Annotated in this window: 44 protein-coding genes, 1 tRNA gene, 1 pseudogene and 1 riboswitch (1 of these 47 running past the window's edge); of the genes and pseudogenes, 14 read left to right on the top strand and 32 right to left on the bottom strand. The window is 36.1% G+C overall.

Features of this window, described 5'->3' with window-relative positions; all coding sequences use genetic code 11:
• The 3 genes and pseudogenes from IR022_RS09860 to hemH form a co-directional block, all read right to left on the bottom strand.
• A pseudogene (locus tag IR022_RS09860) lies at positions 1 to 318 on the bottom strand (hypothetical protein); the annotation flags it as partial.
• Between the two features lie 114 nt (positions 319 to 432).
• Positions 433 to 1,359, bottom strand: coding sequence for a hypothetical protein (locus IR022_RS09865; RefSeq protein ID WP_194203578.1), 927 nt, complete (start codon positions 1,357 to 1,359; stop codon positions 433 to 435).
• An 831-nt stretch (positions 1,360 to 2,190) separates the two neighbouring features.
• A complete protein-coding gene (gene hemH / locus IR022_RS09870) occupies positions 2,191 to 3,546 on the bottom strand; it encodes a ferrochelatase (protein WP_199327765.1) in 1,356 nt (451 codons plus the stop codon).
• 285 nt (positions 3,547 to 3,831) lie between these two features.
• Between hemH and IR022_RS20240 the strand changes: the two genes are divergently transcribed.
• A complete protein-coding gene (locus tag IR022_RS20240; RefSeq protein ID WP_157258268.1) occupies positions 3,832 to 4,698 on the top strand; it encodes a helix-turn-helix domain-containing protein in 867 nt (288 codons plus the stop codon).
• Positions 4,699 to 4,758: 60 nt separating this feature from the next.
• On the opposite strand, the gene IR022_RS09880 is transcribed toward IR022_RS20240, so the two are convergent.
• The 19 genes from IR022_RS09880 to thiM all read right to left on the bottom strand — a co-directional run bounded on the left by IR022_RS09880 (position 4,759) and on the right by thiM (position 25,246).
• Positions 4,759 to 7,092 (bottom strand): alginate lyase family protein, encoded by a 2,334-nt coding sequence (locus IR022_RS09880; RefSeq protein WP_194203579.1) that lies wholly within the window; start codon positions 7,090 to 7,092, stop codon positions 4,759 to 4,761.
• A 29-nt stretch (positions 7,093 to 7,121) separates the two neighbouring features.
• On the bottom strand, positions 7,122 to 9,770 hold the full coding sequence (locus tag IR022_RS09885; protein WP_194203580.1) for a glycoside hydrolase family 2 TIM barrel-domain containing protein: 2,649 nt from the start codon (positions 9,768 to 9,770) through the stop codon (positions 7,122 to 7,124).
• A 112-nt stretch (positions 9,771 to 9,882) separates the two neighbouring features.
• Entirely contained in the window at positions 9,883 to 10,416 is a 534-nt protein-coding gene (locus tag IR022_RS09890; RefSeq protein WP_050710441.1) for a hypothetical protein, read from the bottom strand.
• Positions 10,417 to 10,427: 11 nt separating this feature from the next.
• The gene (locus IR022_RS09895) at positions 10,428 to 12,116 is read right to left on the bottom strand and encodes a RagB/SusD family nutrient uptake outer membrane protein (protein ID WP_194203581.1); all 1,689 of its coding nucleotides are present in this window, start codon (positions 12,114 to 12,116) and stop codon (positions 10,428 to 10,430) included.
• Between the two features lie 14 nt (positions 12,117 to 12,130).
• The gene (locus IR022_RS09900) at positions 12,131 to 15,244 is read right to left on the bottom strand and encodes a SusC/RagA family TonB-linked outer membrane protein (protein WP_194203582.1); all 3,114 of its coding nucleotides are present in this window, start codon (positions 15,242 to 15,244) and stop codon (positions 12,131 to 12,133) included.
• A 258-nt stretch (positions 15,245 to 15,502) separates the two neighbouring features.
• Complete coding sequence (locus tag IR022_RS09905; RefSeq protein ID WP_194203583.1) at positions 15,503 to 17,158, bottom strand: DUF6377 domain-containing protein; 1,656 nt, start codon at positions 17,156 to 17,158, stop codon at positions 15,503 to 15,505.
• Positions 17,159 to 17,286: 128 nt separating this feature from the next.
• Positions 17,287 to 17,631, bottom strand: a complete 345-nt coding sequence (locus IR022_RS09910; protein ID WP_194203584.1) for a DUF1801 domain-containing protein — start codon at positions 17,629 to 17,631, stop codon at positions 17,287 to 17,289.
• An 81-nt stretch (positions 17,632 to 17,712) separates the two neighbouring features.
• The gene (locus tag IR022_RS09915) at positions 17,713 to 18,297 is read right to left on the bottom strand and encodes a DJ-1/PfpI family protein (RefSeq protein WP_194203585.1); all 585 of its coding nucleotides are present in this window, start codon (positions 18,295 to 18,297) and stop codon (positions 17,713 to 17,715) included.
• A 25-nt stretch (positions 18,298 to 18,322) separates the two neighbouring features.
• Complete coding sequence (locus IR022_RS09920; RefSeq protein ID WP_194203586.1) at positions 18,323 to 18,778, bottom strand: GyrI-like domain-containing protein; 456 nt, start codon at positions 18,776 to 18,778, stop codon at positions 18,323 to 18,325.
• Positions 18,779 to 18,821: 43 nt separating this feature from the next.
• Positions 18,822 to 19,550 (bottom strand): helix-turn-helix transcriptional regulator, encoded by a 729-nt coding sequence (locus tag IR022_RS09925; RefSeq protein WP_194203587.1) that lies wholly within the window; start codon positions 19,548 to 19,550, stop codon positions 18,822 to 18,824.
• Positions 19,551 to 19,638: 88 nt separating this feature from the next.
• Positions 19,639 to 20,031, bottom strand: a complete 393-nt coding sequence (locus tag IR022_RS09930; protein ID WP_194203588.1) for a tautomerase family protein — start codon at positions 20,029 to 20,031, stop codon at positions 19,639 to 19,641.
• A gap of 7 nt (positions 20,032 to 20,038) precedes the next feature.
• Positions 20,039 to 20,383, bottom strand: coding sequence for a cupin domain-containing protein (locus IR022_RS09935; protein WP_050710485.1), 345 nt, complete (start codon positions 20,381 to 20,383; stop codon positions 20,039 to 20,041).
• Positions 20,384 to 20,493: 110 nt separating this feature from the next.
• Positions 20,494 to 21,066, bottom strand: coding sequence for a Crp/Fnr family transcriptional regulator (locus IR022_RS09940; protein WP_194203589.1), 573 nt, complete (start codon positions 21,064 to 21,066; stop codon positions 20,494 to 20,496).
• A complete protein-coding gene (locus tag IR022_RS09945) occupies positions 21,050 to 21,574 on the bottom strand; it encodes a GNAT family N-acetyltransferase (RefSeq protein WP_194203590.1) in 525 nt (174 codons plus the stop codon). The genes IR022_RS09940 and IR022_RS09945 overlap by 17 nt, the downstream gene beginning before the upstream one ends.
• Before the next feature lie 154 nt (positions 21,575 to 21,728).
• Complete coding sequence (locus IR022_RS09950; protein ID WP_050710431.1) at positions 21,729 to 22,109, bottom strand: VOC family protein; 381 nt, start codon at positions 22,107 to 22,109, stop codon at positions 21,729 to 21,731.
• A 187-nt stretch (positions 22,110 to 22,296) separates the two neighbouring features.
• Positions 22,297 to 23,109 carry a bifunctional hydroxymethylpyrimidine kinase/phosphomethylpyrimidine kinase gene (thiD, locus tag IR022_RS09955; protein WP_194203591.1) on the bottom strand — a complete coding sequence of 271 codons (813 nt, stop codon included), beginning with the start codon at positions 23,107 to 23,109 and terminating at the stop codon, positions 22,297 to 22,299.
• Between the two features lie 51 nt (positions 23,110 to 23,160).
• Positions 23,161 to 23,814: a thiaminase II gene (gene tenA, locus IR022_RS09960; protein WP_194203592.1), complete on the bottom strand. Its 654-nt coding sequence runs from the start codon at positions 23,812 to 23,814 to the stop codon at positions 23,161 to 23,163.
• Positions 23,811 to 24,452, bottom strand: a complete 642-nt coding sequence (gene thiE / locus IR022_RS09965) for a thiamine phosphate synthase (protein WP_194203593.1) — start codon at positions 24,450 to 24,452, stop codon at positions 23,811 to 23,813. The genes tenA and thiE overlap by 4 nt, the downstream gene beginning before the upstream one ends.
• Positions 24,452 to 25,246: a hydroxyethylthiazole kinase gene (gene thiM / locus IR022_RS09970; RefSeq protein WP_194203594.1), complete on the bottom strand. Its 795-nt coding sequence runs from the start codon at positions 25,244 to 25,246 to the stop codon at positions 24,452 to 24,454. Before thiM ends, thiE begins: the two co-directional genes overlap by 1 nt.
• Positions 25,247 to 25,328: 82 nt before the next feature.
• Positions 25,329 to 25,427: riboswitch (TPP riboswitch) on the bottom strand.
• Between the two features lie 111 nt (positions 25,428 to 25,538).
• Between thiM and IR022_RS09975 the strand changes: the two genes are divergently transcribed.
• Together IR022_RS09975 and IR022_RS09980 are read left to right on the top strand one after the other, a co-directional pair.
• Complete coding sequence (locus tag IR022_RS09975) at positions 25,539 to 25,994, top strand: aminoacyl-tRNA deacylase (protein WP_194203595.1); 456 nt, start codon at positions 25,539 to 25,541, stop codon at positions 25,992 to 25,994.
• A gap of 11 nt (positions 25,995 to 26,005) precedes the next feature.
• A complete protein-coding gene (locus tag IR022_RS09980; RefSeq protein WP_194203596.1) occupies positions 26,006 to 26,443 on the top strand; it encodes a GNAT family N-acetyltransferase in 438 nt (145 codons plus the stop codon).
• A gap of 75 nt (positions 26,444 to 26,518) precedes the next feature.
• Here the strand turns inward: IR022_RS09980 and IR022_RS09985 are convergent, their stop codons facing one another.
• From IR022_RS09985 to IR022_RS10025, 9 genes are all read right to left on the bottom strand, one after another.
• Complete coding sequence (locus tag IR022_RS09985; protein WP_194203597.1) at positions 26,519 to 28,567, bottom strand: glycoside hydrolase family 65 protein; 2,049 nt, start codon at positions 28,565 to 28,567, stop codon at positions 26,519 to 26,521.
• Positions 28,557 to 29,042, bottom strand: coding sequence for a DinB family protein (locus IR022_RS09990; RefSeq protein WP_194203598.1), 486 nt, complete (start codon positions 29,040 to 29,042; stop codon positions 28,557 to 28,559). The genes IR022_RS09985 and IR022_RS09990 overlap by 11 nt, the downstream gene beginning before the upstream one ends.
• Before the next feature lie 261 nt (positions 29,043 to 29,303).
• A complete protein-coding gene (locus IR022_RS09995; RefSeq protein WP_050710422.1) occupies positions 29,304 to 30,401 on the bottom strand; it encodes a LamG domain-containing protein in 1,098 nt (365 codons plus the stop codon).
• 17 nt (positions 30,402 to 30,418) lie between these two features.
• Complete coding sequence (locus tag IR022_RS10000) at positions 30,419 to 31,852, bottom strand: RagB/SusD family nutrient uptake outer membrane protein (protein WP_194203599.1); 1,434 nt, start codon at positions 31,850 to 31,852, stop codon at positions 30,419 to 30,421.
• Positions 31,853 to 31,889: 37 nt separating this feature from the next.
• Positions 31,890 to 34,907 (bottom strand): SusC/RagA family TonB-linked outer membrane protein, encoded by a 3,018-nt coding sequence (locus tag IR022_RS10005; protein WP_194203600.1) that lies wholly within the window; start codon positions 34,905 to 34,907, stop codon positions 31,890 to 31,892.
• 69 nt (positions 34,908 to 34,976) lie between these two features.
• Positions 34,977 to 36,716, bottom strand: a complete 1,740-nt coding sequence (locus IR022_RS10010) for a hypothetical protein (protein WP_410492814.1) — start codon at positions 36,714 to 36,716, stop codon at positions 34,977 to 34,979.
• Positions 36,697 to 37,959 carry an MFS transporter gene (locus tag IR022_RS10015; RefSeq protein WP_050710418.1) on the bottom strand — a complete coding sequence of 421 codons (1,263 nt, stop codon included), beginning with the start codon at positions 37,957 to 37,959 and terminating at the stop codon, positions 36,697 to 36,699. Before IR022_RS10015 ends, IR022_RS10010 begins: the two co-directional genes overlap by 20 nt.
• Positions 37,959 to 39,008, bottom strand: a complete 1,050-nt coding sequence (locus IR022_RS10020; protein ID WP_050710417.1) for a glycoside hydrolase family 130 protein — start codon at positions 39,006 to 39,008, stop codon at positions 37,959 to 37,961. Before IR022_RS10020 ends, IR022_RS10015 begins: the two co-directional genes overlap by 1 nt.
• Before the next feature lie 137 nt (positions 39,009 to 39,145).
• A complete protein-coding gene (locus tag IR022_RS10025; RefSeq protein WP_194203602.1) occupies positions 39,146 to 40,783 on the bottom strand; it encodes a glycoside hydrolase family 13 protein in 1,638 nt (545 codons plus the stop codon).
• 397 nt (positions 40,784 to 41,180) lie between these two features.
• Between IR022_RS10025 and IR022_RS10030 the strand changes: the two genes are divergently transcribed.
• The 5 genes from IR022_RS10030 (at position 41,181) to IR022_RS10050 (ending at position 51,605) form a co-directional block, all read left to right on the top strand.
• A complete protein-coding gene (locus IR022_RS10030) occupies positions 41,181 to 45,173 on the top strand; it encodes a two-component regulator propeller domain-containing protein (protein ID WP_194203603.1) in 3,993 nt (1,330 codons plus the stop codon).
• Between the two features lie 176 nt (positions 45,174 to 45,349).
• On the top strand, positions 45,350 to 46,591 hold the full coding sequence (locus IR022_RS10035; RefSeq protein ID WP_194203604.1) for a cation:proton antiporter: 1,242 nt from the start codon (positions 45,350 to 45,352) through the stop codon (positions 46,589 to 46,591).
• 1,310 nt (positions 46,592 to 47,901) lie between these two features.
• The gene (locus IR022_RS10040; RefSeq protein WP_194203605.1) at positions 47,902 to 49,119 is read left to right on the top strand and encodes a hypothetical protein; all 1,218 of its coding nucleotides are present in this window, start codon (positions 47,902 to 47,904) and stop codon (positions 49,117 to 49,119) included.
• A gap of 41 nt (positions 49,120 to 49,160) precedes the next feature.
• Positions 49,161 to 50,369 carry a hypothetical protein gene (locus tag IR022_RS10045; protein ID WP_194203606.1) on the top strand — a complete coding sequence of 403 codons (1,209 nt, stop codon included), beginning with the start codon at positions 49,161 to 49,163 and terminating at the stop codon, positions 50,367 to 50,369.
• 21 nt (positions 50,370 to 50,390) lie between these two features.
• A complete protein-coding gene (locus IR022_RS10050) occupies positions 50,391 to 51,605 on the top strand; it encodes a hypothetical protein (protein ID WP_194203607.1) in 1,215 nt (404 codons plus the stop codon).
• Between the two features lie 224 nt (positions 51,606 to 51,829).
• On the opposite strand, the gene IR022_RS10055 is transcribed toward IR022_RS10050, so the two are convergent.
• A tRNA-Lys gene (locus tag IR022_RS10055) sits at positions 51,830 to 51,902 on the bottom strand.
• A gap of 137 nt (positions 51,903 to 52,039) precedes the next feature.
• On the opposite strand from IR022_RS10055, the gene IR022_RS10060 reads away from it, so the two are divergent.
• From IR022_RS10060 to IR022_RS10085, 6 genes are all read left to right on the top strand, one after another.
• Positions 52,040 to 53,230: an MFS transporter gene (locus IR022_RS10060; protein WP_194203608.1), complete on the top strand. Its 1,191-nt coding sequence runs from the start codon at positions 52,040 to 52,042 to the stop codon at positions 53,228 to 53,230.
• Position 53,231: 1 nt separating this feature from the next.
• Positions 53,232 to 53,624 (top strand): diacylglycerol kinase family protein, encoded by a 393-nt coding sequence (locus tag IR022_RS10065; protein WP_194203609.1) that lies wholly within the window; start codon positions 53,232 to 53,234, stop codon positions 53,622 to 53,624.
• Positions 53,625 to 53,723: 99 nt separating this feature from the next.
• Positions 53,724 to 54,215: a DUF4251 domain-containing protein gene (locus IR022_RS10070; RefSeq protein ID WP_194203610.1), complete on the top strand. Its 492-nt coding sequence runs from the start codon at positions 53,724 to 53,726 to the stop codon at positions 54,213 to 54,215.
• A gap of 181 nt (positions 54,216 to 54,396) precedes the next feature.
• On the top strand, positions 54,397 to 55,701 hold the full coding sequence (locus tag IR022_RS10075) for a SpoIID/LytB domain-containing protein (RefSeq protein WP_194203611.1): 1,305 nt from the start codon (positions 54,397 to 54,399) through the stop codon (positions 55,699 to 55,701).
• Between the two features lie 45 nt (positions 55,702 to 55,746).
• Complete coding sequence (locus tag IR022_RS10080; protein ID WP_194203612.1) at positions 55,747 to 56,487, top strand: phosphodiester glycosidase family protein; 741 nt, start codon at positions 55,747 to 55,749, stop codon at positions 56,485 to 56,487.
• Positions 56,488 to 56,973: 486 nt separating this feature from the next.
• On the top strand, positions 56,974 to 57,671 hold the 5' portion of the coding sequence (locus IR022_RS10085; RefSeq protein ID WP_194203613.1) for an acyltransferase family protein. It continues 472 nt past the right edge of the window; only the first 698 of its 1,170 coding nucleotides appear in the window; the start codon lies at positions 56,974 to 56,976; its stop codon lies off the right edge, out of view.

Below are 57,671 nucleotides of genomic sequence, written 5' to 3' on the forward strand. Positions count from 1 at the left end.
ATACATCGTATTGTGTTCAGTACCAATAATCAGCGAATTTTGAGCTGTATTCTTTACTTGTATAGTATCATAGCCCATAACATAAAATGACTTTTCTTGTAGTACAGGAGAGCTGTACACAAGAGAATATTCATCATTGACAGACTTTAGCTTGCCAAAATCCCATATAACATTTTCACCAGATCTTCCTGGATCTTTGTAGTCGACTTGTTGTTTGATGATTTCATCGCCGGAGCGGAGTCCATTGTACTGGAGATTAATCTGACCAAATGTGAATAATGGGCAGAGAATCAAAATGAAGAGATGTAGGATTTTCATATGGTTATTGTTTTATTTCTTTTTAGACAAAGAGGTTTGAAGTATTTCTATTTTTTGTTCCAGTTCTTGATTCTTCTTTTCTTGTTGAATAACATAGAGGGTTAATTCTTCAATCTACTGAAGAAGTTTAGCTTGCATTTCTCCAATATTTATACCTTCCTCTTTGACTTCATCTTCTGATGGAATATTAGGTAAATGCTTGTGCTCCTTTATATGGGCTTCTACTTCCTGAAGTGAAGGTAGTTCATAATCTTCGTCAAAGACGAAATCAGACCAATTGTTTAGGTCTATCTCGACATTCTGTGCATGAATGGTACCTGCTACATCAAGAAGTTTTTTCGGGTTACTAGTTCCTATACCGACATTGCCTTTTTCAATAAAATGATTCCCGTTTCCTCTAATCATTAAATTCCCTGAGCGATTTACGTCTTCATTAATGATTGTAGATACAGTAAAATCCGGAATGTTTATAGGGGATGGACTCTCATTAATTTGTATCTGATTAAGAGCCGTTAATGCAGTAACCTTTGTATGCATATAAGTAAGTCTAACTTTGTAATGGCTGTAGTACCTTATATCAAGGTATACAGGAATGGCTTTATTGATATAGCCTCCCTCCTGTGTTGCCAGGTTGTAGGGTGTACCTAATGTTATCTTTGCATTATGATTTATACCTTGTGAATCTATTAATTTAACTTCCGGATTTCCTTGTCCACCCTGTGCATATCCAATCTCAACTGAGTACTTTTCATATCCTGTTGAATAGGTAATATGAAATAATTCTACAATTATCACTGCTCCCGGTTGCCAGCTATAAGAATTATAACCTACTGTTGCTATTTCGAACCTTCTGGCTTGTGTTTGATTAGCTGTAAAGTTACCGATAACACTGGTTTGTACTCCATTCTGGTTAGTATAGGTTTGAGAAAAAGTGGGAATGCTAATTAAAGTCAGAAATACAATAAGTATTCTTTTAATAAGAGTAGTTTGTTTTTTCTTGACAATAGAGTTTATTACTCTAGATAAGAATGTTCTTGTCATAAAATATAAATTTATTAATTGTTGGGCTTTGTTGTCGTAAGTTGTCGGTAGGCTTTTTATCCTTTTTACTGATTTAAATGAGATGATTTATGATAGGTTAGAATAAGCTATCATAAAATATAGGCATATAAAAGAAAGAATCGGATGCTTTTACTTAGTTATAGATAAATAAAGTTGAGATTGGATTATTGTGTTTCTTCATAAGGTTTTGTTATCGCATTTTCAAACAAAAATAAACATATTTTTTATTTTAACAACATTAAAATAATATAGAATTACAATTAGTCCTGTACTATTTATAACTACTTATCACCATAGTAGGATTGGTTTATACCTTTACTAATTAAAAGAAATAATCGTTAGTGAAAATGTCATGGGTTAGAGATTATATATTCATCTTTTTTATATATTTGTAGATATAAGTCAGCATGTAAACGGCTGCAAAATACAGAAGGAAACCTGCTACGAAATAGGTGGAGTTTGTAAAATATAGATTTTAAACTTGTTGATATAGTGATGGATACAAAGCAGTATTCAGCCCCAGCGGGATCACTAAACAAAAAAAGACTTTCAAGAAATTGAGAGTCTTTTTTGTTTTATTTATCTTCTAACAAAAAATTATATTGGTAGGTGCTGCTTCAGTTCCCTCAAAATATCAAACAATATATACAACAGAAAAATAATACGGCTTAATTCTCAATCAGAATTAAGCCGTATTATTTAAGCTGGAAATCATCCTTAATATTATCTGACTGATGAATAATTTTTCAGGATAATAAAAAGAGAGCAATAAAGTCGCACATCTAGATGTATATTATAAGCCAAATATGATTAGATATAACCTGACACCATATCTTTTACGGCATCTACCCATCGATCGTCTGCATTAAGACTTTCTACCATAGTTAGTTTCTCACCTCCATTGGCAACAAATAGCTCTTTGTATTCAAAATCAATTTCAACAATTGTTTCAAGGCAATCTGCGACAAATGCCGGAGCAACCACTAACACACGCTTAATTCCCTTAAGAGGAAGTTCAGCCAATGTAGCATCCGTAAAAGGCTTTAACCAATAGTTAGACAACCGTGATTGAAATGAAGTTGAATAGCGTTCTTTAGATAAGCCCAATCGTTGAGTTAAAAGACGAGTTGTCTCATAACAAGTTGCTCTATAACAAAACTTGCCATGCTCGGGCATAACCTCATCACAATTGCAGCTAGCTGTGGATATTTTTGGATGAATTTTATCTGTATGGCGAGTCGGTAATCCGTGATAAGAGAAAAGAACGAAGTCGTAATCATCAAGATTATATGATGATATACGTTGAGCAAAAGCATCTAAAAATCCGGGATGGTCATAGAATTGATTAATTATATGAACGCTCGGAATTACATTCCAACCTCTGATTTCATCCCACACAGTCTCAATAGCCGAAGAGGTTGTTGACGATGCATAATGGGGAAAGAGAGGTAGAAGAATGATCTTGCTGTATCCTTCTTTACGAATTGAATTTAGAGTTGCTCTTATAGATGGATTTTGATAACGCATAGCCATAAAAACAGAAGCTTTATCTTCTAACTTTTCTTGGAGTTTGTTTTTTAATTCAACCGTGTTTATTAATAAAGGAGACCCCTCCTTTGTCCATAGTTGTTGATATAGTTTGGCTGATTTAGGTGCACGAAAAGGTACGATGATAAAATTCACCAATATCTTTCTAAAAAGCCATGGCAAATCAATCACCCTTTTGTCATTAAAAAACTGAAACAAATAACGACGTACTGCTTTAACAGTAGGCTCATCAGGTGTTCCCAAATTCAGCAGTAATACAGCTGTTTCATTATTTTTCACGGAATTATTCATTGTCACTTCTTGTTTGTTGGTGTTATCTTCTGTTTTCGTTCTTCTGTAAAAACGTCCTATACTTTTCTTCTGAAATTCATAGAAAAAACGGTATTGTCCGAAAATAGTTCCCACAACTATCAATAATATCTGATATGCAGGAATCAAAATCAATATATAAAGCGGAACTTTTATCCAAAGAGATGTGTCGGAGGTAATACCGATCAATTCGAATACAAACTTTCGCACAACCATGGCAGCACTACCCGTAACCGAAAATACGATGAAGATTATGGTTAATTGCCAATTGGAATAAATATTCCATTTTATCTTAAATTTCTCAAACATTTTATTTTAGAATTACAATTTACTGAAATTTATGAGAGTAAGAGAGTAGATACAAATATAAAATACAATAATTACTCAAACAGAGACACATTTCGGGTTGAGAACCTACGCTACAATGTAATACAAAGTTAGAATATATAGATATAATCGATTAGCAAAATAAGTGATAAGAATAGTAATAAACAATCATTTTTGATTAAAAGACGACCTGGGATTTATTCAAATAGTTTCTCTTATTTAGAATTGTTCTATCTTTATAAAACAGAACAAATAATCTTTTATAGTGTGAAAAAGCAGAATGTAGACTCCTTGAAAGAGAATAAAGAACGAAAGAGTTGCTCTGACTATTTTTTTGTAGCTTCTCTTGATAATTGTAAAGAACAATCATTCCAAGATGCATATACAGAAAGAAAAGATACTTATGAAATACTATTTGTAACGCAAGGTTTTCTTGTAAGAGAATCTGATCCTATACAAATTCAAATAAATCCTAAAGAGCTATATGTTTCTTTACCCGGACAAACTACCTTTTTACACCCACTGTCAGATACAGTAAAAGGGTTCTATTGTTACTTCAATACAAAGTTTCTAGATTGCATACACATAAAAAACAGCTTGGAATATGAGCTTGCATACATCAATAGTTTTATGCGTCGCTATCCAGTGAGGCTACCAACAATTGCTTTCGAGAGAATACTATTTTGCTTTGAAAGCTTATCTAAATTATATAATGACGTAGATATAGATTATCAACTAATAAGAACCTACATAACAGCTGTTATTTACGAAACCCGAAAAATTCTTTCAGAGAGCGCACTTGATCCCTATCCTTCAAAATCTTTTAGAATAGCGAAACAGTACCATGATTTATTGATGCAACATATAAGTGAACACCAAAATCTGGATTTTTATGCTTCACTGTTGAATATAACACCTAATCATTTAAATAAATCGGTAAAGCAGACTACGGGAAGAACAGCGAATACAATTTTAAATGAAATAAGGATATTGGAAGCCAAAATTCAATTAAAATACTCAGATACACCCATTGGAGATATTGCCCTAAATCTGGGCTTCAACGATGCTTCTTATTTTACAAAATGCTTTAAAGACACTGCGGGAATAACTCCCTTTCAGTATAGAAATATATAAAAAGAGGAGTACTTAATAGCACTCCCCTTTTGTGTAAATTCTGCAAATTAACTCACAACCTCAATATAAAGCTTTATTATTTTCTATATTCTTTTTTCTCGACAAAGCCTCTAAGAAATAATAATCGGCATATACAATAGGAGCATCTATCTCATCCGATGAAGGGTAATTACCCGTTGAATGTAATAATAAGAAACCTTGTGTTGTTCCCTCCTGAGCCATGTAATTATCAATCAAGCTACTTAGTATTGTATCAGCCCATGTTGTGTATTGTGCTTTGTTTACACTATATTCTGAAAGTTCATATAGCGCGGAAGCAATAATACACGCAGCAGAAGCATCTCTCGGTGCATTGGGGATAGCAGGGTCATTAAAATCCCAATAAGGAATCATATCCGCAGGCATATTAGGATTAGAGAAGATAAACTTAGCTACTTGCTCTGCTAACTTCAAATAATCAACATTCTTTGTATAACGGTACGATAAAGTAAAGCCATACAATGCCCAAGCCTGACCTCTTGCCCATGCAGAGGGATCAGAGTATCCTTGATGAGTTTGTTTCTTTTCCACTTTCCCTGATATCGTATCATAGCTAACCACATGGTAAGATGAATAGTCGTTTCTGAAATGGTTCTTCAGAGTTGTTTGGGCATGTTTATCCGCTATCTCATAATATTTTTTATTGCCCGAGGTTTCTGCTGCCCAGAACAAAAGCTCTAAATTCATCATATTATCTATAATTACCGGAAATTGCCATTGGTCTCGATGATGATCCCACGAACGAATAGCCCCTATTTTAGGATTAAATCTTTTCGACAAAGTCTCAGCAGATTGTAAAAGGACTTCTTTGTAATGATTGTCATTAGTCAACTTATAACCATTTCCGAAAGAACAAAACAGCTTGAATCCTAAATCGTGAGTACTTCTATCCATTTTCTCACCTTCGATTAATAGAGATTGTTTATTCGCTTTTTCTTTCCATTGGTTTTCTTCAGTATATCCATATACATACCAAAGTGCTCCGGGAAAGAAACCCGAACACCAATCGCGTGGAGACACCATTCTTAGACTTCCATCTTTTTCTACTGTACGAGGATTAACCAGATTCTTTTTATCTGTCATTGCTAAAGATTTATTCATACATAGAAAAGCATAATCGTATTGACGAGTAGTAAACGAGAAAACTTCGTCTATTGCATCGGGTGCACCAAAAAGGAGCCTGTTGCGATCGGACATTTTTTGGTTACTGTATTTCTTGTACAGTGCCACATAATTTTGCTTGGATGGATCAAGGTCAACAATACGAAAAAGATCTTCACATAGCTCTTGTTGTTTAGCTTCCCAACCGCTTATTTGCTGATAAGGAAAATCTGAAACATCTTTGCCCAGAAAAGAACTGAGATAGTCAACCGCTTTATAAAAGCTTCTGCCATCAGACGATTCCATTTTATGTAAATCCTTACCGAAGTATTTTGCTATTGCAAACATATCGATCATATGACGAATATTATACTCTGAATATCCAAACGCTAATGTTCTACGTAATTCCTGTAGCTGTTTACCATCAGGTTCGATTTGTGCAAACATACGTTTTGTCGGAAATTCCTCTACAACTCGTTTTGCACCCTTTTCATTTCCTGAAAACAAGAAATAGGTTGCGAGTTGAACATCGTATGCCAAACCATGATTGTTTTTAGCATTATTTTCACCAATACCTTGTTCGCTGGATTCAAACCATTCGGTAAATTCAGCAAACCATCTTTGCAAACCCTCCTTGTCTTTTTGAGTATAACTCTTTGACTTCTCCAAAAGTTTTACACTATTCAACATATCAACAAACGAATAGGTATCAATTAATCCCATAGGACGACCTTTCGAATCATTAAGTCCTGGGATGAATTGCGCGTAATTGAGATTTGGATTCATCCTTGTCTTTTCATTCAGAAACCAGACACGAAGAAACTCTGTTGCTTTTTCTGCGTAACGCTCATCACCACTAAAGAAATAAGCCAATGATAATGTATTTACAGCATTAGCCATTTCTCCTAAAGGGTTTCTATCATAATTCTCCAATTCGGGGTTAGATTGCCCATCTCTGTGAATGTAGGGCAATCCGTCTGCCTTTGTAGAGTCTGGCCAAACATAACGACTCAGACTTACATAGTCGTGTATGTCTCCACTGGGAGGAATAGGCTTTTTATCAGTCACCGATACAGATTTCTTCTGCATAGCTCGGTCGGCATCTTTCAAAAGTGACCTATATGCACTTGAATAAGTGAGTGAATTGATATCCGTTTTTACAGATGTCATTTTGCTGATATCCCATATCCATTGAGCATTAGCGTAGGGTATTATCCCTAATAAAACGAAAAATAGAATAAGTGTTTTTTTCATAGATTAATAGGTTTAAACGATCAATATAATTATAACTTTCTAACCTTTAAAGCATTCATAAATGATTTTCCTGAAAAAGATCTAAACTTTATTTCGATATAATGCTGTTCTCCAACTTCTATGATGAACCTCTTTCTTTCGAGCCCATAAAATCCAGAGCTTCTAGCAGGGTTTATTTTCGATTCTACAACTTTGTCATTAATAACAATATCGAAGATGCTCTCATTCTCAGAAGAATCTTGCGTAGCCTCACTTAGATCGTAAGCAAGCTTCTCTTTAGGTGTGAATATGTCGGAGAATGATAGTTCTACTTCATATCTGCCTGCGGGAACATCGAAGCGATACTGATCCGGCGATTCTCTCAAACTCTGATATAAGGGATTATCTGCTGTTGCAAGAATCTCTCCTTGCGTTTGATAAGGTTTGCCACCAATAAAGCCCCAACTTCCGGCAGAGTATTCTCTATCGGGTAACCAAGTCAACCCACTTTCGGGAGATGTATAGAAAGAAGAACTTCCTGCATTTATAGCTAATTCTAATGATTTTAAATTTTCAGCATCTAATATTTCGGGTATTGAGTTGAAAGAGATGGATAGAGCGGTTTCTATCGGTTTTTCATCGAATACACCTTTAGCCATCAAAAAATTATCTCCTGTAATAAAAGGGACTTGCCATGTTGCAGTACGATTCTCACATTTTTTTATACCAAGAGACTTACCATTTTGAAATAATTCGACCTCAGTCAAATTAGAGTATATCTTCAATGGTTGTACACAAGGCTCTCCCGATTTAGTGATACCCGTTCTTTTTTGCCAATCGTGAGATGCAATATGAAGAACGGGAACATCTTTCCGATAAAAGGCTTTAAAGAGGAAATATACATCCTTAGGTGTTCGATCCGAATAAACGAGTCCCTTGTTATTGATTCTAGGCATAGACTCGTCACGTAGAGCTGATCCAAAATCTATAAAATTCCAATAGGTCGCGCCACTTACATACTTCTCTTTTTCAATCACAGACAGATAATGCTCAATGTATTCTTGCTGATACTCCACACTAAAGTCAAATCGTTTTGGAAACAAAGAGTGTATACGTTTGTCGGATCCAGCTCCATATTCACTAACTATTTTAGGATTATCTGGATGTTGCTTTTGTTGTTCTTGCAGAAATTTTTCAAAACCGGTGAAACCGTCGGAATACCAGCCCTGATACAGATTCCAGCCTACAATATCTACAACATCATTAAAGCCGGCTTTGTTATATGAATCACTTCCATGAAAAGCCATTACACTGGGACGAAATTTGTCTTCTTCTTTCAAAACCTTTTCGAGACGATTAGCTAAAGCCAAAGCTCGGTCGGTTGCTACTTTAAGGTCATCTCCCTTAAATTTTCGTTGTGTTACTAAGAGTATTTCATTCATATATCCCCACATAATAATGGAAGGATGATTATAATGCTGGCGGATCATTTCTTTCAGCATATTCTCACAATTTACCGGATAATTGGCATCCTCGGGAACAATATCTATAATAGGAATTTCTTCCCATGCTAATATTCCCAATTTATCGCATAGTTCGAGTATGGCATCGTCTTGAGGGTAATGAGAGATGCGGATAAAGTTTATCCCCATTTCTTTGATCATCTGCATATCTCTGCGGTGCATTTCATCGGTAAGAGCATTGCCAATCGGCTTTTGATCTTGATGTCTGCACATTCCATTCAGTTTATAAGATTTTCCATTGAGAAAGAAACCTTCCTTTCCATCGAATTTATACCAGCGGAAACCTGTGTTATTATTGATTTTATCTAATACCTTTTTTGACTTCGAATCATAAATAGCCGTTTCAATCGCATATAAATTAGGATTCTCAGGAGACCACAGTTGTGGATTTTCGACCTTGCCTGAATAAGAGAAACCTCTCTTCTCATTGGGTTGAATAGAAACGATGTTCTTATCTGTTTTGATAATCCTTCCCTGTGGATCTTTTATTGTATAAACTACTTCTACCTTCTTAACTAATGATTCATCATTTTTTATGGCTCCTCTCACCGTATAAAGGGCTGAAGATTCGGAGACGTCCTTGGTGTCAATAAACACACCATTAGAACCAAAGTCAGACAAATCGAAATGCTGTTTAGGTGTAGATATTAACCAAGCATCCCTATATATTCCTCCAAAGAAAGTGAAGTCTCCCGAAACCGGAGGTACATCGGTTAACGAATTATCTACTTTCACAGCTATAAGATTCTCTTTACCTATAAGACAATAGGGGGTAATGTCAAATGTAAATGAAGTGTAGCCTCCACGATGTTCACCCACCATATTTCCATTTACATATACAGAAGCCACAGTATTAGCCGCATCGAATCTTACAAATAACTGTTTGTCCTTGTATTCATCGGATAAGTATATATTTTTTCTGTACCATCCAATCCCTCTGTAATATGCTTTATCTGTATAGGCATCACTATTCCAAGTATGGGGTATCGATACTCTTTCCCATAATTTATCGTCTATACCAACCCGAGATGCATCGGTTACATCCTGTTTTAGGAATCGCCATCCGTCATTTATGGTTTTTATATCTCGTTGGGCACCCACTGTTAATGAAAACAGAAATAAATAGATAAACACAATTGTAAATCGATAGAGTGATGTTGTACAAGCTTTTTTCATCAGAGATTTTTTGTAAATTAAAAATAAGAGAGAAGAGGCAGAACACAAACTTACTAGGTATGATGTCCTTCCTCTTCTTGACTCAACTATAAAAGAATCTTTAAAAACTACTTTATTTTTTGATATTGACTGTTACTTTATAATTCTGAGTAAATGATCTCACCTCATAGTCATTCGTAATACTATTTGTGATATTTGTATATGTAATTTCATCTTTAGGATCGAATGTCAGCACATTAAATGAACCGACTGAGGCATTGAGAGCTTTTACATATATATTTTTCACTCCCTTTATTGCTTGAGGCCAATCAGTCGTAAATGCTCCGTTTGCATCAGGTTCTAAAACCTTACCGGCTTCATCTACTATCTGATAATCTGTTCCTCTTATTAACGCTCCTGATACATAGTAGTAGGTCACCACATTGTATGAACGAACCCGTTCACTATGAAATTGAATTGGTATAGCCAATGTTTCTCCCTGCTTTATGTTGAATACAACATCATTTTTTAGTTTTCCCCAATCTTGAAAACCAATATAATAGATGTGTTCCATTGCTGGGTCTCCATCACTCCATTCGTCATCACTACAACTTGTAAATGAGCATGTAGCTATTATTGCCAATAATATTAATAATATCTTTTTCATATGTCTTTTTTTTACCAATTAGGATTTTGAGTAATATTTCCTTTCGAAAGAGCAACTTCATTCAGAGGGATCGGATATAAATAATCTCTTTCAGGATCGAATCTTCGATCGCCTCCTAATTCAATAACATACATATCAGCTTCGTTATACGCTTGTTGTCCATTCAATTTTCCGTTTGCATCCGTTAGTCTCATTTGTAAATCTTTACGCACTTTAGTTGTTTCTGAATCTACAAACTTGGCTCCAATAATATAAGTAGGCAGTACTACCTCTGCAATTTTCCAGCGAATAATGTCATCATAGCGGAAACCTTCGTCCAGTAATTCAACAGTTCGTTCGCGACGAATTTCATCAATCATGTTTAAGCCATTAGCTGTAACAAAATCATTGGTCAGTTTTACATTAAATCTGGCTCTAGTACGTAATCTATTCACGGTTTTATCGAGTTGATCGTTACTTATTGATCCATTAAGTTCGTATAAAGCTTCAGCGTAAGAAATCAGTATTTCGCCATAGCGGATAATTGCTTTATCTACAGTTTCTTTATAAACTGTTACCCACTCATCCAACATAAAACCTTTCTTCAATGAATAGCCATTTCCGTGTTGTTGAACAAAAGGAATATAAGCTCCTTTATAAGCATCTTCGCCTAAGCTGTAAACTGTCATCTTTAAACGAGGGTCTCTGTTTGCCAGAGCGTCATCAAAGCTTTTCTCTGGAGAGATTTTAAGAGGAGACTTCTCTCGAGGCAATCCATCGCTATAAAGGAACAAATCTATCATTTGTCGGGTTACTGAAACGCGGTTTTCCATTTCTCTCGAATTACCATGAACTGTTGTTCCTGCTCCATTAGGACCATATACTTTTACGAAAATATTTTCTAGATTCTTAGGTCCTTCACCACTGAAAGTGAATAGTTTCTGAAAATCAGGATAAAGATCGTGCCCTTCTTTCATTAATAATTCTGTCGCATCAATCGACTTTTTAAGGTGTGCGCTGTAAGCATTGCCAAGCTTATGGTATTTAATAAAAGTACCTTCATACAATCCTATGCGAGCAATCATACCCAATGCTGCCGAGCGAGTAACTCTGCCCCAATCTTTTTCGGCCAATTTAGCCCTGGTTGGTAACCATTGTGCTGCAAACTCCAAATCTTTATAGCATTGCTGAATAACTTCTTCCCGAGGTGTACGACCGGTAAAAATAGCCGGATCGTTAGGATCAGCCACTGCTTTTAGAACCAACGGAACATCACCATACAGTTTTACTAACAAGAAATGATAATAAGCCCGAAAGAAATAAGCTTCAGCTAACCATCTATTCAATGCTGCCTCTTCTAAGTTCGAATTTGGGGCTTTCTCTAATATATTATTAGCTGTGAAAATACGAGTATATGGATCAGTCCAATCATTTAAAGAAGTAGTTGGTACAGTACGACTACCTGCCGAAACTCCATTTGCTGAGGTTTGCACCAATTCATCGGAACGAGTATCATGATAAACTCTACCTCCATTGTTACTAGTGTTAGACATATAGGTAAATCCTGCTAACTCGTCATACATACGATTACATGCCCCACGTACATCGGTTTCAGTTCTCCAGAATGCAACGTCTGTTAAAGAGGTTTCCGGAACTTTATCTAAGTCACAAGACGAAAAGAACAGAACAGAAACCATTAATAATAAATATATCTTTTGCATAATTATCTTACAATTTAGAATGTAACATTAATACCAACAGTCCAACTACGGAAGAATGGGTAGTAACTTGCTTTCGCATCATTAGTTACTTCCGGATCGAAAACGGATAACAGATCGGAGTGTTCCCAAATATCATCACCGGCAATATATACTCTCAACTTATCAATAACTGTTTTCCTAACGGGCACAGTATAACCAAACTGAGCATTTTTGAGACGTATATAAGCTGCATTTTGTACCCATTTGTCTGAGGGTTGATAGTTGAATGCATTTCCATTGTATAAACGTGGCCAATATGCATTCTGATTATCTTCGGTCCAGTAATCACGATGTATGGTCCATGGCATATTTGCTGTTGATTGGAATGGTGCAATCGTACCTGTATCAATCAAAATCTTACGTTTTGCAACCCCTTGCCACAACATCGAGAAGTCGAAATTTCGCCATTGTAATGCAATGTTCAATCCATATAGATAGCGCCCATTAGAATTACCGAGATAAATAAGATCTCCCGGATCTTCTGGTGTACCGCCTCCGGCACCGATAGTATGATTAGAACCTCCTTGGGCAACATATCGGGTATCACCCCCGCTTACATTCGCATCATTGAATGACTCATAACCGGGATTTGCTTTTTTATAAGCAAGGTATTCTTCTCTACTTGACCAGAATCCATCGGTCTGATATCCCCAAATGGTATTTAATGGGTATCCTTCCAAAAATTTCTTAGAACCAGCTGATATTGTGTTAGCTCCATTGAGTTTAACGAGTTCGTTTTCGCTGTCGGATAGATTGAAACCCAGCTGATATTTTACCTCACCTATCTTATCTCTCCAATTTACCTGAAACTCCCATCCCCAGGTTTTCAATCTCCCGATGTTACCATATGGAGCTTTGACGCCTACTAGGTTAGGCAGGTTATATTCAATAAGCATATCATTATTAGTCTTCCAATAATAATCACCAACAAAGCTCAGACGAGAGGATAGAAGATCAACATCAAATCCAATATTGGTTGTTGATACTACTTCCCAACTTTTATCTTTAGCTGCCAGTCTTTCTTGATAATAGTATTTGTCTCCCATGATTGAGCCATCGCTGAGCAGAGGTAAATAATCGTAAAATCCTACAATGCCCCCTATACCCAATTGTCCCCACGATGCTCGAAACTTCAGATTGTCAATTTTGTCTATGTTAAACCAATCTTCTTCATTGATACGCCATCCGACAGAGAACGAAGGGAAAGCTTTCCAACGATTGCCTTGCGATAAACGTGAACTTCCATCATAACGAACATTGGCTTCGAACAGATATCGGTTATTGTAATTGTAGTTTATTCTGCCAAAATATGACATCATACTCCAAGTTTCTACAAGATCGCTCAACTGTGTATTTGTAGGTATTGAAGAATCATAGGCATTAAACGAAAAGAAATCATTCGAATTCAAATTTTTAGCTATGGCTTTCACTTCATCCTTTCGGTAGTTTTCATAAGAAGTTCCCACCAGAATATTGAAACTCTGTTTACCTACACTAAAGTCGTAATAGGCTAGAGCATCAAAGTTGTTATGATAATCGTAGTTCTTCTTTTTCTCTAGTGAATTTGGGTTGTTTTCTTGGAAACGTATAGTTGTACCCAAACGATCATACCATGTTAATGTACGTTTTATGACTTTACTATTAAAATAGCCAGATTGTCGAGAAGCACTTAATTGGAATCGAAGTCCTTTTACCAAGTTATGTATATGCAATTCACCTCTTCCCATGTAAGCTTCGTACCGCTCTTCGTTACTTCCTCCATTTCTCATTAAATCAATAGGATTCACTTGCAAATCTCCATTATAAGGATTAGTCTTAAAGTTGATATCTTCTTCTGGATTATAAATTGGCTGACGTCCTCGTACTCTATATAGGCGTTCTAAGATATTTTCGGGTTTATAAGAATTTGCTTCCATAAATTGCCCGTTATAACTTGCATTTATGCCGAAGCTCATATATTTATTTAACTCCGAGTTAAGTTTAACCCTTAAGTTATAGCGTTCGTTTTTGTCTGGACCATATTTTAATATTCCATTTTTAGAGAAATATCCGGCTGATACCAAATAGTTCAACTCTTTATTTCCACCCATGATCGAAACTCCATGGTTTTGCTGACTAGTATGATCTTTTGTTCCTTCGGCAATCCAGTTTGTTGCTTGAAAGAAATCCCAGCGACCATTCGTATTATTAGGGCGGTAATTAAAGTTAGGATTACCTACCCAAGACGATTGCTCTTCATTCCATTCGGGTGCACCGCTCGCATTTATACGAGATTCATTAATAAACTTCTGTTCTTCCCATGCTGGTAAACGTTGTGGCATCAGTCCCGGAGTATTTACTGCAAAGTATCCGTTGTATGAAATACGTACTTTACCTTCACCTCCCGATTTTGTTGTTATAAGAATTACTCCGGCAGCAGCCCGAGCTCCATAGATTGAGCTTGCAGCAGCATCTTTTAAGACCGATATGTTAGCTATATCATTAGGATTTAAGAGATTCATATCACCTTCAACCCCATCTATTAAAACTAGTGCTTTGGTGTCATTGGCTGACGAAAATCCGCGAACACGTACCCCCGAAGTTTCATTTCCGGGTTGTCCTCCCGATCTTAAAACAGCGACACCCGGCATTTCACCTTGCATTGCTGATAATACATCGGATGAAGATTTATAAGAAATAGTAGATCCATCTATCGCTGCAACAGATCCCGTAAGGTTTACTTTCTTTTGAGTCCCATAACCTACAACGACTACATCGTCTAGCATTTGGGAGTCTTCTTTCATCGTTACGTTTATCTGACTTTTATTAGCAACGACTTCGTGTGGAATATAACCTAGAAATGTAAATACCAGTGTAGCTCCCGATTTTGTGTTAAGTGTGTAGTTACCATCAATATCTGTAAGCGTTCCGTTTGTTGTTCCTTTCTCGTGTACAGTAAGTCCTATTAAGGGTTCTTTCATTGCATCATCTATAACTCGTCCTCGAACGGTCATCGTTGTGTTTTGAGCATAAAGACTTACGTGAAAGAGAAGCAGAAGAAAAACGAAGACATAGCTTTTCTTTAATCTTTTTGATAGATTCTTTTTCATGAATAGTAGATTTTTGATTATTGTTAACTTTTCGGAGAAGGCCTGCTCTTACTGATAACAAAAATAGGAGGGATACTATTCTTATGTTTGTCTAAGTGGGTAATTAGTGAATTGACAAGATCCAAAAAGTAATGTAAATGTCTGTTATATTGATTTGTATAAAATAGGAGGATACACAAAAAAGTGGATTGCATATAGAGTCTATATACAAGAATGAAGGCTATTAAAGTGAAAAAACGAGAAAACGGGAGGAGTTGTCTACCTCGAGAAGGTTCCTATCTTCCGAACTTGATTTTCAAAATCACTTCTGTAAAATTTGGTTTTGTTTTTAACCTTAGCACGGTAGTTGTAAATTGTATTTACTGAGTATCCAAGAAAACTTGCAATCTGCGAACTATCACTAATTCCGAGTCTAATAAGAGCAAAAATACGTAGTTCGGTATTTAGCTCTCCTTTTTTGAGTATAATTTGTTCTTCGGGTTGAAGTAATAAGTTGAATTCTTCAATAAAATCAGGAAACAGATGTAAGAACATAGTATCAAAGTTTCGAAACAATTCTTTTAATTCATGCTCTTTTAGATTGTTGTTTTTAGTAATCTTATATAACTCATCAATCTCACGATCTTTTATCTTACGATTAACCATCTTGCGGTAAGCATCCATCTTATCAATATACTCAGAACATTGATGAAGAAAGTAACTAATATATTCCTCTTTTATCTGATTGGCTTCAACAACTTCCATATTGGTTCTTTGAAGCTCTTCATTCATATTTTGCAGGGCAACATTAAGATTTTTCAATTGAGCATTAGATTCCTTCACATGAATACTCATAGCTTCTACTTTCTTCATTTGTTTATAAATAAAGAAGATAAGCACCAACAACAAGACTAATAGGACACTTATATATATGACATAAAGTCTCAGCTTATCTTTCTGATGTTCGCTTTTTTCATGATATGCCTGATCTATGATTGTTTGTACATTCAATATTTCCGATGCACGCAGACGAGTGTTGTATATATTGGCATTACTTAAAGAGAAACGAATATAATCGTATGCTCTGTTTATATTTCCTTCCTCAAAAAGTATGTTAGCTAACATCGAAATGGCTGCATTATCTTTTATTGCTGACTGAATATCAGAAATTGCTGCTCGGCATAGATACTTTTTCTGATTCAGAATATCGCCATTCTTCTGATATAGGAGTGATCGGTGAAAAGTAATAAGAGCATAATCTTCTTTTCCATTTTGGGTAAGGTTCAATCGTAGATCGTTTATTGCGAGAGCCTCTTCCACACGCCCTTCTTGCCGGAGAATAGTCTCTTTTAACTTTAAGTATTCGGGAGAATTATGCTCTAATATCAGAAACAGTGTGTCTACGTATATTTTGTATTGCCCCCAATATTCATTCTTACTTCGTTGGTTCTGAGTGTAAAAAGCCAGTCCTCCGTAAATATTTTTATAACATAAATAGTATTCTGCTATTTGCTCTTTATTTAAATTCTGTTTTGAGACTTTGCCAATCGCACTAAAAGATTCGCAATACATGCCCAGAGTAGAACATAGTCTTGCAATTTCAATATGGGTCTCATTTATTTTTTCAGATTGATTTAAAGAATAGCTAATATCCAAATTCTTATTTAAATAGTAGAGTGCCGAATCGGATATGTAAGTTTTGTACTCTTCGTATAACGATTTATTTAATAAGTAGAGTTCATTCTTATCTATATTCTGATATGTTCTCTTATTTTTTAATTCTTTTATCCTATTTTCTTTTAACTCTACATAGGTTTTATCCTGTTTTACTTTATCATCCAAAGCTTTTAGTAAAGAGTCTAATTCATTGTCCGCGGCAGACATCAAACCAATCCCCCAAATAGAGAGAGTAAAAAGAATAAATATTTTTTTCATATTATATTAGATTGAGACTTAAGATCTCTTATCACGATCAGAACTTAGCCTATGATTATCAGGTTATCGAAGATAAAGATAAGAAAAGAGATGATAATATAATTTAGTCAATCACACTATCTTTATCCCTAGTATAAAGATAGTGAATCTTTTAGAATAGTGTTTATCGTTTCCAGATCAATATCCTTAGTTGGATCAACTAATAAGATCTTCATCTTTACCCTATTTTCTCTGAGCAGTTGAGGGTGATCTAAGAGTCCACCATTTTCAATACCGATGTAGGGTTGTTTGAATTTTTTATGTATCCAAAAATAGCAAAACGGCTTGTTCTTATAATAGTAGAAAGGCAATTGATATTTCCATGCTTCGGTTATATTCTCATCGAAAGCGAGAATATGTTCTCGCAGGAATTGAAGACAACTGTTAGTGTCCTCATCATGCTCTAAAAAGAATTCATCGATAGGTCGAAGCATAGTTAACAGTTTTTAATTGCAGATTATTCAATTTTCTCTTTTAAATAGAGTCTGTCCAAAATCACTCAAAGAGATAAACGCTTATTCTCTCCAAATACCATTCTTAAAAAGCTGAAACCATTTATCAATATAACTACCATCAAATTCTAATCCCTCTAAAACTTTTTGTGTAAACTCGATAGGAGAAATACCACCGGCAGTAATGATATGGTTACAAAATACCGCTGATTGATTTTGATAATACATTTCCCCTTTATACTCAGGGGCAATAGCTTTCAAGTAGTTTAAATCATTGCTGGTATGCTCAATATTATTTAAGTACCCTTTACGTGCTAAATATACTGTAGCACCACATATCGCAGCAATTGTCACTTTATTCAGATAGACCTTTTCTACCAAGTGGTCAATATCAACTTCGTGTGGATTACTATTTTCCCAAAGAAAACCTCCAGGTAATATTAACATACTGATACTAGATGTATCAATGTTATTTAATGAGACGTTTGGTATTATCTCTAAACCTCCGATTGAGGTTACAGGTTTACCGTCAGTCGAAACGGTTAATAAATTGATTTCTTTATTTTTCTTAAGCTCTGGTGTTAGGAAAGCAATTTCCCAATCAGCGAAACCGTCAAAAAGATAAATATAGACATTCTTTTTTTCCATAATAAACTCTTTAAAATATTTGTTATTATTTGACTGATATAAAAATATCAACTTCTGCATTGTCCATATCTACAGATCGCTCTCCATAAACTTCGAAATCGGCAAGGTATGTTCTATTTAGATTCGATTGCCAGATTTCAGTCCATTTCTTATAAACAATATCATCAGACATTTTACCTTTAGCTGTATATTTTTCATAATTGTCAGCTTTGATAGTCAAACCGATAAACCCATCAGGAATATTATCCAAACTACTTACTTTACACCCTAAAACCGTGGTGTAGGGCTGAGTATAGTCGCCCTCGTATTCGGTATATATTCCGTAAACGCTATCACTCACCTTACTTGGTATCTTAGCCGCGATATTCTCCGTGATAAATTTCTCCCAAAGCTGTGGAATATCTTTTGCTGCCTGACCTCCTTCGTTTGTTGTTCTTACTGAGATGCCAATAACGAAGAATTTTTCGATTGTTGTTTTCATTTTTCTTTCAATTTTTATGATTCTCTGCAAAGAAAGCCCATCGTTATGACAACCCTGTGTCAAGGGTAGCCAGATATTTTACTTTGCATTCCTCGAAATAATCCTGAAAAGTAAAGTTATGAGGTTCGAAGTTCTCTGATAATACCTTCAACTCTTTTATTCGATCTATCCGGAAGGCTCGTTTTTCTTGCCTTAACCTGCAATGAGCTATCAGTATCCAATTTTCGTATGTACTATATAAAGCCAGTGGCTCAATTATCCTTTCCGTGGCTTCATTACTTTCCGAAGTATAAGAAATATCTATTAATTGAAGATTAGTAATTGCCAATTGTAGTAAAGATAAATAATCGCTTGTAGTCTTTCCTTCGGAGCAATTACGGATTTGAATACGCTCCGACAGCAGTTCAGCTTTGCTCTTGGTATTGTGTCTAAGTACCGCTTTTATTTTAGTGATTGCCTCCGTGTAGTTCTTTACAAACGATTCGTCTTTGTTATTAATCACTATTTTTTCAGCCGTAATCAGTGCATTGGCTTCGCTCTCACTAAACATCACGGGAGGTATGGCATAACCTTGCATCAGTGAATAACCTTTGCCTTCTTCCGTAAGAATAGGAACTCCTGCTTCTTCCAAAGCTTTCATATCCCGATAAACAGTACGGGTACTTATCCCGAACTTATCTGCTATGAATTTAGCGGTGATAATCTGACGCGATTGCAGCAATATCAGAATGGCGGTTAAGCGTGATAATCGGGAAGTATCTTGATGGAACATTTCTAATTTCGATATTGGAGGTCTCAGACCTGTTTACTATTTTATTTATGTAGTCGCCTATCAAAGATACTCATTCTGTAAAATTTGCTTACAATATTTGGGTTGTAAATTGTTTTCCCTGTCCGAATGACCAATTCTCGCTACCGTTATTCTCAACAAGTATTATTATAATATCATCCGGTTTGATAGTTGTAGCAGATGATATCCTCTGCGCTATTTCAGTATAAAGCAGGCTTTTTTGTTCGGCGGTTCTGCCTGCTCCTGCCGTTATCTGAATAAAGACAATATCATCGGTATGAGGTATCCCCAAATAGCTCTTCGGGTATTTAATCTGATACTGTTCCAATTCTTCGATCACCTGAATGTAATCGTCCAAAGGAATATGGAATTGAGAAATCAACGATTTATGAATACTTTCCGAAATAGCATTCTTTGTTTCCAACGATTGATCTTTACGTAAACTGATTCTTACAAATGGCATAGCTGTATCAATTAGTAGGTAAGATGGTTATAATATCTTCGTTATCCTCTAAGAGATAATAGGCTATAAATACCAATGGAATGCTATCCGAAGCATTATCGAATTTGAGGATAGGTTGGTCTTTAGGTTCATAGAACGCTGAGCCTGCTTCTAAAATTTGCTCGGATTGACCTTCGATCTGAAAGCGAACAGAGCCTGAGACAACAGAGCCCACAACAGGGCAACGATGCAGATGATAGCTAGCCTTTCCTCCTGCGGGAATGGTTATCTCTTTTATTTCAACTCTCGAAACTACTTGTTTCTGTAGTTGAGCAGTTAATAAGTCTTTTCTCGAAACGCTTACTTGTGCCATAACTTTACTGCAATTTAATGTAAGTATAACAAACAGTAATAAATATAAGTTTTTCATTATCAGACCTATTTGTTTATACTAACAAAGATATGCAGTAAGCTAACTAATTTTCATTGATGTAGGTTAAGAGATTTCAGTCGGCTCAACGATTCGGGTTTTATTCCCAGATATGAGGCTATATGATATTGTGTAACATGCTGTTCTATTTGCGGATAAGTCTTCAGTAATAAACGGTATCTTTCCAAAGCCGAATCCATCAGAAGCGATGTCTCTTTGATACATTTCTTTATAAAGAGAATATCTGCAATATACTTACCCCATTTATACCAATCGGTAGACTCATTCAGTAATAGATCGTAATTAGCTCGGGATAACAGCAAAACTTTAGAATCAGTCAATGACTGTATAATTCCTACGCTTGGCTCGGCATTCAAGAAACTTCGGTAAGAAGTGATAAAAGAACCTTGCACATAGAAATCGCTGATAAACTCCTCCCCTTCTTTCTCCCGATACGATCGCAACACACCTTCTTCAACAAAACCTATAAAAGTGCAGACCTTGCTTTCCTGCAAGAGAATGTCTTTTTTCGAAAAGGACTTTATCTCTGAAAGTGCTAACAACCTTTCGTAATGTGCTTCGGTTAGTTTTAGCTTCTCTACAATAATATTATGGAGTGACGTCATAATAGCTGTATAAAGGATGAACTAATCCTGTGGGTTCATAAAACTCAGTAGTAAAGGCTTTGAATCCCAGCTTTGTCAATAACTTACGAGAAGATTCATTTTGAGGATGATGCCCTGAGAAAATATTCCGAGCCTTTAATACTTCTAATGCATAGTTAAGGCTGAATCGGGCAGCTTCCGACGCATAGCCTTTATTCCAAAAGTCTGGCAGTAATTGAAACCCGAGTTCGTAAATATCTGTTTCGTCGTGATAAGGCTTCAAACCACAACACCCCATAAATTCAGAGGTTTCGAGATCATAAAGCTTCCAGTACTGAACACCGTATAATTTTTGGTTTTGGATTTCTCTCGCCAATCTTTCGGCGATTTGTTCGGAAGTATATATTCCTGTAGCAGAAAGTAATTTCATTACATCAGGGTTACTCCACAGAGAAGTTGCCGCCTCAGTGTCACTTTTGCGCCATACGGAAAAACCTATTCGTTCGGTCTTAAAAATATACTGATCCATAGAATCTTACTTATTGGATTACTAACTTTTAGCAAATTAAAAAAGGTTATAAAAGTGACACTTTTTTTGATCTCTTTTATTGTCACCTTTCGCAAAGGGTAAACTGCTGTATTATTAAAGATAAATATAATCAAGTTTCCAGTTTATAGCTATTCTATTCAGGCTCATCTGTATCCAAACAAAATGTATGTCCGGCAGGATCAAACATAGTTCTTGAAGTTTTGAAGTGCTGCACATCTGCGATTTTAGCTCCACATTCAACAGCATATTGTACTGCCTCCTCCAGATTTTCTACAAAGAAATCGAGATGTAACATCTGACCTTGTTTCCCCTTTTCCCAAGGCCACACAGGAGGTTCATATCCTTCAACTTCCTGAAAGGCTATAACAGCACCTGTTGGAGAGGTTACTGCCGCCCATCCGTTTGCATGAGGATGAGTCCACTCCCATCCGAGTAATTTATTATAGAAATTTGCCATCACTCCGGCATCGGCACAATCAATAACAATATTGATCTTTTGGATATTTAATTTCATGTATATAGAATTTTTCCTCAATCTATTTCCCTATATCCTCAAATACTCTTCTTACTTGTATTCGAAGCAAATAAACAATGAACTTTTTCATCATGTCTAAAATTTGAAAGTAAATATATGAATTATTACTCTACAATTTAACTCATGAAAAGGGTTTGCAAACGAACAATCAAATTAGTCTAAAATCTTATTCCCAGAAATCAAAGAAATGATGCACGGGACCATGCCCTTTTCCAATCTCATATTCTGCACCCACTGCTATTGCTTTCGTCATATACTCTTTTGCTTTTCTGACGGCATCATTCAAGGATAATCCATGAGCTAGAAATGCAGCTACAGCAGATGAAAATGTGCAACCTGTGCCATGTGTATTGCGTGTGTGAATACGTTCTGATCTCAGTTCTATTACTTCATCAGTCTCAGCATTATAAAACACATCAACAAGGTTATCTTCTGTCAGATGACCTGCTTTCAACAGCACGGAAACCGACCGATTGAAAGACAAATCTTTTACTATCAGAGGCAAATCATACTGGCTTGTTATTTTTTGTCCGATCAAAATTTCTGCTTCGGGAATATTTGGTGTAATAACACGAACATAGGGTATCAATTCATTTTTAAGCGTTTCGATAGCCTCATCCTGCAATAGTTTATCACCCGAAGTAGCCACCATTACAGGATCTAAAACTATGTTGCTTATATTATATTTCAGAAGTGTTTCTTTCACAGCTCGAATCAATTCCGAAGAATGAAGCATACCGATTTTAATAGCATCTGCTCCAATATCATCCAATACCGATTTTATTTGTCCTGAAACAAAAGGAACAGGAATAGGATGCACATCAGTCACGCCAATTGTGTTTTCATCTACCACCGCTGTAATAACTGTCATGCCATAACATCCGCATGCCGAAAACGTTTTCAAGTCGGCTTGAATGCCAGCTCCTCCACTTGGGTCGCTACCCGCAATGGTTAGTGCCCGTTTATATTGTTTTTTCATTATCTGTTTTCTCTATTTTTATTTACTAGTCAAACATAAGGGTATGGGATTTTATATTTGCCACTGTTCCTGTTTATAGGCACTATCCCAGAACATCCACTCCAATTTAGAACACATAACAAATGCATCTGTCATTGCCTTACGTTGGACTTGTGTACAAGTATCTGCCACCTCGTTACAGATGGAAATTGCGGTCTCTACCGACTCGGCAAAATCATCTCCTCCATAAGTATTTATCCAACTTTGGTATGGATTCTCTCCTTTAGTCTGATTTGCCAATATATAATCGCCCACCTCTTTGTATATCCAAAAGCAAGGCAAAACGGCGGCCAAAGCCACCTCTATTGGTGCATTAGCTAATTGCTTCATCAAGAAAGATGTGTATAGCAGGCAACTTGGCGAGGCTTCTATCTTCTCTTTTTTATCCAATTCGTGTACAAACGATTCGTGTAATATCTTCTCAACAGCAACACTTTCTCCTGCAAAATGAATAAAAGCTTCGATATGTCTGGGATTACTCAATTTCGAAGCAATAGCGGTCAACACTCTGCCGTAGTCTGCCAAATAAATGGCATCCTGCTGAATGTAGAATATAAACTTTTTATTATTGAGTGTGCCATTCATCAATTCTTTTATAAATGACAATTCTTGTATCTTTTTGTAGACTGGTTCAATCGCCTGCCATGCTTCTTCACTCCATTTCATATGCTAATTTTTGTCTTCTGAATTATACTTCTAAGTTGTAAAGCCGATTCTTTCGGATTCGCTGCCGACATTATTGCCGATACTACCGAGATACCATCAGCACCTGCCTCAATTATATCGGCAGCATTGGTTTGATTAATTCCTCCGATGCCCACAATAGGATGTTTACTTATTTTCTGAATCTCCCGTATACCACTTAATCCCAGAGCAGGAGCTGTATCGGTTTTGGTGGAAGTTCCAAATACAGGCGATATGCCGATATAGTCAACATCTAATTCGTTTGCATCAATGGCATCTTGCAGACATTCTACCGACAAACCGATAATCTTATCCTTACCCAACAGTTTTCGAGCAATTGCATAAGGCATATCACTTTGTCCGATATGTAAACCCTCAGCATCACAAGCCAGAGCAATATCTAAACGATCATTAATAATCAATGGGATATTATAAGGTCGTAAACATTCTTTCAGAAGAATTGCTTGTTGATAAAATTCAAGAGTAGAACAATCCTTTTCACGAAGTTGCACCATAGTCACTCCTCCTTTTGCAGCTTCGCTTACAACATATTCTAATGTCCACCCTAGAGAAAGCGATCTGTCGGTAACCAGATAAAGACTTAAATCAAATGATTTCATTACAATTTCAATTTATTTCGGAGTGTGTTTTCATTCAGATTGAATAATTCATCCAGAAAATGAACCTGCATACTTCCATTACCTTGCGATTTGGCAGCCGCCAATTCTCCAGAAATACCCATTACAGCCATTCCATGAGTTGCCGCTTCTAACATATTAGGGTTAACAGCAGCAAATGCTGCTACAATAGTAGTAGCGGTGCATCCCATGCCTGTCACCCACGACATCAGTGTATTACCATTTGACACCATTTCTGTTATTTGTCCATTGGTAATATAATCGGTTTGCCCGCTTATAACAACTACTGCACCTGTATCCTTAGCTAAAGTTTTAGCAGAATCAAGTGCCGAATCGGATGAACTTGTGCTGTCTACTCCTTTAGTCTTAATATTGCTGTTTACCAAAGACATAATCTCAGAAGCATTTCCTCTGATTATTGATGGTTTGCACTCCTCTAGTATTTGCTGGCATACTTGGGTTCGATACGAAGTTGCTCCTGCTCCAACAGGATCGAAGATGATAGGTGTTTTCTTCGCTTGTGCTGCTTTTCCTGCAATAAGCATAGCTTTAACCCAGTCGGTATCTAAAGTACCGATGTTAATCACGAGGGCAGATGCAATATTTACCATTTCGGAAACTTCATCCACTGCATGTGCCATAACAGGTGATGCACCAATGGACAAAAGAGCATTTGCCGTGTTATTCATCACTACATAATTGGTTATGTTATGGATGAGGGGAGATTTTTCTCTGACCAGATTCAAATCTCTTACTAAGTTTTGGATATTTATCATACGTTTTAGAATCTAAAATAAAAAAAGCCGCTTCGTGCAACACGAAACGGCTTTATAAATAATATATCGATGTGATGATTATTCAAAAAGTCAACCGTTTCCCTACGATGTCATTACAACATATCAGGTTCAAGGGTCTAATCTCAGCTCTTTCTACGAAAGAACACCCCCAACAGTGATGACTACAAACTTATAAAAAATATCTGAACTGAATGGATTTATGACCGAAATATAAATTCATTTAATAAATTGCATTCTCTTTTGTGATTGTATAAAATAAACGTGAAAAAATATGCTGACTTTATTTGAGTTATCAGAATTATTAACAGCATTGAAGTGCGATTATGAGATAATTCAACATAATCAGCCTATTTTGAAAACGGAAGATGCCAGCAAATACTTTGACTATAGCAATACCGCTCCCGTTTTTATTATAAAAACGGAGAAAGGGTTTTATGCTTTAATTGTCAGTAATCAATATAATCGTCTTGATTTTAAAAAGCTCGCACAAGATTTAGGCTTTTCAAAAATGAAATTAGCCGAAAAATCAGATGTCCTTAAAATAACAGGATATGAAGTAGGTACTATACCATTAATTGGACACAACTTACCTTGCTTATTTGATAAAAGGCTTTTGGCTTTTGATTACATTTATGGAGGAACGGGAGGTCAATTTCAGACCCTAAAGATAAACCCAAAGGATGTTATCAGATTAAATAATAATACAGTAGAAATAGAAATTCAATAGTTTAGAATATAATGATGGAGAATACTATAATAAGAAAGGCTGAGCAAACAGATTTAGATTCTGTTTACGATTTAGTTTGTGAATTAGAAGATACCAAGTTAGACAAAGAGGCTTTTACTCAGATTTATAAAAGGCAAATCTCTAATAGTAATTTTCACCTTATAGTAGCTCAGAAGAATGAATTGGTTACAGGATTTTTGTCCTTGCAAATAAAGGAACATCTTCATCATGCAGGAAAAATAGCAGAGATAGTAGAATTGATTATTCACGAACCTTCTCGTGGATTAAAAATTGGTGATTTGCTTTTTCAGGCAGCTAAAAAGATTACCAGACAGAGTAATTGTTTACAGCTAGAACTCTGCACAAATGTAAGAAGGATAAGAGCACATCTGTTTTATGAACGCCAGGGTATGAAGAAGTCTCATTATAGCTTCACAATGCCTCTTTAAAGATTAGGCTAATGTTCTTCCAACGCAAAAAGAGCTGTAAAACACAGCTCTTTTTGCAATATCATGTAAGAGAAATCATTTCTTGTCATTCACCTGAATATAGGTCTTTTTATCTAGCCCTACCCCAGTAATAGTTACTTTCTTCCAATGAGGAGGCATTGCAGTTCTTAATTGTCTTATTCCTCCCTGAGGATTAATGTCCAGACCTCCAAAACCCATCATTACAGCTTGCAGTAGACCTCCAGCACCGGTTGCAAAGTAAGGATTAGTACCTCCTTTGTATTCTGCCATTACTCTGAATGGAGGATTTAAATTGGGTAAATATGCATCTTTAAACCAATGGTAAGCTGTGGCTCCGTCTCCAGTTCTGCTATAAAGTAAGGCAAATATTGCTTGTGTCATAGCAGGAGTATCTCTATCTGGAACTTTTGTTTCATAGAATTTTAAATCTTTTATTATCTGATTCTCGTCCGTTACAATACCAAGCGGATACGCTAATAAATTTACATCTGCTTGTTTTATCTTCTGATCTGTATATGTATCATGTTCGCGTGTAACGCCATTTTCCATAGTAAAGATCGGAATATTATCTGCTATCTTACTCCATTCTTTTGGTGCCGCAACTCCAAGTACTGCAGCACATTCTGTTGCATATTGTAAATTCTTAATTGCAGCTCCATTTGTATAAGCATTGTTATCTACATTCTCTGCCCATTCATCTGCCGCAACTACATTCTTAATTTCATATTGTCCTTTATTGTTTAGTTCTACTCTACTTGCCCAAAACTCGGCAGTAGCTTTTAATATTGGCCATCCTTTTTCTTTTAACCATTCTATATCCTGAGTAACCAAATAATACTGCCAAGCTGCAATACCAACATCGGCTGTTATATGATGCTCGAAAGTTCCCGACAATGCCCAAACGGGACACTCCTCCGCTCCACTCGCTGCACTTTCCCAAGGAAACATAGCACCCGCATAGCCATAGATAGCAGCTTGTTGTCTGGCCGCATCAAGTCTTCGGTAGCGATATTCTATCATACTCTTTGCTATTTTAGGATGTAATAGTAAGAGAGGAGGATACATAAATATTTCAGTATCCCAAAAGATATGCCCATTGTATCCTAATCCACTCAACCCCATAGGTGATGGCGAAAGGTCGGTATTCTCACGAGTAAAAGAATAAAGATGATAAAGCATGCTCCTTATATCTTGTTGTGCTTGCGGATCTCCATCTATTTGAATATCACCTTCCCATAATTTATCCCATGCCTTTTGATGTCGGTTTAGCAAGCGCTCCTTTCCTTCGAGTTTTGCGTATATGGTCATACGTTCTGCTTGATTAAAAGGATCGGGAGTCTGCACAGATGAAAGCAGTGTTCCAACTACCGAAAAAGAGTATTGTTCCCCTGTTTTTATTTCTTTAGCAAACTTTGCACTATGCTTGTTACTATCTTCTACTTTATGATATATTTTAGGCTCAGACAAAGGAGCTTCTTCGAAAAGGAAAGTGTTAGAAACAGCAACTTTAATATTCTTAGATGGACTGTCTGCAATAGAAGTGAGCAAAGGAATATATAGGTGAGGTCTGTCTATTTCGTGATAATAGTTCTGCTGATCTCTAAGTGAAGATGGAGTCTCCAATACATTCTCTGCATCTATCTTTATGCCAGACTTAGCTTTTATATTTACATCAAGAAGAACGCAATGAGGTAAATTTCTCAAAGCATAATAAGAATAGGTTACCGTAGCTATATTTTTATAATCGAATGATCCGGAGAAACTCCCTTCTTTCATATTCAGTTCTTGTCTGAAATTAGAGACGTTTCCGCTATGGAGATAATCTCCATTTATGGATAGATTCAGATTTAAAAGATTATAATTAGGCAAAAAATTACTCACCCTCCCTCTATTGTATATATCATATACTCCTGCAAGAACCACTTCTTTTACCTTAAGAGGTTCGGGAGAAGATATAATACCAATCATACCATTGGCAACCGTAACCCCATAATAGTTACTAAACTCTGATTGATTCGCCGATATTATCCACGGATTTTGGGCTTTAAGAGTAAAGACTGAAATTAGGATAATAAAGAGTAATAAAGTGCATTTATGCTTCATCAGGTGAATTCTTGATTAGTTGGTCTATTTCGTTTATGTGTAAATTCAAATGGCTTAGATAGCCTTCTATCATATTGTGCAGGGTTACTTTATTCCCTTCGAAATCGTTCCAATAGTTTTTTAATTTCGTATGGTCTACTGTTTTTATAATCTGGATAATGTGAAGGTTATAAAACTTCCACAATTGCACTAGATTAATCCAATCTGTATGCTGATAGTCCTGAACTACAATCCATAAGTCATTATCCTGACGATAATCGGGAAACTCTAAGTATTTATTATATTGTAATCTTACTATTCGTTGATGATTGTTGGATGCAGAATCGACCAAATGACCTAGTATTTGTTTAATTGTGCGGCTCTGTTTATTTTTACATTCACCAATTGTGTCAATAGGTAAACCTGTAAGTATTGGTTCCCATGTTTCTACAACCCGATGAACTCCATTCGTAATATCAGTAAAATCGGTATTCATATATGATGTATTTAAAGTTCAAGCCTGTTTTTTGATAAGGGAAATACGCCCTTCAAACAGATTAACAAATCTAGTAATAAATGATTATAATATCTTCGGCGTTATTGTAAACAAAATTAAAAATTCTCCACAATGCAGTTACATTTTGATAGAAATACCATTCAACATCTAAGCATCATCCATCTATGAAAATAAAGAAAGCCACCTTGAAAAAAGGTGGCTTTCTAATATTTAAGTGAGAAACTTCAATTTGTTTATTCTTTACTCCACAGGTGCTATCTCTTCATTATAAAGAGCTTTTACTTGACCTTCAACCAGAGCAATATTGTAGAACTTAATTTCGTCCATTGCTCCTTCGAAATGATCCCAAGATGTTGGAGTATCCCATCCAGACCAGTCCCATGAAGCCAATGCTTCTTCGTAAGTAGTAGCAGCACCTATCATCAGAGGCAATTGTTTGTTAAGTGACGAAATGTAAGCCGGCATGTGTGCCCCTCCCAAATTAGGTTTAGTAGTATTTGTCCACTCTTTGGTCAATCGTCCATTTACATAGAAAGATAATTTCTGATTGCTAAGATCTAATGAAACTACTACATGTGCCCATTTACCTGGAGCCACCGATTGATCGTATTCATTGTCAGCATCTGTAAACCCTAGAGTTGATTGAACTGTGAAAAACGCTTTACCTTGTTCTTGTATCTGGAATTTCCAGTTATTCCAATAGTTTAAAGAAGCTACATAGTTTCCACCTTTTGTTACATCAGGCTTCAACCAAACAGCAATACTCAATTGTTGTCCTAAGAAATCAGCAGGAGCATAATTAGGAATTTCAAGATGCGAACCATTTTTAAAGTGGATAGCTTTACCTTTCACTCCCTCTACAAACTCAGGTAATGATGTTATTGGAAATATTTGAGATGGACCAGCAGTTAAATTAGCCGTAAGTTTTTTAATACCATCACTCACTAAAGACGAACCTTCTCCTTCATCAAATCCCCAGCCTGCAATAAGCGCCTCAACAGGAATACCAATGAGTCTCGAACGTAGAAACTTATTTCTAGCTTCTTCAAGATGGATAGTCATATTCTTTATATCCTGACTTGACAATGAACCTTGTTCTAAAACGCTTTGAATAAGGTTTAACTTGGCTTCAAATTCGTCTAAACTCGATTGCTCAAACTCCGTAGTAGTTGCTGTTTCCCAAAGGTTGAAAGCATCTGCAAGTTCAGCTTTTAAAGCTGTTGGGTCTCCCGGTATAAACACTTCTTTATCATCGCTGCTACATCCGGCCAACAAGGGAAGTATAAGCAGCAGTGATACTGCCCATACACCCATTTTATATAATTTATTCTGTTTCATAACCTGTTTCTTTAAAGTTATTTAATACCATGATTAGAATCTACTTCTGCTTGAGGAAGAGGGAAGTAATAGCGTGGAGACTCCCATTTGAAATTAGGTCCTAGAGCTGCACTTGCAACTTCTTGACCCCATCTCATCAAGTCGAAGAATCGATGAAATTCAAACCCTAATTCTCTACGACGTTCCGTATAAATAGCTGATCTCATTTGAGATTGACTTACAGCTTTTACTTTATCTAATCCGGCTCTTGCTCTTACTTTATCTAAAGCAGCAACACCTTCCGAAAGATTACCTTTTTCGGTATATGCTTCGGCTTTCATCAATAAAATATCAGCATAACGCATATAGATATAAGGAAGTCCGCCATCACCTTTTGTTCCCCATGCAACTTCAGATGCAGGTTGATTGTGTTTTCTTATCAAATAACCAGTTGTACTCCAAGTCGGATCGAAAGGCTCACCGTTTACCCAATCGTGACCATCGCGACCAATAGAAATATCTAAACGAGGATCTGTTTTTCCATCAATTGTCGTTTCGTCGAAAGAAGCCACATAGCTGGCAGTAGGTGCATTTGTATAATAACCGTTTTCAATTAAAGGAGCAAACCATTGGTTCAACGAGTTTCCTACTCCCGGATTTTTGTTACTCATATGACGAACCGCAAATACTACTTCTTTACTATTCTCTGCTCCCAGTTTAAACAATGTAGCATAGTTAGGCTCTAAATCATAACCCAAAGGCTCAATATTATTCACAATGGTTGAAATACTTTCGTCCCATTTTTGTTGATAGAGTTGAGCTTTAGCTAATAAGCCAAATGTGGCTCCTTTTGTAACTCTTCCTGCATTTGCCGCGTCATAACTTGCAGGTAAAACAGCAGCAGCTTCTTTTAGATCTTTCTCAATCTGAGCGTATATATCAGCCACTTCGCTCAATCTTAAATTTACGTTAGATGGTGAAGATGGTACCAATCTCAAAGGAACTTTTCCCCAAATATTTACCAAATTGAAATAATGATATGCTCTGATAAATTTAGCCTCTGCTATCATTTGTTGTTTTGTAGCATCGTCAATACCTGAGTTGTAAACTCCTGTAATAACATTGTTGGCACGGCTTATACCTTCGTAAGTAAATTTCCAATAAGTATATAAAACTCCATTGGACGATTTAACTTCGAAGTTATCAATAGAAGTCATGTCTGCCTGATCTCCGGGGTTTCCACCTTTTACAGCATCATCTGAAGCAATATCACCAAATACCCATATCATATTTGAAGAAGTGGTGAAACTCAAATTATTATAAACACCTGTTAGTACAAGGTCGGCTTCGGCTGGAGTATTGAATATATTATCGGAAGAATGCTCCCCTTTCAGAGGCTCATCCAAGAAGCTTTCACACGATGTGAAAAGAAAACTTCCCGCTAATGCTAATATAAATAGATATTTTTTCATGTCTAATTATTTTTAAGTAATGAATAGGTTTGTGACCTTAAAAAGTCATATTTACACCCAAAGTAAAAGTCTTAGCTACGGGATAAGTACCCCAATCGATACCATTTCCTCTATCGCCTTCTCCTGAAGAGTTAGCACTTACAGTCATTTCGGGATCAAGTCCATTGTATTTAGTGAACGTGAATAGGTTCGTAGCACTTCCAAATACTCTCAGATTACTAATAAGTTTTCCTTTAGTAGGAAAAGTATAGCCTATTTGTACATTCTTTAATCGGAGATATGATGCATCCTCTAAAAAGCGAGAGGAAACCATTACGTTATTCGATTTTGCATTCCATGAAGCTCTTGGGTGTGTATTAGATGTACCTTCACCTCTCCAATAATTGTCATAATAATCTTTAGACACATTAAATCCGCGATAAAATCCGTCAGTTTCATGACCGATTTGACGGTATATTTCATTTCCGAAAGCACCTTGAAAGAATACCGATATATCCCAATTATTCAAGTTTCCTTGTAGGTTTAATCCCAGTGTTTGAGTTGGAATAGAACTACCCATATGCTTTCTGTCTTTTTCATCAATTACACCATCACCGTTCAAGTCTTTGTACTTAACGTCTCCGGGTTGAACATTCGCACCTTGATAAGCAGATCTTACAATCTCCGATTCATTTTGGAAGATTCCATCCATCTCATATAAATAGTACGAACCTAGAGAATAGCCTTCTTCGATAAGTTTTGCATAGATACCAGTATCAACACGTCCTCCTTGAATAGGCGCATCTAGTTTCAGCATCTTATTTTTCAAATATCCCCAATTTAAAGCAATAGAGAATCCAGCATTTTTATATTGTTTTCTCATATATACTTCCAAGTCGACACCTTCGTTAAGTACCTCTCCGCTATTCACCCAATATGGTGCTGCATTTCCGATTGAAGGAGGAAGTGGTGCTTGAAGAAGGAGGTCTTTAGTTACTTTATGGTAATAATCGGCACTAAAACCATATTCTCCATTCAAGAAAGCCATATCCAAACCAAGATTTAACTGGTTACTAGTCTCCCATTTCAAATCGGTATTACCTAATTGAGTTTGAACATATCCTAAAGAGGGATCTCCTCCTCCAATAGGATAGTTAGCATAAGGCATATATTTATCAGTATAGGCATAGAGTGCAACATCTTGGTTACCTACTGCACCCCATCCTGCTCTTAGTTTAAGCAAATTAACAACAGGCGTAAGAGGTTTGAAGAATTCCTCTTCATTTACATCCCATCCTGCTGATAAAGCATAGAATGTACCCCATCTGTTTCCTTCTGCAAAACGAGAAGATCCATCTTGACGTATCAATGCAGACAAGTAATATTTATAATTGTAGTTATAATCTACTTTTCCAAAGAACGAAAGCAGTGATGATGCCCAATCGGCACTATATTGTGTGTCTCCATTTATAGAAGAACCTGCATTTTTATTTGTTCCGTTATAGCGGATAGCCTCAGTACCAACCATTGCAGTAAGACGATGCGAATCGTTGAATGTATGTGAGCTGCTTAATACCGAGTTTAGAGTCCAACCCAAATCTTCATTGCTGGCAAAAGATCTGCTACTTGGGTTATTTATACGATCATTTGTACCCCATGTTTGATTGTAAGCATTCAACTCACTTTTTTTGTAGTCTATACCAAAATTGGTATTCCAGATCGAGTTATATGGTAACTTAACTTCTACATTGATTTTACTCAATACTGTAGTTTCATCACGTTTACGATCTGCCATTTCGGCTACTCCTAAAGGATTGTAACCTTCACCAAAGAAAGTATCATACATAGCATGTCCAAAATATTCACTTGGCTTGTCCACAAATTTGCCATTCTGATCATATACAGGTATTGCCGGATTACGCATATAAGCATATCTAACCACACTACCACCTTCGTCATTTCCATATCCGTCACCCGAACTTGGAACTATATCGGTTGTAGATTTTCCAGCATTTGCCGACAATCCTATTTTCAGCCATTTAGTAGCCTGATAATTAAGATTGGTACTTCCTGTAAATTTCTCGAACTTACTATTCTTAATAATACCTTCTTGATTATAGTAACTACCAGAAGCTAAATAATTAAACTTGTCTTTTCCTCCGCTTACTGACACGTCATGAATGGTCATAAGTCCTGTTTGGAAAATTTCTTTCATGTGATCTACATTTGCGAAATCTTTCATCCATTTTCCTTCAAGAAGCTCTCTTCCATCATTTTTAGCGGCAGCATTGTAGATGTTGATATATTGAGATGTATTAGCCATTTCAGTTAAACTGCCATGGATTTGTGCACCAAACTGTCCATTATACGAAACTTTGGCTTTCCCTTGTTTTCCTTTTTTAGTAGTAATCAATACAACACCATTATTAGCACGAGATCCGTATATAGCCGATGCTGATGCATCTTTTAATACAGATATATTTTCAATATCAGTAGGTATTACTGAGTTCAAACCATTACTGGCAGGAATTCCGTCAATAATATAAAGAGGATCATTAGATGAATTGATAGATCCTACCCCTCTGATACGTATAGTTGCTCCCGCACCGGGTGCTCCACTTGCATTAGTTACCTGTACCCCTGCAACACGACCTTGTAGAGCCTCGGTTGTATTAGAAACAGGTAATTGAGTAAGTTCTTTTGACTTCACGTTTGTCAAAGCACCTAATACCTCACGTTTCTTCTGTGAGGTATAACCAACTACAATTACTTCATCCAATTCTGAGTTCGACACAAGCTTTACATTAAGAGTGCTTGTGTTTTGAACTGCTAGGGTTTCAGATTTATAGCCAACATAAGAGAACGAGATACGATCTCCTTTCACATCCAGAGTATAGTTACCATCCAAGTCACTGGCTGTTCCATTAGAGGTTCCGGGTTCAATAATTGCAACCCCTATGAGGGCTTCTCCAGTAGTTGCATCTGTAACAACTCCGGATATTGTTTTTATCTGCTGTGCCAATAAAGTAATGCTGGTCAGCGATAGAAACATTATGAATAATGTTTTCTTTAACATGGCTTATTTAATTTAGGTATATCATAAAATATTTGTTTTCATACTATGTAAATAAAAAGGCTGGTAACCTTATTGGTATGAGATAGTATATTTTCCATCTGCTATTATTTTACCATTCTCAACTGCAAGTTTTGTTCCTGCAGATAGAACGACTAAAACACGAGCATCATTTGCTCCAATTTTGAAATTGGATGCTGATGAAATATTCTTAGAAACATACTCTTTTGCAACAATATCAAATAGGTCAACAGGTTGTTTAGTCTCGAAGCTTACCGATTTCTCTTCGTTATGAGGATTGTAATACAGATAAGTAGGGAACTGACGTTCAGCATAAAAATCCGTTACATTACAGTTCAACTGAAGGATTCCTTCCACATTGGTTTCTCTCACCATTGCTCCGAAAATACCCATAGGAGAAGAACTGTAAACACTGAACATACTTTCTGTTGGATTGCCTTTTGCCCATTTAGGACCATCGCCAATTGCCACAGGCTCTACTCCTTTTAAAGAAGCTTTACCATAATCGTCGGCTTTACGTAATCCTTCGTACGAAATATTGTTATCAGTCAGATTCTTAAGTTCTGGAGCCCATTGGTGTTTATCGTCAATATCCTGAGGGAAGAACAAACGGCTTGAATTTACATTATTCAGCATCCATTTACCAATTGCTTTTGCATATTGAGGTTGGTATTTAACCATTGGTACGAAAGGCCAAGCCGGTTTGATACTATTCATCCCAAAAGCATAACCTCCACCATCAGTAATACTACCTTGCAGACCATTTACTTCGTAATCGCCCCATTTGCCAACAATAATACCCCATCCATAGCGTCCATCAGGGTTTTTACAACCATCGAATGTCCAGTCAAGTAATTTCTTAACATCATAGTTTGTTCCTTCCGTTGCGTTCAGATAAGCCGCGGTATAAGCACCGAGAGGTAATAATATTTCGTAGAAACGACTTTCTTTTTGGTTTACTAATGCTTCAACGGCACTTTTAGCATGCTTCAAATAACGAGGATCGCCAAATTTATGATATGCACAAAGCAATACATAAGCATGCCCACCTGCCGCATCTTGTTGCAAAGGAATATGGTTTACCATACCTTTCATCTGTGCATAGTCGAAGTACGAATAGTCGTAATTACCATTCAATATAGAGTCTGCTTTTACGAATTGTTCTGCAACCGTACGCTGAATTTGTTCTGCTCCTTCCACATTAGGGAATACATCGGAAACAGCATAAAATAAAGCATTCGGAAATACATCGTACCACCAATCTCTGCCATATCCACCGCCCAACATGCCTACACTAGGAGTTGTGTTGTTCATCACAATATTCCAACCATTTTCGGTGTTGAAATAATTCTGAATCATCTTCACATAGTTATAACCGTCTTGATTTGTCTTGTCTATTCCTACAAGTCCTGCACCTAAAAGAGCAGCCAAAGAGTTTAAGCTTTCGTGAAATTCTCCATTATTAGCATCTTTTCCTTGACGGACGTCTTTCAATGCAGTATATAAACCGAATGTAGTTTGATCTACATTGCGTCTGCTATCATCTAACCAGATGAGGTTACCTACTTCGCTTTTATTATTCCAATCGAAGGTGAAGCGGTCGAAAGATTTCGATTTAGCTTCCCAATCAAGAATCTTGTATGGACTAGGCATATTCGGCATAGAGTCTACACGTGCAATAGATACTTGTGCGACTTTCGTTCCAAACGATTCGCTTTTAGTATTCGAACACGATACAAACGAAGCCAAAACAAATAGACCTAATAGATACTTAGTTTTTTTCATTTTCATCAATCATATTAGTTTGCTTAATAATATTCTTAGCTAAAGGATAAGAGATAAGTTGTAATGCCGCTACTACTATAAGTGCATACTTAAGGGCAAAATCTTGCGACACGCCATATGCAAGGAAAATAAATAATAGTAATCCTGATGCTCTTCCTAAAAACAAGCCAAACTCGTGACTAAGGATGTAAGCATACTTATTTCTACCTTCAATTTTAGATACGGTATCAATTGTTTTCATCATAATAGGGAAATATGCCAAGTCGAATAACGGTTGGAAAATTACCTTACATAACACAAAAACAATCACACCTACTGCCGAGAAGAGAACACCATTAAAAAGTGTACCTATAAAAAATATAAGTAGTCCTCCTGTAAAGATTTTGATACGGTCTTCGGGTTTAGCAATACGTCCGAGTATATATACCAGAACTGCGGTTAAAGCACCACTTACACCTTGTATAAGCCCAAGTGCACCTTCGTCGCCAACAAGTTTCATTATAAGGATTGCAGGAGCTGTAACCAAGAAACCCTGCACCATTCCTTTAAGAGACGATAACACTAACATCTTCCTCCATAATACAGTAAAACGAAAATAGATGAAGTCTCGTTCAATGGGATTTACGAATTTACCTCTCCACAATACAATTGTAGCTAGAACTGTAAGTGCAATTACACCTATTGTTACTACCTGATATGCCAGATTTACATCAAAACTTATACCTAAAATAGTTACTCCGTCTATCTGACTAAGGAATGCACCAATAACCAACGGCACAGTTATAGAAGCTATTGAAAAGAAGAAAGATTCTAAACCAAAGAAATAATTTCGGTTTTCGTCTGTCGTATTATTCAATGTTAGTAAGTATCTGTTTGTCCAGAAAAATCCGGCAGCCGCACCCATCGAAAAGCCTGCAATACCCAATTCCATAAAGCCTAAAGACTTTATTGTCATCATGGCATACATAGACAGACCACTTACCAGTATACCTGCTGCATACAAGACTTTTACATTAACAATCCGTAACAAATAACCGTTGAGGCAAGAAGTTGCTACAATGCCCACATACATAAACAGTTGATAGAAAGCTACAGATATAGGATCGCTTGTATTACGCATAATATAAGCTCCTATAAATATCTCTACCACAGGTAGTACTAGAGCATAGAGCATGTTTGTCATCAGCAGGGTACGCATATTAGGTTCCTGCTGTTTGAAAAACAAATATTCTGATTTTAATTTATTCATTATGCTTGTTTCAATGATTTTAAGATCTCAGCGATTGAAAATTCAGCACCACATATTACCTCATCACTAGCTCCGTAATACATCTTGATAGTATCACCTTCTACTACATGACCGTTTGTAAATACTACATTACCAAAGAATCCAGTTTGTTCGTATTCAGCAATAGGCTCCATAATAGGTTCTTTGCTACGTGCTAGTACTTTTGAAGGATCGTTCAAATCCAATAAAAGAGCACCTAAGCAATAACGGTGATTGTAATCGGCACCGTGATAAATTTCCAGCCAACCTTCTTCGGTTCTGATTGGGGCAGCTCCTGCACCTACGCGAGCACAATCCCACATTCCTTCGCGAGTGGTGGCAATACATTTGTGACCACCCCAATGTAAACGGTCAGGCGATGATGATATCCAAATATAATTACCTCCTAGCTCGGGACTGCTTGGACGGTGTAGCGTGAAATATTTATCTCCTATTTTTTCTTCGAATAATGCACAGTCTTTATTGTGTGGAGGGAAAATCATTCCATGACGGGTATAGTTTTTCCAGTCTTTGGTGTGTATCAGTCCTACACCTACTGCTACGGAAGAAACTTCTGTGAATGTCAAAAAGAATCCGTCTTCGGTAGTTGCTACACGACAATCTTCGATACCGAAAGCTTCAAGATCTCCTTCTCCGAAAATAGGAGGATACTCTGCTTCTTCCTTAAAGTTAATACCATCTTCGCTTGACACTAAACGTAAGTAAGACATGGTGGTCAGATAATTCTTTCCATCATATTTAATAACACGAGGATCAGAAGCGTCTAATTTAGGATCGTCTTTACCGAATGAAACAACTTCTATTTTGCCTTCTTTATTATATACTGGAAAACTGATAACATCATCTTTCTGTGTAGGGCGTTCTGCCACACGAAGCAATAACCATGTTTTGCCGTTGAATTTAAAAACTCCCGGATTTAGTAGACAGGTTATTTCCATTCCGTTAATTCCTGCTTCAAGGTCTGCAGGTTTTAATAATGGGTTTTGAGCGAATCTTTTTGCGATATCCATTTCTTTTATTCTTTATATGGTTAGTTTATTTTGTTATCTCGAAACAAAGCTATCGTGAACTAGAAGCCATAGGGTGTACTATATTATCAAAAGAGTATACACGTGCTCTACAACATGTTTTCTCAGGTTTTAGAATCTCAATCTTTGAGTTTTCTGTAAACAATAAAACTATTTGGTTTGAGGTGTTTGCTTCCCATTAGTACCGAAGTTCCTTTGGGTAGTGTTATTTCTTTTTCTGCCCCGAAGTTTATTACAACAGTAATTTTATCATCGTCGAAAGATCGTGTAAACGAAATTTGATTGTCTTCATATTCCAGATTTTCATATTCTCCATATTGCAGTACCTTTTCACTGTTTCGTAAGGCTATTAATGCTTTATAGATATTAAGAATAGAACCTTTTTGAGAAGTTAGAGCCTCAACATTTAAGCTTTTATAATCAGGATTAATTCTAATCCATGTTTTTTCGTTAGAAAATCCGGCAAAAGCATCTTCGTTCCAAAGCATAGGACTACGTGACTTATCTCGATTATGCTCGTTTCCAAAGCGAAGAGCTTCATCAAGGCTCTTACCCTCCTCTAGAGCCAGTCTGTATTGTGTTCGCCCCTGTATATCGACCATTTCATCGAAATTCTGAGCAATAATATTGTGCATTCCAATCTCTTCACCATAATAAATAAAGGGCACTCCTTTTGCGGTAAGTATTAAGGCTGCCAATGCTGTAGCTCTGTCTTGGTCACCATCTGCCAGCCGATCTATCATTCGTGGCATATCGTGACTACCGAAAAACAAAGTCGGGTAATTGCTCATGTTTTCTTCCATACTTTGCAATTCATCAAAAATGCGTTGTACCGAAAATGATGCGATACTCCCAAAATTGAAATTGAAAACAACATCTAATAAATCCTGAGCTTGGTATTGTTTTAAAACCTCTATTTTATCGCTGCCTATTTCTCCCACAATAAAACGATCATCGTATTGGTTTACTGTGGCTTTTATAATTCGCATAGCATCTTTTACGCCTGATTGATTTATATCGTTTACGTGATCCTGTTGTCCATCTTTTGTTGGGTTATCAGTTGTAATTCCATCAGTGTTGAGAAAGTTGATTACGTCTAATCGGAATCCATCTACACCTGCATCAAGCCAAAAACGAAGAATATTTTGTACCTCACTAACCACTTCTGGATTTGCCCAATTAAGGTCTGCCATTCTTACATCGAACTTGTGATAATAATATTGATTAGTTAAGCTATCTTTTTGCCAGGCTGTACCTCCAAACAATGATTCCCAATTGTTGGGCTCATCTTTCCATATATAATAATCACGATAAGGATTGTCTTTCGATTTTCTTGATTCCTGAAACCACTTACAATCAGTGGATGTATGATTGAGAACCATATCTATGATTACCTTAATACCTCTTTGATGTGCTTCTTTTAGAAAAATATCAAAATCGGCTTTAGTGCCATATGTCGGGTCAACTTCATAATAATCAGCAATATCGTATCCGTTATCTACTTTCGGAGAAGTCAGAAACGGGGTAAGCCAAATACCTTTAATTCCTAACGATTGTAAATAATCTAACTTATCGGTCATTCCTTTAAAATCTCCGTATCCATCCCCATTGCTATCTGCATAACTAGGCATGTATATTTGATAAAATACAGATTCTTTCCACCATTTTTTATCAACAGATTTTTCTTTTGCAACTCCTGTATTTACATTCATTATTAACAGGAAGAAAAGGGTAAGATTCAATAAGGTAGATTTCATAACTATTTTTATTTTTAGAGGTATTCTGTTCTTTTACTTTAATATTTCAGAAGAGTTGGTACAGTTCTAATTAGATAGTATATTATTAGTAATACTTCTTTTGAGTTACTCTTTAAATGTTCTGGTTTAGGTTTGTTTGCGTAATACGCTAATCAGTTTCTTTTAAACAAAGCTATCGCGAACGCCTAGCCATGAGGTGCACTATATTATCAAAAGAGTATACAGGTGCTATACAACATGTTTTCAGTTATTTTTCGTAGTTTTACAAAGGCAACTTTTGAACAAAAAAAGATCTGAAACCTTAATTCATTATCCATTCGAACACAACTATCACTATTGGTTGTGATTTAACGATGTATCATTAAGCACTTTCAGCTAGTAAAAAGAAACTGTATCTATGGAAAAATTATTAAAAATATTTCCCTTTAAATATTTCATTGGAGTGTTATTCGTAACCCTCTCATTACCTATGCATGCGACAAATGTTGTAAAATACCTATCAAACATCAACGGTTTGTCGAACAACTCGGTTAACTGCATTTTCGAGGATTCGGAACATACTGTTTGGATCGGAACATGGGATGGATTGAACGCCTATAATGGTAGAGATATTAAAACATTCAGATATAATAAAAATAATAAGCACTCTATCAGTAACAATATTATACGACAGATTGTAGAACAAGATGCCTCTTATTTGTGGGTTTCTACAGACTATGGTGTAAACCGGTGGGACAGAAAGACTCAAACATTTACCAATTATTTTTTCGGACCAGATCACAAAGTCCCTAAGCAAGAGAAATCGTTTATGCTGGGACTTACATCCTCCCGAAAAGTAGTTTCGTTTGTGAAAGAACAGGGTTTGTTTTATTTTGACGATCAAGCTCAACTGTTCAAGGCTATAGATATTCAGATAAAAGGCGAGATTAAAGATTTCTTGATAGATAACAACGATAACGCCTATTTTCTCTTAAATAATGGCACTCTTAAACACTATAAAGTAAAGCAAACAGGAGATAACGTAATCTCATTCAACAATGAGAAAGAGGTGAAAAGTGATAGTTTTATTGACCGAATATTTTTTTCTGAAAACAAGCTTATCTTAACCTCTTCTAATGGACTGTCGATACTAAATGAATCATTGTCATTAATAAAACATTTAGATTTCAATCTATCTAAATCTATATCGCAAGCTGTTTATCACAAAGACATATTGTACATAAGCTTCTATGAGGGTGGGTGTATCAAATATGATCAAAAAGAAGATAAACTTACGGATGTAGAAGGTGTCTCTGATAGAGTACCCATCTTTACTATGTATTTTGGGAATCAGGATATCTTATGGGTTGGAAGTGATGGACAAGGTGTTTTGCAGGTCTACAAATATGCTTCTCCTTTTCAGACTGTAAAGACGAATCATCCTGTCAGAAGTTTTTGTCAAAATGCAGATGGTGAAATATTAATCGGGACAAAAGGTGATGGCATCAAATTATTAAACAGAGAAACGGGGCTTGTTTCAGACTATAAGAATCTCAGTAACGGACTTATATCTAATTCGGTATATTCAATCAAGAAAAATAAACTGAATGACATATTTATCGGAACAGAAGGTGAAGGTATTAATATACTACATGCAAAAAACAATCGTTTACAAAAATTAAATATCCCCTCTCGATTCCCCATTTTTAAAGCGATTTATAGTATCTATTTCTCAAATAATGATTCTCTGCTTTGGCTGGGAACTTCGGGATATGGATTGATAAGAATCAAACTGAATAAAGTAAATGATGAATATGTAGTAGAAGATTTAGAACAATATATCTCCTCCGATCAGCGAAAATCGCTAAGTAATGATGTTATTTATACCATTATTCCTTCGAGTAATAAGAATGAATTGTGGTTTGGAACCCGAGGGGCAGGTCTTAATAAAGTAAATACTAAGAATGGTACTTTTGAGAATTTCGAAGATGTGCATAGCGACCTACCACTCACAAATAATGATATACTGTGCTTGCTGAGCAGTAGCGATCAGAATCTTTGGATAGGCACTAGTTATGGATTGAATCGATTGGAAACGGAAAGCAATCCGAAGCAGATATTTCAATATACAGAAAATGAAGGTTTAAACAACAATACAATTCATGGGATATTAGAAGACAACTCAAACAACATCTGGATAAGTACTAATCAAGGTATCTCTCGTCTTGATTCATCTTCTGGCAAAATAGCCAATTATACTCTTATGGATGGTTTGCAGAATGATGAATTTTCGGATGGTGCTTATCTTAAGGACAAAGACAATAATCTTTATTTCGGAGGGGTAAGCGGGTTTAGTTATTTCAATCCTGATAATATACAATTACGAAACTTCGATCCGATATTAAGTCTTAGCAGTTTGAAAATATACAATACCTCTCAGAATATCAATGAGAGAATCAAAGATGGAGTTTTACAACTGTCTTACGACGAACGCTATGTTACATTCTCATTTATAGCAAGCGACTTTATCAACAATGAGAACTGCGAATACGCTTATCGCCTATCTAATTATACCGAAGGATGGATTAACAACGGGAATAATCCGAATATTGTTTTTGCCAAGCTACCTCCGGGGAAATACAAATTGGAAGTAAGGACTACTAATGGAGATAAGGTTTGGAGTAAAAATATGTACGAACTTCAAATAAGTGTGGCACATCCTTGGTGGCTTAGTACCATAGCTATATTGCTTTATGTTTTATTGGCGCTTATAGCGTTGTATGTTACTCAATCGGTAATTAAGAATCGTATCAGACTTAATAGGGAGTTGTTTCTGAAAAAGATAGAGAAAGAACATCAACAAAAAGTATATGAATCTAAATTGAATTTGTTTACCAATGTTGCACATGAGTTTTTTACACCCTTAACCCTTATTTATGGACCTGCCCAACACCTGCTCGAAAGTGTAAAACTCGATAGTTATACTAAACGGTATATACAGATTATAAAGAATAATGCAGAGCGGATGCAGAAACTCATCAATGAATTGATGGAGTTCCGAAAAACAAAAACGGGACATACCCCCTTACATCCCGAAACAATTGATGTGAAGTTATTAACCGATTATGTTTCCGATAACTATATCGAGATGGCTCAGGAAAATAAGATAGACTATCAGGTGACGGTGAATAATACATCTACTATAAATACAGATAGAGATTCATTGGAGAAAATATTTTTCAATCTGTTTTCTAATGCCTTTAAATACACTCCACGAAATGGCTATATTCATATAAACGTATGGCAGGATGCAGAACATGAGAATGCATTACATATGACCGTTCGAAATTCGGGCAAGGGACTTACCGAAAGTCAAATGGCTGAGATATTCAACAAATATAAAATATTTGATGATACCCCTAAAGTACAAAGTGCCGTAAGTACAGGTATAGGGTTGAACCTTACGAAGGGTTTGACTGAATTGCTTGGGGGAAAAATTACAGTATCCAGCAAGTATGGTGAATCTGTACAGTTTACATTAGTGGTTCCTCCATTATTAATGGAAAAGTCGAATGTTGTCAGCGAAGAATCGAATGTTGTACCTCAGAGCAATTACCTGCTTAATATACAATCCAATAAAAAAGTATCTATATTGATTGTAGAAGACGAGAAAAATATCACCGAATTACTTAAAGATATTCTTACACCCTATTATACAACACAAGAAGCGGTTGATGGAGAAGACGCATTAAACCAAATAGAGATTAATCGCCCTGATATTATAATAAGCGATATAATGATGCCCAATTTGGATGGAATTACATTAATCGATAGATTAAAATCGAATCCTAAAACTGCACATATTCCAATTATCAGTATTTCTGCAAAGAATACAATAGAGGATCATATCAATGCTTACAAGCATGGAGCCGACTTGTACATCAGCAAGCCATTTCATCCTCGTCATGTACTATCAACTATTGAAAACCTGATAAACAAACAAGCAACATTAAAAGAGTATTTCAATTCGAGTATATCTTCCGAGGTAGTAAGAGACGGAATTACGATGCATCAAGAAGGCGAAAAATTTCTAGAAGATATAATTTCTTTCATAGAGAACAGTATGGATGACGAGTCTCTTAATCCGAACTCTATTGCTGACTTCTTAGGCATAAGTAAAGCTACTCTTTATCGTAAACTAAAAGAGCTTACAGATAAGACTCCAAGTGAGTTTGTTAGAACAATACGACTTGCACATGCGTCGAAGCTGCTCAAATCAACTCGACTAACTGTTTCTGAGATTATGTTTAAATCAGGATTCACCAACAAATCGTATTTCTATCGGGAGTTTGCAAAACAGTACGAAATGTCGCCCAAAGAATACCGAGATGCCAATGATACACCCAGCTAATAATTATTTGCTGATTGAAAGAGTTCCATTTAATTTCAGATCTCGAAAAAACGATATACAGTCTCTCCGTTATTCTTTTTATCAAACAAATTATAGTTTCTGAGTTTAATGATATAATACCCTCTGAACATTGTATAACCAGCCAGTGTTTAAAGTTTGATTAAAATAGATATTTAATGGAAGTAGCACTTATATTTACTGGTTCACTGATTTTTTTCTCATTAATCTTTAATGCCCTTTTTGAGAAAACCAGAATACCGAATGTTCTTTTTTTACTCTTTGTAGGTTTGCTGATTGGTCCGGTTTTTCACCTTGCCAGCCCCGAAGATTTAGGTCGATTAGGTAAAATTTTCACGACTATAACTCTTATTGTTATTCTTTATGAAAGTGGAACACGACTCAACTTCGATGGTATAGGCAAAGCTATCGGCCCCGCAAGTCTCCTCACCGTATTTAATTTTCTCGTTCCGGTAGGTGTAGGTATGGCAGTAGGGTATTATGGATTAGGACTCGATTTATTACCGAGTGCTTTTATGGGAGCTTGCGTTGGTAGTATCTCTACTCCTATTATACTACCTATGCTAAAACAACTTAAGTTAGGAAAGAAAGCTGAAAGTGTAGTTTTTCTCGAATGTGCATTAAGCGATATCGTCTGTCTAATAGGAGCATTGGCTCTACTTGATGCAATGGATAGTGGTTCATTTAGTGTTGCTGATACTATAAAACATATGGCAATCTCACTTCTTTTTGCTACCTCTATCGGTCTTGCCACTGGTTATTTTTGGACGAGCATACGACGATATGTTATAACTAAACTAAAGAATAGCATGTTTACCTCTTTCGCTTTGGCATTTATTATCTATGGTTTTTGTGAACTTTTAGATATCAATGGAGGTATGGCAGTATTATCATTTGGTTTTATGTTGGGTAATATTGATGAATTTTCCAATATTCTTGAGAAACGAGATCCGGAGAAGAATTTCATAAAGCGCAAAAATCCGATGCTACTTATGGAAGATGAGAAAAACTTCTATTCGGAAATTGCATTCATCTTCAAAACGTTCTTCTTTGTGTATATAGGAATGAGCATTAAGTTATCCGAGTCGGATCATATAATAATGGGTGTTCTATTTATATGCCTTATGTTTATTGTACGTATACCTTCCATTGCTCTTTTTTGCAGAAGAGGTTATTCATCCCGAGATAGAAGAATCATGAGCATACTTAATCCAAAAGGGCTGGTATCCGCAGTATTGGCTTCAATGCCTTTACAGTTAGCAGTAACAGAACAACAAATACACGAAGGCGAAATAATTCAAAACATAGGCTATGCAAGTGTTATGTTTAGTATTATTATTTTCAGTTTACTGATGTTTCTAGTTGAAAATTCGACAAGAAGGATAAGACTGTTGGTCTAAACGATAATATATAATAAGAGGATTGATTAACACCGTGCATGTCTAGCTGTTTTTGTATAGTCTTCCTCAAAAATAATTTACCATAAGTTATTATCTATAGCTTACGGTGCATTAAGTAATATATGTATTTTAAGATGTTAATATTTCGGCTGTTTATTTTACTAAAAAAATAAACAGATACTTTAAATTAAAATATAATCTAAGAATTAGATTTATAAGAAAAATGATCAGCCTCCGTAATTAAGATAACTAATTCATTAATTACAAGACATAATAATTTAACATCTTGTCATGAAGATTTGAGCCTCTATATTAACGGTTTAGATTCTGTCAATTAAAGTCATTATGTCACTAAACAGAAAGGTAATTATTTGTTTTTTAATTTTTTAATGCGTTTAAAATACGTTTTTCGAATAAAAATACATACATTTGTCACACCAAAAAATATTTTTTTTGTATACATAAGGCATTTTTTTATACGTAAAACGACCATTAACTAACCTGCCTTATCTAACGTTTTTTTCCTTTTTTATTTAATTATTTTTCTAACAAAGTTAGATTTATGAAAATTATTATGTGGAGATTAACATCTACAACATTTAATTTTTTATCAATTTACTTAATTGTTAATCAAATTATTTCGGAAGCAAAATGCTCTCCTGTTGTAAATGGAATAAATGGTAGTCTCATATCTATTGATGATTCTATTTTTCTAAAGAATATATTTCTCGAGAGCTATTTCCTGAAACGATTTTTAACGTCTATACATTTCACTCCTATAGAAATAAAGATAGCTTCAATCTGGAACAAGCGGCTAATGCTAAAAATCATCACAGCGACTATATATCAGAAATCTACTGTCCTCAGCAATTGGTTTAGCAATCGTGAGCTCTATTTTTCTTGCTGTTCTGAATCTATGTGTGCATCGAAGAAAAAGCAGATATGTACTACAGGCTAGCTGTAGTGAATATTTTGGAGCTTTTCGTCGTTTAACTTCTCAATGAGTTTTTGTTAATAAATCATGAGATGGATGACATACTTGGAAGATTAGCGCTAAGGTGTTAATTGCAATTTATAAAAAACAACAACTAAACAACAATCAATAAACGAAGAAAATAGTCAGAATTAATCTGCATATATCGTTAAATTCTTTCTGAGACAGATAAGTATTAACACGAAGTGATCTTTAGAGATTTTTCATATTGATCCGAATGCAGATACTACAAAAAAGATTAGCTAGATGAATTATACGCTCATCATAAATAAGACTCTTCATTTGAGATATTGTTCTATAAAAACGTCAACAGGTTATGATTATAGATTTTATTAGTATAAAAAAAGGAATATTGTTGACTGGAATTTTTTCCATTTCAACGTTCGCTTTTGCGCAGATTGGTATTAATACAGCAACACCTCATTCTACACTAGATATAGAAGGTAGTATCGAAGCCAATAGGGTTGCAGGCATTCAGGCTCCCCGTTTAACTTTAGCTGCATTAACAGCCAAAATAAGTTCTTTGTATGGAGCTAATCAGATAGGGGCACTGATTTATATAACGAATGTATCGGGAGGAGATAGAACCGGACAACGGGTAAATATTTCTTCTCCGGGGTATTATTATTTTGATGGAAGTTTTTGGCAAAATCTGGGAATTCCAGAGCCGAAGGTATTGCCTGGTGATATTAAATATTCGGTTGTTGAAACAGATCATGATGGATGGTATTTAATGAATGGGAGAACTGTCGCGAGTCTTCCTGCAAATTTACGACCAATAGCGCAGAAACTTGGTTTTACAAATAATCTACCAGATACTAGAGACCGTTTTCTTAAGACTAAGACAGGAACCGAAGCTGTTGGAGTTATTGGTGGAACCAACACATTCACTATTGCAGAGGCAAACTTACCTAATCTTAACTTATCAGGTAGCTTTAGTGGCATTTCGGCTAGTGGAGGGGCGTCTCATGCTCATACTTTTAGCGGAACTTCGGCTAGTGGAGGGTCAGCTCATAATCATACTTTCAGTGGTACTTCGGCTAGTGGAGGGGCAGCTCACACTCATACTTTGAGTAGTATAGCTTCAGGAAATGGTGGAGCAGCTCATACACACCCATTCAGTGGGACATCAAGTAATACAGGAAATCATACCCATACTTATCTGGCACCTCCAAGAGCAACAACAAAAGATAGGGGACCTTTGGTTTCTAAGGTGAGTGTAGACGTTCCGACTAATAACCAGATTGATGCAGCAGGAGCTCACACTCATACTTTTAGTGCGACATCCTCTAATAATGCTCATACTCACACTTATTCGGGAAATGCTGCATCTACATCTCATACCCATGCTTATGATGGAACTTCTACTAGTACTGCACATAACCATACATTTAGTACAACTTCGGAGAGTTCAGGTGCGCATAATCATACACTGAGTGGAAATGCAAATTTTTCTTTGGGAGGCAGTGGTACAGCTCTTTCTAACAGGTCTGCCTATTTAGTAGTGAATGCATATGTTTATTTAGGGCAATAAGGTGAGTGTCTAAATATTATTTATTTATGAAATTGAAAAGTATGAAATATAAGATTTTATTTTTACATATCGTATTAGCTTATTTGTCTGTTAATAGCTTATCTGTGGCACAAGTAGGTATTAATACACCCCTTCCTAAGTCTACACTAGATGTAGCTGCATTTAATGAAGTGAATGTAGCAGATGGCATACAAGCTCCGCGTTTGACTCTACTTCAGCTTACAGCAAAAGGCAATTCGTTGTATGGAGCCAATCAGAAAAGTACTATTATTTATATTACAGACATATCGGGAGGTAATAAAACTGGTCAAAGAGTAAATACTACTAAGGTTGGTTATTATTATTTTGATGGAAATGTTTGGCAACAATTTACTTTCCCCAATGTTGCAAAGCTGGGTGATGTAATAAACTCGTTCGCTCCATCAGATTATGAAGGATGGTATTTGCTTGATGGGAGAGCGATAACTAGTCTTCCGGCTAATATTCAGCAAGCAGCTAAAAACTTAGGATTTGCAACTACTCTTCCCGATGCTCGTGATAGAGTACTGAAACCAAAAACGGGAACTGAAGTTATAATGAGTACAGGCGGTATAAATGATTTGGCTATATCAACTGCAAATCTGCCGAATATTAATTTAGTGGGGGCATTTAATGGTTCGGCTGCTAATAATGGAGCCCATACACATGCTGTGAGTAATACATTAGCTACTGGAGGAGATCACTCGCATATCGTCACAGGAACATTGGCTGCAGGAGGAGCTCATGCGCATGGGGTTAGTGGAACATTAGCTGCTGGCGGAGGGCATACACATGGAGCGAGCGGTACCTTAGCATCAGCTGGTAATCACCGACATACGGGAGAAAATATTCAGGTAATAAACGATGTTGATAGAGGAGATAGCAGAGGTACGGCAGCTCTTTATAACTATAATGCCTTAACAAGGCATAATACCAGTAGTGCAGGCGCTCATGCACATACACTTAGTGCCACTCTTACTTCGGGTGGCGGGCACACGCATCCTGTTACGGGAACATTGGCTTCGGCTGATGCTCACGCACATGCTATTGCTGCAACATTGGCTAATAATGGAGCTCATACGCATGCTATCAGTGGTACATTGGTGTCAGTTGGAGCTCACACACACACGTTTTCGGCAAATACAACTATTCCTTTAGGGGGAGCAGGCAAATTGTTAAATAACAGACCTGCTTATGTCGTTGTAAATACATTTATTTATTTGGGTAAATAATATATCATTTAAATTTTCGAGATGAAACAGCAAATTTTATTTTGGGTACACATATCATTCAGTCTACTATTGAGTAGTTCAGTTTTTGGGCAAGTTGGAATTAATACAAAATCTCCGGCATCTACCTTAGATGTTATGTCAACTAATGTTACGAGTAATATAGACGGGATACAGGCTCCACGCCTCACTTTATCTCAGTTGACCAATAAGGGTGATGTTCTTTATGGAGCAGATCAGGTAGGTACTATTGTTTATATAACAGATGCTTCTACTGGTAATAAAACAGGACAAAGAGCTAATATTACATTGCCAGGATATTATTTCTTTAATGGTAGTGTTTGGATCAAATTGGGAGTACATGACTACAAGACTGTCTTAGGACGTGTAAAAAACTCTTTCCAGACTTCAGACCATGATGGCTGGTATTTATTAGATGGAAGAGCTATTACTGCTTTTCCTGCTAATGTTCAGACTGCCGCAAAATCATTGGGTTTTGCCACAGCACTTCCTGATAGTCGTGATAGAGTATTAAAGAGCAAAACGGGAGCAGAGACGCTAGGTAGCATTGGTGGTAGTAATGTAAAGACAATAACTAGAGAGAATCTTCCTAATATATCCCTAAGTAGTACTATAAATACTACAACATCAAGCAATGGGGCTCATACACATACTTTTAGTGCTACATCTTCAGATAATGGAGGTCATACACATACTTTATCTGCAACTTCGGCTTCAGTGGGGCATCAACATTCACTCAGTTTAACATCAACTAATACAGCCCATACGCATACTTTTAGTGCTACTTCTACTAATAATGGAGCACATGTGCATGGTTATAATCAACCGACACGGGCTAATACCACTAAGGATAGTGGCGGATATAGCTCTGACTTTAATATGAAAAGTGGACAAGTAACTAGAACCACAGCTACTGCTGGAGCTCATACTCATACTTTTAGTGGAACCTCAGCCAGTGGTGGTGCGGCTCATACTCATACCGTTAGTGGTACAGTAGCTAATGGTGGCGCAGCCCACACTCATGCTTTTAGTGGGACCTCTGCTAGTGGCGGTGCAGCTCATACTCATACTTTCAGCGGAACTTCGGCCAGTGATGGCGCAGCTCATACTCATGCTTTAACAGGTACAGTTGCAGTACCTATTAAAGGGAATAGTCTGGCATTAGATAACAAATCAGCATACTATGTTGTAAATACGTTTGTGTATTTAGGTGTATAATTAATTTCCAGAAAGAATATATTCTTATACTATAGTGTAAAATAATAAAAGAGACAAATTGATATGTGTCATCAAAGTTTAGACAAGCTAAAATTGATTATCAAGATTGACTTTTGTCCGTCCTTTAAGATTTCCAACAATAAATAAAAACTTTCTAAATTATTCTTTGAAAGAAAACAAACAAAAAAGACTCTCAATTTCTTGAAAGTCTTTTTTTTGTTTAGTGATCCCGCTGGGGCTCGAACCCAGGACCCCATCATTAAAAGTGATGTGCTCTACCAACTGAGCTACGGAATCTACCTATTTGCTTTTCTTGAAAGCGAGTGCAAAGGTAGTATAATTATTTAAAAAATGAAATTTCAGAAAGAAAAATCATAACTTTGTTTAGATAAACTATATTCAAGAGGCCTTAAAGGCACAAAAAGACTGTCATAATGAACGAATCACCACTCAATACTCAGCAATCAAAATTAACAAAAAGCACCCTATGGCTCATGACAATAGGAGCAGGATTAGTTGTTGCTAATAACTACTACAATCAACCTCTATTAGGCAAAATTGCAAGAGAGTTAAATGTATCGGAAGCCATAGCAAATAATGTTGCAATGATTACTCAAATAGGCTATGCAGCGGGATTATTCCTTCTTGTTCCACTTGGAGATATGTTTAGAAAGCGAAAAATCATAATTCTAGATTTTGTCCTTATTATAGCTTCTCTTATCGCCTTTGCCCTTAGTGAAAACATTACAACAATGATTATAGCCAGTTTCTTTATTGGCTTAAGCTCTGTTGTTCCTCAAATGTTTGTTCCTTTAGCTGCACAATTATCCGACCCCAAAGAGAAAGGTAAAAATGTAGGAATGGTTATGACCGGATTACTCATCGGGATATTAGCCTCTCGTATTTTCAGTGGAGTATTAGGAGAATATTTAGGATGGAGACAGGTATATTATATAGCTGCAGGAATTATTTTCATACTTTGGATATTAATATTCTTTCTATTGCCTGATATAAAACCGACTTTTAAGGGTAGTTATTGGGGGCTTATGAAATCTATCTCACATTACATTAAAACAGTACCAAGTTTACGCCTTGCTTCAATAAGGGGAGCTTTGGCATTAGGATCTTTTCTAGCTTTCTGGACAACACTAACCTTTCACCTAGAAAGACCTCCATTCTTTGCAGGTAGCGATATTGCAGGAGAATTGGGTGCTGTTGGTATTGGAGGTGCTTTAGCTGCCTCCATGGTAGGACGAATTGCCGACCGTGTAAATAAAAACACACTAATAATGTGCGCTACTATTTTAATGATAGTATCGTGGGCTGTTTTAGGAATTTGGGGATTTACCTATGCGGGACTTATTATGGGTATCTTCATTCTCGACGTAGGGCTTCAATCTATCCATGTAAGTAATCAAACCATTGTTTTTTCAACTAATCCCGATGCCACAAACAGACTTAACACCGTATATATGACAAGCTACTTTATAGGAGGATCATTCGGTACTTTTGCAGGAGGCAAGGCGTGGGAATATATGGGTTGGAACGGAGTTGTATTAACTGGAGGTGCATTTGTTGTTATATTATTATTAATACATTTGATTTTCTCTCCTAAAATGAAATAGCATGAATAATAAGTCTAACGAAAAATTCTCTTTAAGCAAAAGACTCAGAAGTTTCTCATACGCTTTCAATGGATTAAGAACAGTAGTCAAAGAAGAACATAATGCACGTATACACCTTATAGTATCTTCAATTGTAATAGTGTGCGGATTTATATTTCAAATTTCGATTATTGAATGGATAATTCTTTGCTTTGCAATAGGGTTTGTTATTTCTATTGAAATTCTTAATTCCGCAATTGAGAATCTGGCTGATTTTGTATCTCCTGAATATCATAATTTAATCAAAAAAGTAAAAGACATTTCAGCAGCAGCCGTACTCGTTAGTACAATATCAAGTGTTGTAATTGGCATTTTAATTTTTCTGCCGAAAATAATCCTTTTAGTAAATAACTAAAGAGGAATTTCACAGACCGACTAATTGGACTACTTCTCTAATTCACTATCATTGAACCAACTACCACCGTTAAGTGTTTTAAGAACAAACACTATCAATATGAAAAAGATATCTATAATAACCAGCCTTATCTTGCTTGCTATTCTCATTGGATGTAAAACAAAAGAATTAACGCCTGAACAACAAGCTAAGGCAAAGGAGTATGCCGAAAAAATAGAGAATCGCAACTTCACATTTCACGCAACCAGTGCACAGCCAATGTCTGGAAGAACGGTTAATCTCAATTACGACTACTATCTAAAAGTAAAGAACGATACTATTATAGCCAATCTTCCCTATTATGGACGTTCGTATGTTGCACCTATCAATCCAAGAGATATCAGCATAGATTTTACCAGCACCAACTTTAATTACTCTGACACCAAGAAGAAAGATGGAAGCTATGAAATAAAAATTGAGCCTTTGGATATAACAAACAGAGAAAACGTAGGAATCTCAATCTTATTACGAATAAGCCCAAGCGGGTATGGCACACTAAATGCTTTACCAACCAACAGACAAAATATCTCATTCTACGGTACAATTGATTAAAAGAATAATCCATTTAGGATATATCTGCTCCAAAATGCTAAATAATTTGTTAGCCAATATCAAATTGTTCCCTATCTTTAGAACAGACAAACTCCCTTTTGAAATAGCATCAAAACCGAGAAGGTCTATATATCAAAAAACAAACCAGAAAATAATACTATAAACTCAAAACCAATAAACGATGTCAATAGAACCCAGTGTAAGTGTTGGTATCTTATCCAATAAAACCATCACCTTTAATTTTCATACTGATTATCTATGTCTGCAACAAACTGCAAAAGGTAAGAATACTGCAACTTATCAGGAAGGAAAAATCTTATGGGATGGAGCGCTTTACGATCAATTATTATTTGAATCGACAAACAAGGAAGCTTCTTTTGTGATAGAAGATGTTATTATAGGAGTTAATTTTCATTGGGAACGAAAAGAGAATCAAGAGTTTCAAGGTGCATTGAAACTTATAGTTGAAGACGAGCAAATAACGGTCATCAATATAATAAAGATTGAAGATTATCTTACCAGTGTCATATCATCTGAAATGAGTGCAACAGCATCTCTGGAATTATTAAAAGCACACGCCGTAATATCCCGAAGCTGGCTTTTAGCTCAAATAGAAAAAAACAAAGAAATAGTAGCCGATAAAACCGAATATTCGTCTTTTTCTGAAACTGAAACCGAATCCATACGATGGTATGATCGCGAAGACCATGTAAATTTTGATGTTTGTGCAGACGATCACTGCCAACGCTATCAAGGAATAACAAGAGCCTCATCAAATATTGAAATTGTAAAACAAGCCATTGCAGAAACCAGAGGACAGGTTTTGACCTCTGAAAGTAAAATATGCGATGCACGTTTTTCTAAATGTTGTGGAGGTGCAGTAGAGGAATTTCAAAATTGTTGGGAGAACACCAAATTCTCATACTTAGTAAAACTCAGAGATGACATTAATCCAAATGACTTACCCGATCTAACAAAAGAAACAGAGGCTTTGAAATGGATAAAAACTCGTCCTTCTGCATTTTGCAACACACAGGACAAAAAGATACTGGGTCAGGTTCTTAATAACTACGATCAGGAAACTATCGATTTCTACAGATGGAAGGTCTCATACAGTCAAGAAGAATTATCTGCACTTGTATTAAGACGTTCGAGTATTGACTTTGGTGTAATACAAGAGCTCATCCCTATACAACGCGGAACTTCGGGCAGGCTTATTAAATTAAAAATTGTCGGATCGAAAAAGACTTTAACTATAGGTAAAGAACTCGAAATACGCCGAATACTATCCACCTCACACTTGTATAGTTCTGCTTTTTATGTAGAAAAAGAAGGCAAACAATTTACTCTAATTGGTGCAGGTTGGGGGCATGGCGTCGGTTTATGTCAGATAGGAGCAGCTGTAATGGGTGAAAAAGGATATCTGTACGATCAAATATTGCTTCATTATTATGTGGGAGCAGATATTGAAAAGAGCTATAATTAATCTAAAAAATCACTCTTAAAGCAGATGATTACTTAATCCAAAATAATGAATCGCAATAAGTTTTTCTTTTTAGTGCTTATCTTGCTATTATCAGCAGTTGGATTCTTTTTCATTTCACCTAATGAGAAGTCTATTGACGATCGCATTATTGATTATAAAGTGGATTTAGCCTCAAGTGATCTAGCATTGTATTGGAAAAATGACAGCAGCAAAATTATCAAAAGCATCCAAAATCTAAAAACATTTGTTGAAAATAAGAATCTGAAACTTCTCTTTGCCGTAAACGGAGGGATGTACAACGCAAATAATATCCCACAAGGGCTTTATATTGAGAACTTCAAAACTTTAAGCCCCATAGACACGACTTCGGGAAGTGGTAATTTTTATTTGAAGCCTAACGGCGTCTTTTATATTACGGCAGACAACATCCCCGTGATTTGCAAAACTGAAGATTTTATTAACAATGGACATATAAAATATGCAACCCAGTCGGGTCCAATGCTAATAATTGACGGACAGATACACCCCGAATTAAAAGAAGGATCTACAAATTTACAAATCCGCAATGGTGTGGGTATTCTGCCCGATAACAGAGTTGTTTTTGCCATGTCGAAAACTAAAATAAATTTTTATGACCTTGCGATGTATTTCAAATCGCAGGGTTGTAGAAATGCACTTTATCTTGATGGCTATGTATCACGCACCTACTTACCTGAAAAGGACTGGAAGCAAACCGATGGAGATTTTGGGGTAATTATAGGAATAACCAAGCCTCTTACAAACTGAACAAACAAAACCCAAAAGAGATAACACACCTTGACCAAATTACAGACTACAAACACTCTTTAATTACCGATAATAAAAAGTCTGACTAAGTATATCTAAACCTATTCTATCGGACAGATAACGTAGTACACTTAATAAACACGATCTGTAATGAAGGGTTATAGAAACTTTAATTTAAAATCACGCAACAAATAGCACATTTGCTACCTAAAAAAGCGGTATTTTAAATTTTCAGCAAATATTATTTCGTTAAATACCTTAAAATGGTGGCGAGTAGCTTTCTAAAACTTATCTTTGCTCTGAAAAAATAAATCTTAGGATATTCTACTTTGAGGAATAAAAATGTAAAATTATCCTGGAAATATTATATTTATTAGAATACTAGATATTTGCAACTATCCATTGCCGTATTTAATTGTTATAACCTATTATTGCTATTAATTTATTTGAGCAATAAGAAGGTCTCAGACCTTAAGATAACAGACTATGACTCAACAAGCATCTAACCGACTACTCTCTCTGGATATTTTACGTGGGATAACCATCGCAGGAATGATTCTGGTAAATAATCCAGGCTCATGGGGTTCTATCTACGCCCCACTACAACACGCTGCGTGGAATGGATTGACCCCGACAGACCTTATTTTCCCTTTCTTTATGTTTATTATGGGGATCTCAACCTATATATCCCTCCGCAAATTCAATTTTGAATATAGCAAAGCAACCGTTCAAAAAATCATTAAACGTACTATAGTCATCTTTCTTATTGGCTTGGGCTTAGCATGGTTTGGCTTGTCGTGCAGTAATTTCAGAAGTTTATCGGACAGCGATATGGGCTTTTTTGAACGATTCTTCCAATCCATTACCAATATGGAACATATACGAATCCTAGGAGTAATGCAACGGTTAGCTCTGGCATATGGTATTACCTCTCTGGTTGCTATATTTGTTAAACATAAATACATTCCCTATATAATCATCGTCACCCTCTTCGCCTATTTTTTACTTCTTTTGTTTGGTAATGGGTTCGAATTCAGCGAAAATAATATAATCTCAGTCGTAGACCGAGCTATTCTCGGTGTCAATCATGTATATAAAGATGTAGGTATAGCAATTGACCCGGAGGGATTTTTAAGTACTATCCCAGCAGTTTGTCATGTATTAGTTGGTTTCTGCTGTGGTAA

The organism is Dysgonomonas sp. GY617 (assembly GCF_015233815.1).
Classification (GTDB): domain Bacteria; phylum Bacteroidota; class Bacteroidia; order Bacteroidales; family Dysgonomonadaceae; genus Dysgonomonas_A.

What these genes read in the sequence shown, in the direction of transcription:
- IR022_RS10005 (WP_194203600.1), bottom strand. Translation starts at nt 34,907, where the DNA reads ATGTTAAAGAAAACATTATTCATAATGTTTCTATCGCTGACCAGCATT.
- IR022_RS09885 (WP_194203580.1), bottom strand. Translation starts at nt 9,770, where the DNA reads ATGAAAAAAGCTTGTACAACATCACTCTATCGATTTACAATTGTGTTT.
- IR022_RS10035 (WP_194203604.1), top strand. Translation starts at nt 45,350, where the DNA reads ATGGAAGTAGCACTTATATTTACTGGTTCACTGATTTTTTTCTCATTA.
- IR022_RS09930 (WP_194203588.1), bottom strand. Translation starts at nt 20,031, where the DNA reads ATGCCATTTGTAAGAATCAGTTTACGTAAAGATCAATCGTTGGAAACA.
- IR022_RS09945 (WP_194203590.1), bottom strand. Translation starts at nt 21,574, where the DNA reads ATGGATCAGTATATTTTTAAGACCGAACGAATAGGTTTTTCCGTATGG.
- IR022_RS09950 (WP_050710431.1), bottom strand. Translation starts at nt 22,109, where the DNA reads ATGAAATTAAATATCCAAAAGATCAATATTGTTATTGATTGTGCCGAT.
- IR022_RS09980 (WP_194203596.1), top strand. Translation starts at nt 26,006, where the DNA reads ATGATGGAGAATACTATAATAAGAAAGGCTGAGCAAACAGATTTAGAT.
- IR022_RS09915 (WP_194203585.1), bottom strand. Translation starts at nt 18,297, where the DNA reads ATGGAAAAAAAGAATGTCTATATTTATCTTTTTGACGGTTTCGCTGAT.
- IR022_RS10020 (WP_050710417.1), bottom strand. Translation starts at nt 39,008, where the DNA reads ATGGATATCGCAAAAAGATTCGCTCAAAACCCATTATTAAAACCTGCA.
- thiD (WP_194203591.1), bottom strand. Translation starts at nt 23,109, where the DNA reads ATGAAAAAACAATATAAACGGGCACTAACCATTGCGGGTAGCGACCCA.
- thiE (WP_194203593.1), bottom strand. Translation starts at nt 24,452, where the DNA reads ATGAAATCATTTGATTTAAGTCTTTATCTGGTTACCGACAGATCGCTT.
- IR022_RS09935 (WP_050710485.1), bottom strand. Translation starts at nt 20,383, where the DNA reads ATGGCACAAGTAAGCGTTTCGAGAAAAGACTTATTAACTGCTCAACTA.
- IR022_RS10080 (WP_194203612.1), top strand. Translation starts at nt 55,747, where the DNA reads ATGAATCGCAATAAGTTTTTCTTTTTAGTGCTTATCTTGCTATTATCA.
- IR022_RS09995 (WP_050710422.1), bottom strand. Translation starts at nt 30,401, where the DNA reads ATGAAACAGAATAAATTATATAAAATGGGTGTATGGGCAGTATCACTG.
- IR022_RS10075 (WP_194203611.1), top strand. Translation starts at nt 54,397, where the DNA reads ATGTCAATAGAACCCAGTGTAAGTGTTGGTATCTTATCCAATAAAACC.
- IR022_RS09910 (WP_194203584.1), bottom strand. Translation starts at nt 17,631, where the DNA reads ATGCTTCGACCTATCGATGAATTCTTTTTAGAGCATGATGAGGACACT.
- IR022_RS09900 (WP_194203582.1), bottom strand. Translation starts at nt 15,244, where the DNA reads ATGAAAAAGAATCTATCAAAAAGATTAAAGAAAAGCTATGTCTTCGTT.
- IR022_RS09905 (WP_194203583.1), bottom strand. Translation starts at nt 17,158, where the DNA reads ATGAAAAAAATATTTATTCTTTTTACTCTCTCTATTTGGGGGATTGGT.
- IR022_RS09890 (WP_050710441.1), bottom strand. Translation starts at nt 10,416, where the DNA reads ATGAAAAAGATATTATTAATATTATTGGCAATAATAGCTACATGCTCA.
- IR022_RS09985 (WP_194203597.1), bottom strand. Translation starts at nt 28,567, where the DNA reads ATGAAGCATAAATGCACTTTATTACTCTTTATTATCCTAATTTCAGTC.
- IR022_RS10070 (WP_194203610.1), top strand. Translation starts at nt 53,724, where the DNA reads ATGAAAAAGATATCTATAATAACCAGCCTTATCTTGCTTGCTATTCTC.
- IR022_RS10010 (WP_410492814.1), bottom strand. Translation starts at nt 36,716, where the DNA reads ATGAAAATGAAAAAAACTAAGTATCTATTAGGTCTATTTGTTTTGGCT.
- IR022_RS10025 (WP_194203602.1), bottom strand. Translation starts at nt 40,783, where the DNA reads ATGAAATCTACCTTATTGAATCTTACCCTTTTCTTCCTGTTAATAATG.
- IR022_RS10045 (WP_194203606.1), top strand. Translation starts at nt 49,161, where the DNA reads ATGAAATATAAGATTTTATTTTTACATATCGTATTAGCTTATTTGTCT.
- IR022_RS10000 (WP_194203599.1), bottom strand. Translation starts at nt 31,852, where the DNA reads ATGAAAAAATATCTATTTATATTAGCATTAGCGGGAAGTTTTCTTTTC.
- IR022_RS10030 (WP_194203603.1), top strand. Translation starts at nt 41,181, where the DNA reads ATGGAAAAATTATTAAAAATATTTCCCTTTAAATATTTCATTGGAGTG.
- IR022_RS09925 (WP_194203587.1), bottom strand. Translation starts at nt 19,550, where the DNA reads ATGTTCCATCAAGATACTTCCCGATTATCACGCTTAACCGCCATTCTG.
- IR022_RS10060 (WP_194203608.1), top strand. Translation starts at nt 52,040, where the DNA reads ATGAACGAATCACCACTCAATACTCAGCAATCAAAATTAACAAAAAGC.
- IR022_RS09940 (WP_194203589.1), bottom strand. Translation starts at nt 21,066, where the DNA reads ATGACGTCACTCCATAATATTATTGTAGAGAAGCTAAAACTAACCGAA.
- IR022_RS10040 (WP_194203605.1), top strand. Translation starts at nt 47,902, where the DNA reads ATGATTATAGATTTTATTAGTATAAAAAAAGGAATATTGTTGACTGGA.
- IR022_RS09880 (WP_194203579.1), bottom strand. Translation starts at nt 7,092, where the DNA reads ATGAAAAAAACACTTATTCTATTTTTCGTTTTATTAGGGATAATACCC.
- IR022_RS10015 (WP_050710418.1), bottom strand. Translation starts at nt 37,959, where the DNA reads ATGAATAAATTAAAATCAGAATATTTGTTTTTCAAACAGCAGGAACCT.
- IR022_RS09990 (WP_194203598.1), bottom strand. Translation starts at nt 29,042, where the DNA reads ATGAATACCGATTTTACTGATATTACGAATGGAGTTCATCGGGTTGTA.
- IR022_RS09975 (WP_194203595.1), top strand. Translation starts at nt 25,539, where the DNA reads ATGCTGACTTTATTTGAGTTATCAGAATTATTAACAGCATTGAAGTGC.
- tenA (WP_194203592.1), bottom strand. Translation starts at nt 23,814, where the DNA reads ATGAAATGGAGTGAAGAAGCATGGCAGGCGATTGAACCAGTCTACAAA.
- thiM (WP_194203594.1), bottom strand. Translation starts at nt 25,246, where the DNA reads ATGATAAATATCCAAAACTTAGTAAGAGATTTGAATCTGGTCAGAGAA.
- IR022_RS10065 (WP_194203609.1), top strand. Translation starts at nt 53,232, where the DNA reads ATGAATAATAAGTCTAACGAAAAATTCTCTTTAAGCAAAAGACTCAGA.
- IR022_RS10050 (WP_194203607.1), top strand. Translation starts at nt 50,391, where the DNA reads ATGAAACAGCAAATTTTATTTTGGGTACACATATCATTCAGTCTACTA.
- IR022_RS09865 (WP_194203578.1), bottom strand. Translation starts at nt 1,359, where the DNA reads ATGACAAGAACATTCTTATCTAGAGTAATAAACTCTATTGTCAAGAAA.
- hemH (WP_199327765.1), bottom strand. Translation starts at nt 3,546, where the DNA reads ATGTTTGAGAAATTTAAGATAAAATGGAATATTTATTCCAATTGGCAA.
- IR022_RS09895 (WP_194203581.1), bottom strand. Translation starts at nt 12,116, where the DNA reads ATGCAAAAGATATATTTATTATTAATGGTTTCTGTTCTGTTCTTTTCG.
- IR022_RS09920 (WP_194203586.1), bottom strand. Translation starts at nt 18,778, where the DNA reads ATGAAAACAACAATCGAAAAATTCTTCGTTATTGGCATCTCAGTAAGA.